At 48.9% G+C, this 57671-nt stretch carries 58 protein-coding genes and 1 other RNA gene (2 of these 59 cut by a window edge); 20 read left to right on the top strand and 39 right to left on the bottom strand.

Annotated features, from left to right (window positions below; all coding sequences use genetic code 11):
* The 12 genes from murG to rsmI all read right to left on the bottom strand — a co-directional run.
* On the bottom strand, positions 1–840 hold the 5' portion of the coding sequence (gene murG, locus TSUB_RS02250; RefSeq protein WP_087016607.1) for an undecaprenyldiphospho-muramoylpentapeptide beta-N-acetylglucosaminyltransferase. 225 nt of this gene lie to the left of the window's left edge; only the first 840 of its 1065 coding nucleotides appear in the window; it begins with the start codon at positions 838–840; its stop codon lies beyond the left edge, outside the window.
* The gene (ftsW, locus tag TSUB_RS02245; protein ID WP_414718360.1) at positions 821–2029 is read right to left on the bottom strand and encodes a cell division protein FtsW; all 1209 of its coding nucleotides are present in this window, start codon (positions 2027–2029) and stop codon (positions 821–823) included. Before ftsW ends, murG begins: the two co-directional genes overlap by 20 nt.
* Positions 2029–3387: a UDP-N-acetylmuramoyl-L-alanine--D-glutamate ligase gene (murD, locus tag TSUB_RS02240; RefSeq protein ID WP_087016609.1), complete on the bottom strand. Its 1359-nt coding sequence runs from the start codon at positions 3385–3387 to the stop codon at positions 2029–2031. The genes ftsW and murD overlap by 1 nt, the downstream gene beginning before the upstream one ends.
* Complete coding sequence (gene mraY, locus TSUB_RS02235) at positions 3387–4469, bottom strand: phospho-N-acetylmuramoyl-pentapeptide-transferase (protein WP_087016611.1); 1083 nt, start codon at positions 4467–4469, stop codon at positions 3387–3389. The genes murD and mraY overlap by 1 nt, the downstream gene beginning before the upstream one ends.
* Positions 4466–5842 carry a UDP-N-acetylmuramoyl-tripeptide--D-alanyl-D-alanine ligase gene (gene murF / locus TSUB_RS02230; protein ID WP_087016613.1) on the bottom strand — a complete coding sequence of 459 codons (1377 nt, stop codon included), beginning with the start codon at positions 5840–5842 and terminating at the stop codon, positions 4466–4468. The genes mraY and murF overlap by 4 nt, the downstream gene beginning before the upstream one ends.
* Entirely contained in the window at positions 5839–7347 is a 1509-nt protein-coding gene (gene murE, locus TSUB_RS02225; RefSeq protein WP_087016615.1) for a UDP-N-acetylmuramoyl-L-alanyl-D-glutamate--2,6-diaminopimelate ligase, read from the bottom strand. The genes murF and murE overlap by 4 nt, the downstream gene beginning before the upstream one ends.
* The gene (locus TSUB_RS02220) at positions 7334–9079 is read right to left on the bottom strand and encodes a penicillin-binding transpeptidase domain-containing protein (protein WP_087016617.1); all 1746 of its coding nucleotides are present in this window, start codon (positions 9077–9079) and stop codon (positions 7334–7336) included. The genes murE and TSUB_RS02220 overlap by 14 nt, the downstream gene beginning before the upstream one ends.
* Complete coding sequence (ftsL, locus tag TSUB_RS02215) at positions 9079–9393, bottom strand: cell division protein FtsL (protein WP_087016618.1); 315 nt, start codon at positions 9391–9393, stop codon at positions 9079–9081. The genes TSUB_RS02220 and ftsL overlap by 1 nt, the downstream gene beginning before the upstream one ends.
* Positions 9393–10343, bottom strand: a complete 951-nt coding sequence (gene rsmH, locus TSUB_RS02210) for a 16S rRNA (cytosine(1402)-N(4))-methyltransferase RsmH (protein ID WP_087016756.1) — start codon at positions 10341–10343, stop codon at positions 9393–9395. Before rsmH ends, ftsL begins: the two co-directional genes overlap by 1 nt.
* Positions 10344–10355: 12 nt before the next feature.
* Positions 10356–10808, bottom strand: coding sequence for a division/cell wall cluster transcriptional repressor MraZ (gene mraZ, locus TSUB_RS02205; RefSeq protein ID WP_087016620.1), 453 nt, complete (start codon positions 10806–10808; stop codon positions 10356–10358).
* Between the two features lie 223 nt (positions 10809–11031).
* Positions 11032–11412: RNase P RNA component class A (rnpB, locus tag TSUB_RS02200), an RNA gene on the bottom strand.
* 153 nt (positions 11413–11565) lie between these two features.
* Positions 11566–12426, bottom strand: a complete 861-nt coding sequence (gene rsmI, locus TSUB_RS02195) for a 16S rRNA (cytidine(1402)-2'-O)-methyltransferase (RefSeq protein WP_087016622.1) — start codon at positions 12424–12426, stop codon at positions 11566–11568.
* A gap of 62 nt (positions 12427–12488) precedes the next feature.
* Between rsmI and TSUB_RS02190 the strand changes: the two genes are divergently transcribed.
* The 4 genes from TSUB_RS02190 to TSUB_RS02175 are packed head-to-tail and all read left to right on the top strand — an operon-like array spanning position 12489 to position 15774.
* Positions 12489–14318, top strand: coding sequence for a penicillin-binding protein activator (locus tag TSUB_RS02190; protein ID WP_087016624.1), 1830 nt, complete (start codon positions 12489–12491; stop codon positions 14316–14318).
* Positions 14302–14664, top strand: a complete 363-nt coding sequence (locus tag TSUB_RS02185) for a YraN family protein (RefSeq protein ID WP_192867815.1) — start codon at positions 14302–14304, stop codon at positions 14662–14664. Before TSUB_RS02190 ends, TSUB_RS02185 begins: the two co-directional genes overlap by 17 nt.
* Positions 14665–14666: 2 nt before the next feature.
* Positions 14667–15257, top strand: a complete 591-nt coding sequence (locus TSUB_RS02180) for a phosphoheptose isomerase (RefSeq protein WP_087016626.1) — start codon at positions 14667–14669, stop codon at positions 15255–15257.
* Positions 15250–15774 carry a BON domain-containing protein gene (locus TSUB_RS02175; protein ID WP_087016628.1) on the top strand — a complete coding sequence of 175 codons (525 nt, stop codon included), beginning with the start codon at positions 15250–15252 and terminating at the stop codon, positions 15772–15774. Before TSUB_RS02180 ends, TSUB_RS02175 begins: the two co-directional genes overlap by 8 nt.
* 83 nt (positions 15775–15857) lie before the next feature.
* Here TSUB_RS02175 and sspB read toward each other — a convergent pair whose 3' ends face one another.
* The 8 genes from sspB to zapE all read right to left on the bottom strand — a co-directional run bounded on the left by sspB (position 15858) and on the right by zapE (position 22575).
* Positions 15858–16358: a ClpXP protease specificity-enhancing factor gene (gene sspB, locus TSUB_RS02170; RefSeq protein ID WP_087016629.1), complete on the bottom strand. Its 501-nt coding sequence runs from the start codon at positions 16356–16358 to the stop codon at positions 15858–15860.
* Positions 16358–16996 (bottom strand): stringent starvation protein SspA, encoded by a 639-nt coding sequence (gene sspA / locus TSUB_RS02165; protein WP_087016631.1) that lies wholly within the window; start codon positions 16994–16996, stop codon positions 16358–16360. Before sspA ends, sspB begins: the two co-directional genes overlap by 1 nt.
* 91 nt (positions 16997–17087) lie before the next feature.
* A complete protein-coding gene (locus tag TSUB_RS02160; protein WP_087016633.1) occupies positions 17088–17828 on the bottom strand; it encodes a cytochrome c1 in 741 nt (246 codons plus the stop codon).
* Positions 17825–19090: a cytochrome b gene (locus tag TSUB_RS02155; RefSeq protein WP_087016636.1), complete on the bottom strand. Its 1266-nt coding sequence runs from the start codon at positions 19088–19090 to the stop codon at positions 17825–17827. Before TSUB_RS02155 ends, TSUB_RS02160 begins: the two co-directional genes overlap by 4 nt.
* On the bottom strand, positions 19090–19680 hold the full coding sequence (gene petA, locus TSUB_RS02150) for a ubiquinol-cytochrome c reductase iron-sulfur subunit (protein WP_087016638.1): 591 nt from the start codon (positions 19678–19680) through the stop codon (positions 19090–19092). Before petA ends, TSUB_RS02155 begins: the two co-directional genes overlap by 1 nt.
* Positions 19681–20334: 654 nt before the next feature.
* Entirely contained in the window at positions 20335–20724 is a 390-nt protein-coding gene (gene rpsI, locus TSUB_RS02145; protein WP_087016642.1) for a 30S ribosomal protein S9, read from the bottom strand.
* Positions 20725–20739: 15 nt separating this feature from the next.
* Positions 20740–21168 (bottom strand): 50S ribosomal protein L13, encoded by a 429-nt coding sequence (rplM, locus tag TSUB_RS02140; RefSeq protein WP_087016644.1) that lies wholly within the window; start codon positions 21166–21168, stop codon positions 20740–20742.
* Between the two features lie 297 nt (positions 21169–21465).
* Entirely contained in the window at positions 21466–22575 is a 1110-nt protein-coding gene (gene zapE, locus TSUB_RS02135; RefSeq protein WP_087016759.1) for a cell division protein ZapE, read from the bottom strand.
* Between the two features lie 107 nt (positions 22576–22682).
* Here zapE and zapG point away from each other — a divergent pair, with 107 nt between their 5' ends.
* The 3 genes from zapG (at position 22683) to degS (ending at position 25872) form a co-directional block, all read left to right on the top strand.
* Positions 22683–23177, top strand: a complete 495-nt coding sequence (zapG, locus tag TSUB_RS02130) for a Z-ring associated protein ZapG (protein WP_087016646.1) — start codon at positions 22683–22685, stop codon at positions 23175–23177.
* Positions 23178–23263: 86 nt separating this feature from the next.
* Entirely contained in the window at positions 23264–24622 is a 1359-nt protein-coding gene (locus TSUB_RS02125) for a Do family serine endopeptidase (protein WP_087016648.1), read from the top strand.
* 185 nt (positions 24623–24807) lie between these two features.
* Complete coding sequence (degS, locus tag TSUB_RS02120; protein WP_087016650.1) at positions 24808–25872, top strand: outer membrane-stress sensor serine endopeptidase DegS; 1065 nt, start codon at positions 24808–24810, stop codon at positions 25870–25872.
* Between the two features lie 78 nt (positions 25873–25950).
* Here degS and murA read toward each other — a convergent pair whose 3' ends face one another.
* Genes murA through mlaF form a run of 7 tightly spaced genes read right to left on the bottom strand, consistent with a single transcriptional unit; the run spans position 25951 to position 30494 of the window.
* On the bottom strand, positions 25951–27207 hold the full coding sequence (gene murA / locus TSUB_RS02115) for a UDP-N-acetylglucosamine 1-carboxyvinyltransferase (RefSeq protein ID WP_087016652.1): 1257 nt from the start codon (positions 27205–27207) through the stop codon (positions 25951–25953).
* 9 nt (positions 27208–27216) lie between these two features.
* Positions 27217–27474, bottom strand: coding sequence for a BolA family iron metabolism protein IbaG (gene ibaG, locus TSUB_RS02110; protein WP_087016654.1), 258 nt, complete (start codon positions 27472–27474; stop codon positions 27217–27219).
* A gap of 26 nt (positions 27475–27500) precedes the next feature.
* Complete coding sequence (locus TSUB_RS02105; RefSeq protein ID WP_087016656.1) at positions 27501–27791, bottom strand: STAS domain-containing protein; 291 nt, start codon at positions 27789–27791, stop codon at positions 27501–27503.
* On the bottom strand, positions 27784–28428 hold the full coding sequence (gene mlaC, locus TSUB_RS02100) for a phospholipid-binding protein MlaC (protein WP_414718359.1): 645 nt from the start codon (positions 28426–28428) through the stop codon (positions 27784–27786). Before mlaC ends, TSUB_RS02105 begins: the two co-directional genes overlap by 8 nt.
* Positions 28429–28436: 8 nt before the next feature.
* A complete protein-coding gene (gene mlaD / locus TSUB_RS02095) occupies positions 28437–28910 on the bottom strand; it encodes an outer membrane lipid asymmetry maintenance protein MlaD (protein WP_087016659.1) in 474 nt (157 codons plus the stop codon).
* A 2-nt stretch (positions 28911–28912) separates the two neighbouring features.
* On the bottom strand, positions 28913–29695 hold the full coding sequence (gene mlaE / locus TSUB_RS02090) for a lipid asymmetry maintenance ABC transporter permease subunit MlaE (RefSeq protein ID WP_087016661.1): 783 nt from the start codon (positions 29693–29695) through the stop codon (positions 28913–28915).
* Positions 29685–30494, bottom strand: a complete 810-nt coding sequence (mlaF, locus tag TSUB_RS02085) for a phospholipid ABC transporter ATP-binding protein MlaF (RefSeq protein WP_087016663.1) — start codon at positions 30492–30494, stop codon at positions 29685–29687. The genes mlaE and mlaF overlap by 11 nt, the downstream gene beginning before the upstream one ends.
* 359 nt (positions 30495–30853) lie before the next feature.
* On the opposite strand from mlaF, the gene TSUB_RS02080 reads away from it, so the two are divergent.
* From TSUB_RS02080 to mgtE, 12 genes are all read left to right on the top strand, one after another.
* Positions 30854–31822: a calcium/sodium antiporter gene (locus TSUB_RS02080; RefSeq protein WP_087016665.1), complete on the top strand. Its 969-nt coding sequence runs from the start codon at positions 30854–30856 to the stop codon at positions 31820–31822.
* 12 nt (positions 31823–31834) lie between these two features.
* A complete protein-coding gene (locus TSUB_RS02075; protein ID WP_087016667.1) occupies positions 31835–32806 on the top strand; it encodes a KpsF/GutQ family sugar-phosphate isomerase in 972 nt (323 codons plus the stop codon).
* Entirely contained in the window at positions 32806–33363 is a 558-nt protein-coding gene (gene kdsC, locus TSUB_RS02070) for a 3-deoxy-manno-octulosonate-8-phosphatase KdsC (RefSeq protein ID WP_087016670.1), read from the top strand. The genes TSUB_RS02075 and kdsC overlap by 1 nt, the downstream gene beginning before the upstream one ends.
* A complete protein-coding gene (gene lptC / locus TSUB_RS02065; RefSeq protein WP_087016672.1) occupies positions 33360–33920 on the top strand; it encodes an LPS export ABC transporter periplasmic protein LptC in 561 nt (186 codons plus the stop codon). The genes kdsC and lptC overlap by 4 nt, the downstream gene beginning before the upstream one ends.
* The gene (lptA, locus tag TSUB_RS02060) at positions 33901–34410 is read left to right on the top strand and encodes a lipopolysaccharide transport periplasmic protein LptA (RefSeq protein WP_087016673.1); all 510 of its coding nucleotides are present in this window, start codon (positions 33901–33903) and stop codon (positions 34408–34410) included. The genes lptC and lptA overlap by 20 nt, the downstream gene beginning before the upstream one ends.
* A 10-nt stretch (positions 34411–34420) precedes the next feature.
* Positions 34421–35146 (top strand): LPS export ABC transporter ATP-binding protein, encoded by a 726-nt coding sequence (gene lptB / locus TSUB_RS02055; RefSeq protein ID WP_087016675.1) that lies wholly within the window; start codon positions 34421–34423, stop codon positions 35144–35146.
* Between the two features lie 54 nt (positions 35147–35200).
* Positions 35201–36682, top strand: a complete 1482-nt coding sequence (locus tag TSUB_RS02050; RefSeq protein ID WP_087016677.1) for an RNA polymerase factor sigma-54 — start codon at positions 35201–35203, stop codon at positions 36680–36682.
* Between the two features lie 24 nt (positions 36683–36706).
* Positions 36707–36994 (top strand): ribosome hibernation promoting factor, encoded by a 288-nt coding sequence (gene hpf / locus TSUB_RS02045; RefSeq protein ID WP_087016679.1) that lies wholly within the window; start codon positions 36707–36709, stop codon positions 36992–36994.
* A 2-nt stretch (positions 36995–36996) separates the two neighbouring features.
* On the top strand, positions 36997–37452 hold the full coding sequence (gene ptsN / locus TSUB_RS02040; RefSeq protein ID WP_087016681.1) for a PTS IIA-like nitrogen regulatory protein PtsN: 456 nt from the start codon (positions 36997–36999) through the stop codon (positions 37450–37452).
* Positions 37453–37465: 13 nt separating this feature from the next.
* Positions 37466–38320, top strand: coding sequence for an RNase adapter RapZ (gene rapZ, locus TSUB_RS02035; RefSeq protein WP_087016683.1), 855 nt, complete (start codon positions 37466–37468; stop codon positions 38318–38320).
* Between the two features lie 9 nt (positions 38321–38329).
* Positions 38330–38608, top strand: a complete 279-nt coding sequence (locus tag TSUB_RS02030) for an HPr family phosphocarrier protein (RefSeq protein WP_087016685.1) — start codon at positions 38330–38332, stop codon at positions 38606–38608.
* A gap of 197 nt (positions 38609–38805) precedes the next feature.
* The gene (mgtE, locus tag TSUB_RS02025; RefSeq protein ID WP_087016687.1) at positions 38806–40161 is read left to right on the top strand and encodes a magnesium transporter; all 1356 of its coding nucleotides are present in this window, start codon (positions 38806–38808) and stop codon (positions 40159–40161) included.
* Between the two features lie 45 nt (positions 40162–40206).
* Here mgtE and pmbA read toward each other — a convergent pair whose 3' ends face one another.
* On the bottom strand, positions 40207–41550 hold the full coding sequence (pmbA, locus tag TSUB_RS02020; protein WP_087016689.1) for a metalloprotease PmbA: 1344 nt from the start codon (positions 41548–41550) through the stop codon (positions 40207–40209).
* Positions 41551–41672: 122 nt separating this feature from the next.
* Here pmbA and yjgA point away from each other — a divergent pair, with 122 nt between their 5' ends.
* Positions 41673–42197, top strand: a complete 525-nt coding sequence (yjgA, locus tag TSUB_RS02015) for a ribosome biogenesis factor YjgA (protein WP_087016691.1) — start codon at positions 41673–41675, stop codon at positions 42195–42197.
* 91 nt (positions 42198–42288) lie between these two features.
* On the opposite strand, the gene tldD is transcribed toward yjgA, so the two are convergent.
* The 11 genes from tldD to TSUB_RS01960 form a co-directional block, all read right to left on the bottom strand.
* Entirely contained in the window at positions 42289–43719 is a 1431-nt protein-coding gene (gene tldD / locus TSUB_RS02010; protein WP_414718369.1) for a metalloprotease TldD, read from the bottom strand.
* Between the two features lie 23 nt (positions 43720–43742).
* On the bottom strand, positions 43743–44582 hold the full coding sequence (locus TSUB_RS02005) for a carbon-nitrogen hydrolase family protein (RefSeq protein WP_159064767.1): 840 nt from the start codon (positions 44580–44582) through the stop codon (positions 43743–43745).
* A gap of 10 nt (positions 44583–44592) precedes the next feature.
* Positions 44593–48435: a YhdP family protein gene (locus TSUB_RS02000; RefSeq protein WP_087016697.1), complete on the bottom strand. Its 3843-nt coding sequence runs from the start codon at positions 48433–48435 to the stop codon at positions 44593–44595.
* 10 nt (positions 48436–48445) lie between these two features.
* Entirely contained in the window at positions 48446–49915 is a 1470-nt protein-coding gene (gene rng / locus TSUB_RS01995) for a ribonuclease G (RefSeq protein ID WP_087016763.1), read from the bottom strand.
* A gap of 7 nt (positions 49916–49922) precedes the next feature.
* Entirely contained in the window at positions 49923–50498 is a 576-nt protein-coding gene (locus tag TSUB_RS01990) for a Maf family protein (protein WP_087016699.1), read from the bottom strand.
* Positions 50499–50513: 15 nt separating this feature from the next.
* Positions 50514–50999, bottom strand: coding sequence for a rod shape-determining protein MreD (gene mreD / locus TSUB_RS01985; protein ID WP_414718358.1), 486 nt, complete (start codon positions 50997–50999; stop codon positions 50514–50516).
* The gene (gene mreC, locus TSUB_RS01980; RefSeq protein ID WP_087016704.1) at positions 50996–51832 is read right to left on the bottom strand and encodes a rod shape-determining protein MreC; all 837 of its coding nucleotides are present in this window, start codon (positions 51830–51832) and stop codon (positions 50996–50998) included. The genes mreD and mreC overlap by 4 nt, the downstream gene beginning before the upstream one ends.
* 30 nt (positions 51833–51862) lie before the next feature.
* A complete protein-coding gene (gene mreB / locus TSUB_RS01975) occupies positions 51863–52906 on the bottom strand; it encodes a rod shape-determining protein MreB (RefSeq protein ID WP_087016706.1) in 1044 nt (347 codons plus the stop codon).
* Between the two features lie 130 nt (positions 52907–53036).
* Positions 53037–56960: a DUF6701 domain-containing protein gene (locus tag TSUB_RS01970; RefSeq protein ID WP_087016708.1), complete on the bottom strand. Its 3924-nt coding sequence runs from the start codon at positions 56958–56960 to the stop codon at positions 53037–53039.
* Positions 56960–57403, bottom strand: a complete 444-nt coding sequence (locus tag TSUB_RS01965; protein WP_087016710.1) for a hypothetical protein — start codon at positions 57401–57403, stop codon at positions 56960–56962. Before TSUB_RS01965 ends, TSUB_RS01970 begins: the two co-directional genes overlap by 1 nt.
* Positions 57393–57671, bottom strand: the end of a protein-coding gene (locus TSUB_RS01960; RefSeq protein ID WP_087016712.1) for a type II secretion system protein. The gene runs 462 nt beyond the window's last position; 279 of the gene's 741 nt are visible here — the last part of the coding sequence; its start codon lies off the right edge, out of view — the gene reads right to left on this strand; it ends in the stop codon at positions 57393–57395. Before TSUB_RS01960 ends, TSUB_RS01965 begins: the two co-directional genes overlap by 11 nt.

The following is a 57671-nucleotide window of genomic DNA, read 5'->3' as shown; positions in this document are numbered from 1 at the left end:
GGGAACAAACACGGCACCCAAGCCAGCCGCGGCAAGTTCAGAGACGGTCAGCGCGCCAGATCGACATACGATCACATCCGCCCATGCGTAAGCACCCGCAACATCATCGATAAAGTCTGAAACTTCGACCTTCACGCCCGCTGGCATATACGCTTTACCAACCGATTCGCTATTCCCTTTTCCGGCCTGATGGCGCACCACAACATTTTGACCTAATTTGGCAACCGCTTCAGGTACGGTTTGATTCAATACCCGCGCTCCTTGACTGCCCCCCATCACCAGTACACGCAACGGCCCTTCGCGACCATTGAAACGTGACTCGGGCGATGGCATTTCCACGACATCTTGTCGCACTGGATTACCGACAACGGGCTTATCAGCAAACGCCCCTGGGAAGGCTTGCAGAACAGATTTCGCAATCTTTGCTAGCCATTGATTCGTCAAACCCGCGACCGCATTTTGCTCATGTAGTACAACGGGAATACCGCTTAGCCAAGCCGCAACACCGCCTGGACCACTGACATACCCGCCCATGCCTAGCACCACATCAGGCTGATATGCGCTAATATGACGTCGCGCTTGCATGACAGCACCAAGGATTTGAAAAGGTGCCGCTAAAAGGCGTTTGATGCCTTGACCTCGCAGCCCTTTTACTCGAATAAAATCAATTTCAATGCCATGTTGCGGCACAAGTTGCGCTTCCATACGATCTTCCGTACCAAGCCAGCGAACTTGCCAACCTTGTGCTTGGAGACGGTGGGCAACAGCAAGTCCCGGGAACACATGTCCACCCGTACCACCTGCCATTACCAATAGTTTTTTATTCTGATTCGTTGTCATTTTCACTGTGTTCTTGGTGCAACATCGAAACAGCAGCGATACGTTGTTCATGATCCACGCGTATCAACAGTGCTACTGCCGTTGCCATAATAAATAAACTTGCGCCACCATAGCTGATCAGTGGCAATGTGAGCCCCTTTGTCGGCAATAAGCCGGACGCCGCACCTGCATTAACAAGAGTTTGGAACGCAAACCAAAAGCTCAAACCATAAGCGATATAGCCGCCAAAGAGCTGTTGAGATTCAACACAGCGTCGCCCAATGGCCAGTGCTTTAAACACCAAACCAAACAACAAGAGCAGTACTAAAGTGACGCCAAAGAGACCAAGTTCTTCCGCTATCACCGAAAACACGAAATCAGTATGTGCTTCTGGTAGATACTCAAGTTTTTGGATTGAATTACCCAGCCCCTGCCCGAACCAGTCACCACGCCCAAAAGCCATCAATGATTGAGTGAGCTGATAGCCACTACCAAAAGGATCGGCCCAAGGATCCATGAATGATGCCAAGCGCTTCAGTCGGTATGGCGCCGCCATGATCATGCCAGCTACAGCGACGCCAGCGGCCATGACTAAAACAATGAATTGCCACAGCTTGGCGCCAGCCAGAAAAAGCATGCCGATAGTGATGATTAGCATCACAACAAAAGAGCCAAAATCAGGCTGCAAAAGCAACAGTGCTCCCATCATGGCGAGTACGCTCATCGGTTTAAAAAAGCCGCTGTAAAAGTTACTTCTTACATCTTCTTGGCGACGAACCAAGTACCCCGACAAAAAAACCAATAAGGATAACTTTGCGAGTTCCGCGGGTTGCAGATTGAAGACCCCAAGCGGGATCCAGCGCTGTGCACCATTCACTGTGTGGCCAACAAACAGCACCGCCACCAATAAAATCAGTGAAACAAGTAAAAATGGTCCACTAATTTGCATCCAACGACTCAACGGAATTTGCACTACCACAGAGCCAATAATCAAGGAACCAACAAGAAAAATTCCGTGCCGAATCGCAAAGTAAAGCGGTTGACCAGTAAGACGAGTCGCGACTGGCTCAGAAGCCGTCGTCACTGCGACAAGGCCAACCAACAATAAAGCAAAAATTAGCCATACCAATTGACGATCGTACCAGCACACTTCATCTGGCTGCGCCAGCCAAGCTGTGGACCCGGATAACATCGTCATTGGTGTTCGCATTATGCCGACACCTCTTGGTGGAATTGTTCAGCCAATGTAATAAAGTGCTCTCCACGCTTCATAAAATTCGGGAACTGGTCGAAGCTTGCACACGCGGGCGACAACAAAACCATATCGCCTGACTGCGCTTTACGGGCAGCGATCCCTACAGCCTCGTCCATGGTCTCTGTCATCACGCATTCAGCGGCCAATCCGGCAAAAGCCTCGGCGTCTCGTCCATAGCAATACAAGGTGACACTCATTGGCGACAAAATGGCTCGGAGTTCTGAAAAATCAGCCCCTTTACCATCACCGCCAACCAGTAAGTGCAATCGCCCTTCGAGTACTAACCCTTTTAATGCCGCAGCCGTGCTGGCTAAGTTCGTCGCTTTTGAATCATTAACCCAGCGAATGCCGTGGCTCTCGTGAACAAGTTGGCAACGATGGGGTAAACCGCCATAGGTTTGCATCGCCTTCTTAGCACTCTCGCGAGGAATAGTGAGTGCATCGGCCAGAGCTAACGCTGCCAAGCAGTTAGCCACGTTGTGCCGACCAACAAGCGCAATTTCCGTTGATGGCATGACAGGCTTCCCATGTGCCATCAACCACTCACTGCCTTGATAGTTAGCGACACAGTATTGCCCGCGCTCAAACCCAAAAGTATTGATTGGCAACTGAGGCTGCAGAGGCCAAGTCGCATTCTCAACTTGATTGACCACGGCTCGCTCTGCATGCATAAAGATTCGCTGCTTCGCTTTCGCATAATCGGCAAAACTGTCATAGCGATCCATATGATCTTCACTGAGATTCAGATACGCAGCGGCCTTAAGTGTTAATGATGACGTTGTCTCAAGTTGAAAGCTGGATAACTCTAGGACATAGGCATCATGACCTTCGGCGAGGAGATCAAGGGCAGCAAAACCGATGTTCCCTCCAACACCCACCTTCATGTCAGCCGTTTTGGCCATTTCCCCAACCAAACTGGTCACCGTACTCTTGCCATTTGAGCCCGTAATCGCAACAACAGGTTTATCACAAGCCCATGCAAACAGTTCGATATCGCCAACAATAGGAATACCCGCGCTAGCCGCTTCCTGAAGTTCAGGGGTGGCCAGTGCGATACCGGGACTCGCGACAATTAAATCCGCTGACAACAATACGGACATGTCCCAGAGCCCAGCCACTAGCGGCACGTCACTAGGCAACTCATCCGCTCCAGGAGGTTGAGTGCGAGTGTCAATCACATGAAGAGAAAGCGGACGCTCCCCGGCCTCACATTTGTGGCAAGAAACAACATCACGAAGGTGTCGCACCACAGACAGCCCGGTCATTCCTAGTCCGATTACCACTACCTTATGTATTGCTGCCCACGATTTCATTAACGTACCTTTAGCGTTGCCAACGCGATAAGCACCAGCATTAGAGTAATAATCCAAAAACGCACAATCACACGCGGCTCGGGCCACCCTTTCAGCTCATAGTGATGGTGAATAGGTGCCATGCGGAAAATACGCTGGCCGCGCAATTTATAAGAGCCCACCTGCAGAATCACAGAGACCGTCTCCATCACGAAGACGCCACCCATAATCACCAGCAGCAACTCTTGGCGAACCAGCACCGCTATCGTGCCTAACGCGCCACCGAGGGCAAGTGAACCCACATCGCCCATAAAGACTTGGGCGGGATAGGTGTTAAACCACAAGAAACCCAACCCAGCACCAACGATGGCTGTACATACCACAACCAACTCACTTGCATCACGCAAATAAGGAATATTGAGGTAGCTAGCAAAGTTAACGTTGCCTGTCGCCCATGCGATAAACGCCATACCGCCCGCAACCATCACTGTTGGCATGATCGCCAAACCGTCCAGTCCATCGGTTAGGTTGACCGCATTACTCGTACCGACAATAACGAAGTAGGTAAACACGATATAGAAAAGGCCGAGCTGGGGCATGACATCTTTGAAAAACGGCACAACCAGTTGAGTCGCGGCGGTGTCTTTACCATACATATAAAGCGCGAAAGCCACTCCGAGGGCAATGACTGACTGCCAGAAGTACTTCCAACGTGCAATCAATCCGTCGGTATTCTTGCGCACCACCTTACGGTAATCATCAACGAAACCCACCGCACCATACCCCAGCGTAACCGCGAGTACGGCCCACACATAGATATTGGTAAGATCACACCACAGCAACACTGTGACCGTGATGGCGGTTAAAATCATGATCCCGCCCATCGTTGGCGTACCACGCTTACTGAAGTGAGATTCTGGGCCATCGTGGCGAACGACTTGCCCAATTTGCAACATTTGTAGACGTGCAATCAGCTTTGGTCCCATCCACAACGAAATCATTAACGCCGTCAAGACGCTAACAATGGCGCGGAAGGTCAAATACTCAAACAAGCGGAAAAATGGCATGTATTCTTCTAACAGCCCCGCTAACCATAAAATCATTGCACTGTCTCCTGCAACGCAGTGACAACCTCTTCCATGCGGGCACTTCGTCCGCCTTTCACCAATACAGTGACAGAAAGGGTTGGCATTAACGCTAGTTTTTCTAATAAGTGTTCGATGAGAGCAGGTTTCTGCTCAAAGTGTTGGCCATGGCAGTACTCACTGATAATTTGGCTTTCTGTGCCGTAAGTGAGTACTGTATCAAAATGTTTCGCCGCCGCGTATTCTGCAATACTTTGATGTAAATGGGCACTCTCTTTACCCAATTCTTTCATATCGCCGAGTATCAGCACACGATGCCCTTGATAAGTAGCGAGTAGATCAATCGCCGCTCGCATCGCTGGCACGCTTGCATTGTAGGTATCATCAATGACAGTGAGGTGTGTATTTAACGCTTTAACATTAACGCGGCCAGCCACATTACTCATCTCAGCAAGTCCAGCGGCAATATCGGCTAAGCTCGCGCCAGTCTGTTGAGTTAACGCTGCAGCAGCGAGTGCATTGGCAATGTTATGCTCACCCGGCACAGATAAAGAAACCGCGACGGAGCCCTCGGGTGTATTCAAGGTAAATGCCGATGTCGCATCGGCATTCAATGACACATCCGATGCCGTGTAATCGGCGTCTGCTTGCTTTGTTGAAAAGGTAAGTACCCGCTTACCATCTAATGCAGGTTGCCAACGTGGTAAGTCGTGACTTTCTAAATTTACCACCGCAACACCATCATCTGGCAAGCCATGGAAAATCTCTCCTTTCGCTTGTGCGACCCCTTCCATCGAGCCAAACCCTTCAAGGTGAGACTCAGCGATATTATTGATCAATGCGACCTGAGGCTTAACCAAGCGCGTGGTGTAGTCGATTTCACCGATATGGTTGGCACCAAGCTCCATCACAGCAAACTCATGACAGGCTTCTAATCGCAATAACGTCAGTGGCACACCGATATCGTTGTTAAAGTTACCCGCCGTAGCGAGGACTTGGTGTTTTTGACCTAGAATAGCAGCGGTCATCTCTTTCACTGTGGTCTTGCCGCAACTGCCCGTCATGGCCACTGTGTAAGGATTTAGTGTATCACGAAGCCAAGCACCCAATTGACCCAGTGCAATGCGCGTATCAGCGACGACTAACTGAGGGATATCAAGTGCTAAGCGTCGGTGCACCAATAACGCACTCGCACCGCTATCTATGGCTTGTTGAGCAAAATCATGGGCATCAAAGCGCTCACCTTTTAGGGCAATGAACAGGCTGCCCCGCTCTAATTGACGGGTATCTGTCGATATGTGGTGAATAGGTTGTTGCGCCAAATCTTGATTAGTAACCACTAACTCGGCACTCACCGCGTTAGCTAACTGCGCTAACGTATATGTCATCATGATGGTAACTCCAGTAGTGTTTGCACCGTTTCTCGGTCTGAGTAGTGCACGGTACGATCCGCAAACACTTGATAATCTTCATGTCCTTTGCCCGCCACGAGAACGATGTCTCGCGCATTCGCATGCGTGAACGCATAACCGATCGCATCGGCTCGATCATGTTTCACCACAACCCGCTCTTTTTGACGCACACCTTCTAGCATGTCGCGCACAATGGCCGCGGGTTCCTCACTACGAGGATTGTCATCAGTAAAAACAGCAAAATCGGCATAAGACTCCGCCGCTGCCGCCATCATTGGCCGCTTACCTTTGTCGCGATCGCCCCCACAACCAACAATGCACCACAAGTTGCCATCACAGTGGCCTCGCAAGGCTTGTAGCGCTTTTTCAAGAGCATCGGGGGTATGAGCGTAATCAACCACTAACATGGGTTTGTCAGCCTGATGAAAAACTTCCATCCGCCCAATAACCGCGGTTAAACGAGGGGCACTGTCGAGTAATGAGGTCAAGTCATGCCTCATCTCTAGCAGAGTGGCGAGTGCCAGCAGCAAGTTATTGACATTAAACTCCCCCACTAAAGGCGCACAGAGTTCTCCCTGCCCCCAACTAGAACGGACTGATAATGTCATCCCTTGGCTGCTTAACACGACAGCATCCACAAACACATAGCGGTGAGTTGTGGAGGTCGAATAATCCGGTGAGCTTGACACGACAATGGCATCTGGCAGCTCATTTGCCCACTGAGCGCCAATAGGATCATCAATATTGATCACCGCCGCTTGGGTGTCGTGCGTCGTAAACAGGGTTTTCTTCGCATCGGCGTAGCTCGCCATATCGCCATGATAATCAAGATGATCACGACTCAAATTGGTAAAGACACCAACACGAAACGGAGTAGCTGCTACACGGTGCTGAACCAGACCGTGCGAAGAGACCTCAAGTGCGACCGTTTTTGCACCCAACTGTTGCAGCTTAGCCAACGTCGACTGAATCTCGATGGCACTGCCCGTCGTGTTCGTCGCAGCTTCAATCTCGTTCAACAAGCCGTTGCCAGTGGTGCCCATTACCCCGCTAGTCACATCTTGCAATTCTAGCCATTGCGCGATGAGCTGAGTAATCGTGGTTTTTCCGTTGGTTCCCGTCACACCCACTAAGGTAGGCATGTCGCTGTCATTAAAGTAACCACGCTGCGCGATCGCAGAGAGATGATGGTCAAGTTGAAAGACACGAATGACAGGCACATTATTCACCCACTCGACAATGCCGTGGCAGTCGGCTTCTTTCACATGGGAGAGCACGGCACTGGCACCGGATTCAATTGCGGTAGAGATAAACTGATTGCCATCAACCTGATGACCAATCATTGCCACAAACAGATCGCCAACTTGAACTTGTCGACTATCTATTTGCATTTCCTTGATAGCAATCGAGGCCCAGCGGCTATCCTGTGCTTCAATCCAAGGAGCCAGTAACTCCCCCAGATTCGCTGTTTTAACTGTCGGCATGAGACCGGCCTTCTGTTGTTACGATATTTATACCATTGCCGTTATCATCTGGCGGCACATTGAGGATCTGCAATGCGCTCTTCATTACTTCGGCAAATATTGGGGCGGCAACAAGGCCGCCGTAATACTGATCGCCCTGTGGTTCGTTAACAACAACCACAAGCGCTAAACGTGGAGAGCTAATGGGAGCAAGTCCCGCGGTTAAAGCGACATATTCATCACCATAACCTCCGCTCACGGCTTTAACTGAGGTGCCCGTTTTCGCCCCCACGCGGTATCCTGGCACAGCGGCTCGAGTGGCACTGCCCCCACGCTGCGTCACGCTTTCTAGCATGTCGAGCAACTTCAGGGTATTGGCTTCACTCGCTACACGCACACCTTCAGGCTTTTCATCGAGTTTGATCACGGAAAGGGGACGAGCCACACCCACACCACCTAAAGTCGTGTAGGCACGGACTAATTGAACAGGGGTGACCGACAGGCCGTAACCAAAAGAGATCGTGGCCCGTTCAAAATCTGACCAGCGAGTGCGATAAGGAAAGATGCCTTGGCTTTCACCGATTAAATCGATGCCGGAACTCTCTCCCAAACCGACGGCATTATAGAAGCCCAGTAACTCTTGAATTGGCATATCGAGTGACAATTTAGTCACACCAATATTGCTCGATTTCTGCAGAATACGGCGCAGGTCCGCAACACCGGCTTTAGAAACATCACGTACTCGACTACCACCAATCTGCATGATGCCGTTGCCCGTATCAATTTTGGTGTGTTCATCGGCAATCCCTGCTTCTAGCGCCGCTAAGACAACAAAGGGTTTTACTGAAGAACCGGGCTCCATCGCATCTGTAATTGTGCGATTACGCATTCTAAAGCTTTGCAATTCGTTTCGATTATTCGGGTTGTAAGAGGGGCTGTTGACCATGGCGAGCACCTCACCACTGGTGACATCAGTCATAATGACCGATACTGACGTCGCTTGATGATCAGCGACCGCTTGTTTTGCCGCTCTGTAGGCAACCGCTTGAATGCGTTGATCGATACTCAGCTGCAAAGGGTTGCCCGGTTGGCGCTCTTTATCCGAGATGTTTTCGACCACACGGCCATAGCGATCTTTACGCACCGTTCTTGTGCCCGCCTCTCCCGTTAACCAACTGTCATATGAGCGCTCAACACCTTCAAGACCTCGACCATCAATACCAGTGACACCGATCAGCTGTGAGCTCACTTCACCTGACGGATAGTAACGGCGTGATTCGTTTTGAAGCCCGATCCCCGGTAGTTTTAGATTACTGACATAGTTAGCCATTGCTGGACTGACTTGACGTTGCAGGTAGATAAAACGGCGTTTAGGGTTAGCCGTAATTCGCGTTAGCATCTCTTCGCGGTCAAGGGCTAAAACGTCAGCCAATGCATGCCATCGATTGATATCGCCTAACCCTTTCTCAGCGATACGTTTTGGGTCTGCCCATACCGCTTGTACAGGGACACTAATCGCAAGTTGTTCGCCGTTTCTATCAGAAATAATACCACGAGCGGTAGGTATCTCTTTAGTACGTAAAGAACGCAAATCGCCTTCTTTACGCAATTGACCGGGCTCGACCACTTGGATATAAGCCGCCCGCCCCACTAAAGCAGAAAACGCCAGCAACATACCCACACACACCAAATAGAAGCGCCAACGAATAAAGGTGCTCTGCTTTGCGGGTGGTGGTGTACGTTTCTGGTTCATCAGTAAATAATCACTTCTTTATTGGTCGCAGGACGCTGCATTTCTAGGCGGCGTTCAGCGACATCTTCGACTAAGCTATGCTCGGTCAAAGCGCTCTCCTCAAGCAACTGGTTTCGCCACTCAATATCAAGCTGATCTTGCTCTTGCAACAACTGCTCACGCAGTGAGATCTGCTCACGCGTATTATGAGTAACAAACACCACGCCCAATGCAGAGCTCATTACCAAAATGAACAGGATTAGCGGTACACGCCCTGCCGATATCAAATCAGCACCGATGTGTTTGGCTAGATTAAAATCCTGCTCATTTGGCATTATTGCAATCTCTCAGCCACGCGCAGCACAGAGCTACGAGAGCGGGCATTTTGCTGAATCTCTTCTTTCGACGGTTTGATCGCTTTTCCAATCGCTTTCAAACTCGCACTACCTAGAGCTTTAATCTGCTCATCCGTGAGTGGCAGACCATGCGGGATCTCAGGCCCTTTGCTCTGCTTGCGAATAAAACGCTTCACCATGCGATCTTCAAGTGAATGGAAGCTAATCACCGACAACCGACCTTCAGGTGCAAGAATGTCAAGCGCGCCATTGAGAGCGACATCGATCTCTTCCAGCTCACTGTTAATGTAGATGCGGAAAGCCTGAAAAGTGCGCGTTGCCGGGTGCTTATGCTTATCCTTAAACGGCACAGCTTTATCAACTAACTTAGCCAGCTGTAACGTACGTTCTAAGGACTCAGACTCATCATTTTCACGATTCTCTACAATCGCGCGCGCAATTCGCTTACCAAAACGTTCCTCACCAAACTCTTTGATAACCCAAGCGATATCTTCTTCATCCGCTTGTTTCAGCCAATCAGACACTGACAGCCCTGAAGTAGGGTCCATACGCATATCCAATGGTCCATCGCGCATAAAGCTGAACCCGCGCTCGGCATCATCAAGCTGCGGTGATGATACGCCGAGGTCAAGCAGCACCCCGTCGACTTTGCCGGCTAAACCACGCTCAGTCAGATAGGTTGCAAGGCCTGAGAAAGGGCCATGGACGATTTCAAAACGCGGATCATCAATTTTTCCTGCTTCCGCAATAGCTTGCGGATCACGGTCAATAGCGATTAAGCGACCATTTTCGCCCAGCTTTGAAAGAATATGACGGCTATGGCCACCACGACCAAAGGTGCCATCAACGTAAATGCCGTTTGGTTTAATGGCTAGGCCATCCACTGCTTCATTAAGCAGTACAGTAATGTGTGCTGGGTTGTCTGACATCATCTTCTATATCTATAACGAGAAATCACTCAAACGCTCTGACGCAGTCAGATCCGTTTGCAAGGTAATATCTTCTTCAATTTGTTCTTGCCAACGCGCTTCTTGCCAAATCTCAAATTTGTTCAGTTGCCCAACTAACATGGCGCGACTTTCAAGCTCCGCGTATTGGCGTAATGTAGGGGGGATCAAAATACGCCCTTGGCTATCGAGAGGACACTCAATTGCATGTCCTAAGAGTAAGCGTTGTAGTCTTCGCTCCGCAGGATTTAGACTCGATAGCTTTGCTAATCGGCTTTCAACTTTTTCCCATTCATCAAGGGGATAAAGCAGCAAGCATGCAAAGTGGTGGTCAATGGTACAGACGAGCAGGCCTTCGCAAGTGCTTTGCAGCTCCTCACGGTAACGCTTTGGAATGGCCAATCGGCCTTTTCCATCCATTGAAACCGCGTTTGCCCCACGTAACATCGTTATCTATCCACGACTCTAACTTTTACACCACTTTTTCCCACAAAAACCCACTTCAAAGTTTACGGCTGCCCCCTTCGTTTAGCAAGCTAACGATCCAAATTAAGCGTGTTGGGAAATCAATAAACGGGCGAGATAGGGGCTAATCAATTGATATTGCGAAGCATGTCAACAAGGCGAAGAAATGAAAAAAGGGCAATGCGTCATCGCATTGCCCCAATATGAGGTGAGTAGCTCGATAAGCCGGGTTCTGTTCCGCTTGCGCGGTGATAGTCATTCGTCTAGGCCTGCAATCGCTCACAGGCTCAAGCAACCTACCCGTTCCCAACGTGGGCCACGCCATACGGGAACCTATTTGGTCTTGCTCCGGGTGGAGTTTACCGTGCCACGAACTATTACTAGCCGCGCGGTGCGCTCTTACCGCACCCTTTCACCCTTACCTGTGCCTCGAAAGGCCATCGGCGGTATACTCTCTGCTGCACTGGTCGTAGGCTCACGCCCCCCAGACGTTATCTGGCACCCTGCCCTGTGGAGCCCGGACTTTCCTCCCCTTCGTCAGTCTCCCTAAGGACATCAACGAAGCAGCGACTACCTAAGCTACTCAGGCGGCGGATAATACAGGAGAGCCCAGCATGTGTCTAGACTCTATCGATTTTTTGATTTAGCCCACAATAGCTTCTAAATAACACCTTACTGACAAGTCTATAACTCTCGCCAAACAAATACCTTGAAGCGGCTTAAGTATCATTGCTGCCGCCTAGTCCAGTGCGTCTAAGCCCCACTTGTATAGCGCATTTTTCTTAACGCCATGAATCTCAGCCGCTAGCGCTGCCGCTTTCTTCAATGGGAGCTCTTTCGCCAAAATGGCGGTTGTCCGTGTCGCTTCCGGCGGCAATGCTTCTTTCTCTGCACGGTGACCCGCAACCAGCAATACCATCTCACCACGAATTCGGTTGCTATCTTCACCCAACCACTCAATCAGTTCACCCAGCGGCGCACCATGGAAAGTTTCAAAGGTTTTAGTTAGCTCACGAGCAAGCACCACTTCGCGTTCTGGGCCTAACACCGCCAACATATCCGCGAGTGAGTCCATGATGCGATGAGGAGACTCATAGAAGATAAGCGTTCGCGGATCACTTTGTAGTGCTTCAAAGGTATCTTTGCGACCTTTACTCTTCGCAGGCAAAAAACCTTCAAAACTGAAACGGTCAGAAGGTAAACCAGACGCACTTAGCGCAGTGATGACAGCACAAGCCCCCGGTAGAGGCACAACGTTAACCCCCGCCTGACGACAACGATTAACTAAGTGGTATCCTGGGTCGCTAATCAGTGGTGTCCCCGCATCCGAGACAAGCGCTATAGATTGACCCTGCTGAATTTGCGCTATCAACGCGTCAGCCTTAGCCTGTTCATTATGGTCATGAAGTGCGAAGGTACGTGTTGTAATACCGAAGTGAGACAATAGCCGTCCTGTATGGCGAGTATCTTCGGCGGCGATGACGTCAACCGAGTTTAAAACGTCTAGGGCACGCTGGGTAATATCCCCTAAATTGCCGATTGGAGTGGGAACGATGTAGAGTGTTGCGACATATTCCGCACTTCTATTGGTATCAGTCATTTGTTTAAGATCTCTTCAGCCAGTAAGATAGAGAGTAATTTGTTACGGTCGAATTAAAAACAATGCTCAAGTTTACTAAAAAGCGTCAAAGTGTAACACGACTAGTTGCACCGGTGGCATTTGCCGTCACCCTTGCAGCCTGTGGCACCACACCAAAGACGCCGGAGAATACCAACATTGCATCTCCGGCGACCTTGACTATCGAACAGTACCTTATCAATGCTGAAAGCAGTGAGGGTACCCAAGGTGTGGATTGGCACATTCTGGCTCTCAAGGCCATGATTCGTGATGGTCAGTTGCCTCAGGCTGACCGCCAGCTCGATAAGATTGCTCAATTGCGGATGGATCCGAAACAGACCGCGGAATGGCAAATCGCTAAAGCAAACCTTCGCTATCAACAAGGGCGTATCGATGATGCGTTGAATAGCCTCAACTTACAGCCTTGGTGGCAACTCGAAGATCAGCAGTATCGCCGTTACTATCAGGTACGGACTCAGTTGGCTAACGAGCTCAACAAGCCTCTTCTCGCGGCTCGCTCGCGCATCGCGCTCGATCCTTATCTCGATGCCACACAACAAGAAGCGAATTGGCAGGCTATCTGGAGTCTGTTGTCTCAAGTCGATGGCAATGCACTCATGTCGACGCCAATTGCAGACGAGGAAACCATCCTTCGAGGTTGGATTCAACTTCGCCTGCTCGAAGAACGTTATGCACACAGCCCGCTGCAACTCAAAGAGCAACTCGGTAGCTGGATGACCCAAAATCGCTTCCACCCAGCGATCAATCACATGCCGCCTCGCTTACAAACCATCTATGAGATGGACATTAAGCAGGCCAAACATATCGCTTTAGTGCTCCCTCTGAATGGTAAGTATGCGCGTCAAGGGCATGCGGTACGTGATGGCTTCTTTGCTGCCATGTTGGAAAACCAAGGTCGAGACGGCGAAGTAAAAATTTCCGTTTACGACTCCACCTCGGAGCCAATGTCTGATTTACTCGCGAGTATGGAGCATGTCGGCATCGATTACGTTGTTGGTCCGCTGATAAAAAACAACATTGCCGACTTCCAAGAGTCGAATGAAATCAACTTGCCAACCTTGGCGCTCAATATTCCCGATGATCACAGTGCAGATCCAAACACCTGCTACTTTACTTTGTCACCGGAGAATGAAGCACAACAAGCAGCAATCCACCTCTACAACAATGGCTACCGCTACCCTCTATTGTTAGGCCCACAAAGCGGCTACGGTGAACGCGTTAGCTCTGCTTTCAATGAGCAGTGGGTGCAACTGACAGGCTATGAAGGGGACGTCCAGTACTACCGCAAGCGCAATGAGTTACAGCAGAAGATCAATCAAGTCTTTGGGCTGACAGAGAGCCAAACTCGCATCAATCAGATGCGTAAGCTCACAGGCTTGGGACTGGAGTCGGAGCAACGCAGCCGCCGTGATGTCGATGCGGTCTACATGATTGCAACACAAGCTGAGCTCGCGCTGCTTAAGCCCTTTATCGAAGTAGCCATTAACCCAGGGGCGGAAGTGCCAACGCTATTCACCAGCTCGCGTAGTAATACCATCGCAGGTCGCGAAGATCAGCTATTTGAACTTCAAGGGCTAGAGTTTAGTGATATTCCTCTGCTCATTTCTGACCCAAGCGAGTTCCAAAACCGCATCAATGAACTGTGGCCAGAAACCCCAGTTAACACCAAGCGTCTCATCGCACTTGGTATGGACGCTTACATGTTGACCAACGAACTACCACAGATGAAAATTATTGATAGCCACACTGCCGCGGGGCAAACCGGTGTGCTCAGTGTCGGGGAGAAGTGTGTCATCAATCGCGATGTTGAATGGGCTCGGGTTGTAGGAAACCACATTGAGGCTGTTCAGTAGCCGCCATAAAGGCCAAGCTTACGAGGCTCAAGCGGAGCAATACCTCCGCCGTCAGGGCCTCGTTGCTTGCCAGCGTAACTTTCAAATTCGCGGTGGGGAAATCGACCTCATTATGCGTGATGGCGACACTTGGGTTTTTATTGAAGTCAAATATCGCCAATCTGAACAGTATGGCTCAGGCCTCGATGCCATCGACCACCGCAAGCTAAAGCGACTTAAACGAACCGCTTTATTCTGGTTAAAACAACAAAATATCAATAGTCACATGGCGGCATTCCGCTTTGATGTGGTATATATCTTTGGTAACACCACTGAGTGGTTAAAGAATATACTTGAAGAAGGTTAACCATGCTCGATAGCATAAAAGAGAGTTTCACAGAAAGCATTCAAACCCAAATCGCCGCGGCAGAAGCCATTCCCGATGCGATAGCGAAAGCTTCACAAGTCATTGTGCAAAGCCTACTCAACGGCAACAAAATCCTCTGCTGTGGCAATGGTGGCTCGGCTTCAAACGCACAACAATTTGCTGCGTGCCTTCTTAATCGATTCGAAACAGAAAGGCCCAGCCTTCCGGCATTAGCACTAACCGCAGACAGCACGACACTTACCGCGGTCGCGAATGACTATCATCATGATGAGATCTTCTCAAAACAAGTACGCGCATTTGGCCAAGCGGGCGATATTCTGCTGGCGATCTCGACCAGTGGCAACAGCAAAGACATTACCAAGGCAATGGAAGCCGCTGTCACCCGTGATATGACCATTGTCGCCCTCACAGGTAAAGATGGTGGTGAGATGGCAGGTTTATTGGGTGAGCAAGACGTTGAAATCCGTATTCCTTCACAGCGCACTGCGCGCATTCAAGAAGTCCACTTGTTTACGCTACACACCATCTGTGACTTGATTGACCAAACTCTCTTTTCGGTTACTTATGAGTAATAGATGGGTACGCGGCGTATTGCTGATGTTAGCTATCGCCATCGTTGGCTGTGTCCAGCATCGTGATATAAACAGCCATTGGCAAGATAAACAGATAGAAATGGATGTTGCTGGCATCGCCAATAAACCGCCATTTAGAGGCGCATTGCGCATCAACGCCATTGCGTATGAAGGTGAGCTTTTTTTAGCAGGCCAAGCGCCAGATGCTCTCCTACTGACGCAGTTTGTCGCTGAAGTAGAGCAAATTGATGGTGTCAGTCAACTATACAATCAAGTACGTTCGCGCGCGCTGGCCGATTTCAGCACTGCATCACGTGATACTTGGATTACTGGCCGCATCAAAAGCATGATTCTTGCCGACACGACAATAGAGAATGATGCCGTTAAAGTGATGACTGAAGCGCAGGAGGTTTTCCTCATTGGGAGCCTCACGCAGCCACAAATGACAACATTGGTTGATAAAGTTCGTCATATCGACGGAGTACGCGAAGTCTTTACCGTCATTCACAGCCGTTAAGTGCATAAGTGGCGATAGATAAGAAACAGTCGATGAGAAACAAAAAAGCAGCCTATTGGCTGCTTTTTTTATCGTATCCGTATCTACTTCACGACACGTAGTGATGGTCGACCACGAGGTCTCGGTGGCTCGGGATCACTGTCATCGTCTTCGACAGTTTCCGTTTCAATCGCTGCTAGTTCCGCAGCGGGTTCGAAATCTGCATCCGCTTCTTCGATACTGGCACCAAAACCATGCTCATCTTCCTGCACTGCGTAAGCTGGTTCAGGTTCAAACATGGTACCTGCACCATTCTCGCGCGCATAAATAGCCATTGCAGCATACATAGGCACGACAACCGAATGCGGTCGACCACTAAAACGGGCATTGAAGCTGATCGCGTCATTACCGAGTTCCAAGTTGCCAACTGCACGCGGTGCAATGTTCAGCACAATTTGACCATCACGAACAAACTCGGTCGGCACTCGTACACCCGGAAGCGTCGCATCCACAACGAGATGGGGAGTCAAATCATTCTCCACCAGCCAGTCATAGTATGCGCGCAACAAATATGGACGTTGCGGAGTGAGTTTGTCGTATTCCATTACTGACCAGCCAAGCGCATTTCACGCTCTGCTTCAGTCAAAGAAGCAAGGAATGAGTCACGCTCAAATACACGAGTCATGTAATTCTTCACTTCTTTTGCGCCTGTACCGACAAGGTCAACACCCAGTACAGGTAGACGCCATAGCAGAGGTGCTAGGTAGCAATCTACAAGACTAAACTCTTCGCTCACGAAGTAAGGGAATTCAGCAAAAACAGGCGCTAGTGAAAGTAACTCATCACGCAGTTTCTTACGTGCTGTTTCCGCTTCATCTGGCGTACCTTTTACGATCTTTTCTGCCAGAGAATACCAGTTGCGCTCGATGCGATGCATCATTAGGCGGCTATTACCACGAGCGACTGGGTAAACAGGCATCAATGGTGGATGAGGGAAACGCTCGTCCAAGTATTCCATGATGATATTTGATTGATATAACGCCAGCTCACGGTCAACCAAGGTTGGTACTGACTTGTAAGGGTTTAGCTCAACCAAATCCTCAGGGAGGTTATTTGGATCAACTAATTCGATCTCAACGCTAACCCCTTTTTCAGCCAAAACGATACGCGTCTGATGACTGTACATATCAGAAGCATCAGAATACAACGTCATCACTGAGCGTTTATTGGCAGCAACAGCCATTAACCCCTCCAGAAAATCTACAAAAGATACAAAAAGCAATGGAGGCAATCAACGCCCCCATTGCGAGATACTAACCCACTAGAATATACGATTAATGGACATCACGCCAATATTCTTTCTTCAATAGCAAGGTCACAATAAAGAAGATAACGAGGAATCCCATTACCCAATAACCAAGGCGCTGTCGTTCAAGCTTCATTGGTTCAGCCGCGTACTCAAGAAAATTCACCAAGTCCCGCACGGCAAGATCGTACTCTGTTGCACTCATCTCCCCACGGCCATCGGTCTTAATGCCAACATACTCCTTGACCATTTCACCATCAATTAAGCGCTCTTCATACACTTTATGCGGGGTGCCTTGGAGCTCTTCCAATACGTGTGGCATACCAACACTAGGGAAAACAACGTTGTTCACACCAAATGGGCGCGCCGGATCGACATAAAAGGTGCGTAGGTAGGTATAAATCCAATCAGTCCCTCTCACGCGAGCCACCATGGTTAAATCAGGTGCGGGGTTACCAAACCATTTCTTGGCACTATCTTCAGAGATTGCACTGGTCATCAGATCGCCAATTTTAGCATTTTGATCGAAGATCAGGTTGTCTTTCATCAGATCATCTGGAATCCCCAAATCCTCTGCAACACGACCATAGCGTTGATACTGTGTCGAGTGACAACCAAAGCAGTAGTTCATGAACAGCTTGGCACCATTTTGCAGTGACGCTTTATCACTCAGATCATTGTTGGCTTTGTCCAATGGGACACTACTACCACCCGCTGCCAATACCACTGCTGGCAACATAGTGAGCAAGATTAAAATCCATTTTCTCATTTGAATGTCACCCTCTCTGGTAAAGGTCTCGTTGCCTCGTTCTTGCTATAGAAGAAAAGCAAAACGAAGAACATGAAGTAACCCAAGCTGAATATCTGTGCAAGCAGTGTATACACTGGCGTAGCAGGCAAAGCTCCTAAAATACCCAGAGCAATAAAGGAGACAGTGAACTGCACAATGTTCGCTAAGTGGAACTTACTGCGGTAACGATATGAGCGCACTTTACAGCGATCTAACCAAGGCAATAGGAAGAGCAAGACAATCGACGCTCCCATTGCCACAACACCCAACAGCTTGTGCGGTACGGCACGCAAGATGGCGTAAAACGGAGTGAAGTACCAAACAGGGGCAATGTGTTCCGGCGTTTTTAAAGGATTCGCCGCTTCAAAGTTTGGTGGCTCTAGGAAATATCCCCCCATTTCTGGGTTGAAGAAAATGACGTAACAGAAGAAGAAGAAGAAGACAGCGATACCCACCATATCCTTCACCGTGCCATACGGATGGAAAGGAATAGAATCGATAATATCGTACTTCTTACTGTAATAATCGTGAAACTTAAACTGTGTCTCGTAATCCTCGCCCTTGCTGCCCTTAGGTAGCTTAGTTTCAATGCCATCAGGGTTATTGGAGCCCACCTCGTGCAGTGCTAGCACGTGCAACACAACCAGCAACAACAGTACAATCGGGAGTGCTATCACATGCAGTGCAAAGAAACGGTTTAATGTTGCCCCGGAGATCACGTAGTCACCACGGATCCACAAGGTTAAATCATCGCCGATAACAGGAATCGCACCAAATAGGGAAATAATGACCTGCGCGCCCCAATATGACATCTGTCCCCATGGTAGCAGATACCCCATAAACGCTTCGGCCATCAGCACCAAGAAAATAAGCATACCGAAGACCCAAAGCAGCTCTCTCGGTTTTTGATACGAGCCATAAATAAGGCCGCGATACATGTGTAGATAAACAACAACAAAGAAGGCTGATGCCCCTGTTGAATGCATGTAGCGTAATAACCATCCGTACTCTACATCGCGCATGATGTACTCTACGGAGGCAAACGCACCTTCACCTGAAGGCACGTAATTCATGGTGAGCCAAATGCCCGTAATGATCTGATTGACCAAGACCAACATGGCTAATGAGCCAAACAAGTACCAAAAGTTGAAGTTTTTTGGCATTGGATATTCAGACAAATGCTTTTTATAAGCATTCATCATTGGCAGACGTTTTTCTATCCAATCGAGTACTGCGTTCATTAGCTAGTCTCCTCATCAACACCGACCAGAATTGTCTGATCATTGATATAAGAGTGTGGCGGTACCACCAGATTTAAAGGTGCTGGCACACTTTGGAAAACACGCCCTGCCATATCAAACTTAGAACCATGACAAGGACAGAAGAAGCCTGCGGAGACACCTTGGACTTGCTCTTCAAAGCTGTTAGGTAAATAAGTGGGTGAGCAACCTAGGTGAGTACAAATACCGACCGCGACAAAAATTTCTGGTTTCAAAGAACGAAACGCATTCTTGGCGTATTCCGGTTGTTGAGGTTCATCGGAATCAGGATCACGCAGTTGGCTCGCGTGAGCACTTAAGCCTTGCACAATATCGTCTGTACGGCGCACAACCCAAACAGGCTTGCCTCGCCATTCAGCACGAATGATTTGTCCGGCTTCAATTTTACTGATATCGATCTCTACCGGCGCACCTGCCGCCTTGGCTTTGGCACTCGGATTCCATGACTTTATGAAAGGTACAGCGACGGCGGCAGCCCCAACCCCTCCTACAACCGCAGTGGTTGCAGTAAGAAATCGGCGACGGCCAAGGTTTACTGGCGCATTGCTCATCCAATTTTACTCCCATTTGCTCCCGCATGGCGGTGGTGCATCCATACGTCCCTAGAGCGACAGCTAACAGTGAATTATTTTATGTGATGTTTGTTTTTTTAATATGCTACCACTTATTTCCTAACCAAATCATAAAAAAGACCCCACTTTTTGACAAGGTTAAGCTACCTTTTTGCAACATTTGTGATATCTGTAAACATTTTGTGGTTTTACGTGCAAATGCAGAAACAGGTCAAATAAAGCACAACCCAAAATATGCATGTACACACTTAATAAAATGGCTAACTAGGGCGACCAACAAGCTAAGTGGTGATTTGTTGTTCATGCCGCAGAAGGAAGTCTAGTCGCAATTAAGTGAAACGCAATCGAGAGAATAACTGCGTCAGCTCCCTCTGTGCTAGCTACCTGAAGATGTGAGAGCCAGCCATGCGCTAACGCTTGAAGCTAGGATACGAAACAATCACTTCCCCTATGAGCCAAACTAGGTGAAGAGCTCGGGACGCGAGAGAGCTACCGAAGGACCGGTTTTAGAGAAGAACAACTGAGAAAGCATGTGGCTACGTTTGACGCAACTGATTATTAGATATAAAAAAACCCAGCCATTGGCTGGGTTTTTGAACGCTTCGCGTAAGCGAATCTTCCAAATAAGGAAAATTAACGCTTCGAGAACTGTGGACGACGACGTGCTTTGCGTAGACCAACTTTTTTACGCTCAACGCGACGTGCATCACGAGTCACGTAGCCAGCTGCACGTAGTGCAGGACGTAGAGACTCATCGTACTCCATTAGAGCGCGAGTGATACCGTGACGGATCGCACCAGATTGACCAGTGATACCACCACCAGAAACAGTGATGTATAGGTCAAGCTTCTCAGTCATTTCAACCAGCTCAAGAGGCTGACGAACAACCATGCGAGCAGTTTCACGACCAAAGTACTCATCCAAGCTACGCTTGTTGATTACGATGTTACCAGTGCCCGGCTTGATGAAAACACGAGCTGCTGAGCTTTTGCGACGACCAGTGCCGTAGTATTGTTCTGCCATTGTGTTAATCCCCAATTAGATGTCTAGTACTTGCGGCTGTTGTGCCGCGTGGTTGTGCTCAGCACCCGCGTAAACTTTCAGCTTACGGTACATAGCGCGACCTAGAGGACCTTTTGGCAGCATGCCTTTAACAGCAAGCTCAATAACCATTTCTGGTTTGTGGTCGATCAGCTTCTCAAAAGAGATAGACTTGATACCACCAGGGAAACCAGAGTGACGCCAGTACATCTTGTCTGATTTCTTCGCACCAGTTACAGCTACTTTTTCAGCGTTGATAACGATGATGTAGTCACCAGTGTCACAATGTGGAGTGTACTCTGGCTTGTGCTTACCACGTAGGCGTGATGCGATTTCAGTAGCCAGACGACCTAAAGTTTTACCTTCAGCGTCAACAACATACCAGTCACGTTTTACAGTTTCTGGTTTAGCAACGAAAGTTTTCATGCTAAGAATTACCCGATTATAAATAGTTTCACTTCAAGGAGCTTTCGCTCCCACTGTATCAGAGCCCAGCGCACCCCTTCGAGTGATGGGTACTCCCGACGAAAAGTCGTACAGGTTTGTGGGTCGCGAGATTATAGAGAAGTGTGGAGAAAAAATCACCTTATTTTTAAAAAAAACCAGACTTTTTTTCCTCCGCGCACTAGAAGCGCCAAAATTGTACGTCAGCCTTGTCGCAGCATAGGCTAACTCGGCTTTCATGTGCTGTTGTTCTGCGTGTTTTCTAAGGCCTGTCACCGCCTAAGGAATGTGCGGTTTAGCCAAATAATCATGACTCTGCATCTCAATCAATCGAGAACAACAACGTTTAAACTCAAACGTCAATCTGCCATCAGTATAGAGGTCAGCCAATGCAACTTCTGCTGAAATAATCAGTTTCACATTTCGCTCATAGAACTCATCTACCATCGCAATGAACCGTCTCGCCGCATCATCTTGTTTTTCACTCATTTGCGTGACATTAGACAGCAGTACTGTGTGGTAAATACGGGCAATCTCAAGATAGTCGATGTGGCTACGTGCCGTTTCACATAGGGTATGAAACTCGAAGTGCACCACGCCATCACACTCTCTTACGGTCGGTAAGTCTCTATCATTGATATTCACCGCCTTCCCCGCAGATGTGGGCTCCACACTCAACTGTTGAAAGTACTGTGTCATATTTTCTGCCGCGGCTTCATCAAGTGGCGAGTGATAGATCTCCGCTTGCTCTAGAGTGCGCAAACGATAGTCAATACCCGCATCCACATTGACGACCTCGCAATGCTTCTCAATTAACGCTATCGCTGGTAAGAAACGAGCCCGTTGTAAACCATTGCGATAGAGATCTTGGGGCGGAATATTGGACGTCGCCACCAAACAGATCCCTCTTGTAAACAAGGCCTCGAACAAGGTGCCCAGCAACATCGCATCGGTGATATCTGAAACAAAAAACTCATCAAAGCAAATGATATCGGTCTCTTGCTTAAACTGCTCAGCGATCGCCTCAAGGGGATCACTTTGGCCACTGAAGTTTTGCAGTTCGTGATGAACACGGTGCATAAATCGATGGAAGTGAGCGCGCATTTTTCGTTCTGTTGGCAAACACTCATAAAACGTGTCCATCAGATACGTTTTACCTCGACCGACCCCTCCCCAAAAATAGAGTCCCTTAGGTGGACTCACTTCCATCGGTGCCGCCTTTTTAAACCGCTGCCACCACGCACGCTTCTCTGTCGACGCTGACACTGCGGTATGCGATAACAGTCGTTGATATAGGTCGTCTAATTTCTCAACGGCGAGCGCTTGTGCCGCATCAGCAAAAAAATCTTCTCGTTGTAAATCTTGCTGATAGCGTTGTAGTGGTGTCATACCTAACTCCATGTCACATCCTTATACAATCAAGTTTACCATGGCGACCGTATACCATGTATAGTGGCGCAACAGGCTTTCCTGATTAAGTCTTGAGGAGTTAAACTATGACTGTCATCAATGCACTACTCTATTTTGCAGGCGGTATTGTAGTCGGAGCACTGCTTACCCGTTTGCTTTCTCGAAAAACCAAACAACAAAAAGATCTTCAAAAAGATCTCGATAAAACGCGCTACGAACTTGAGCAATACCGTCAAGAGCTCGTTGACCACTTCGCCCAAAGTGCAGGCCTATTGGACAACATCGCCAAAGATTACAGCAAGCTGTATCAGCATATGGCAAAAACATCGACGGAGTTAATGCCTAACTTACCGGCACAAGATAACCCTTTTGCGGCACGTATCAGCCACCTCACTCCGGTTGAAAATGAGACGCCAGAAGCGGCAGAGAAAGAAGAGCCACAGCCAGAAGAAGCCCCTGAAGAAGAGGTTATCGCACAGGCGCCCAAGGATTACTCTGATGAAGCTACCGGTCTGTTAAGCGGAGAAACTTCGCAAGAAAAACGTGACGAGCCTGAAGCGCCAAAAGAGAAGGTAAGTTAATTTAATCCCGCCTTTCCCATTGAAAAATGCGGAACTAAACTCCAGTACACAAGTCATACAAGCACTTGTGATACTGGAGTTGATACATGAAGAAAAATCCTTTGTTTGCAGTGAGTGCCTTGGTACTCGGCCTATCCGGTCTTTTCGCCACGAGCCTTCCTGCGCATGCAGCCTTACCGACGGCGGTTAACGGCCAATCATTACCTAGCCTTGCCCCCATGCTTGAGCAAGTAACGCCCGCTGTAGTCAGTATTGCCGTTGAAGGTAAACAAGTTTCTCGCCAACGTCTTCCCGAGTCATTTCGCTTCTTTTTTGGTGATGAGTTCCCTGAAGAGCAAGTCCGTGAGCGGCCATTTCGCGGCCTAGGTTCGGGCGTCATTATTGATGCAAAAGAAGGCTATATTGTCACCAATCACCATGTGATCAATGGTGCAGACAAAATTCGCATCCAACTTTTTGATGGCCGCGAATATGATGCTGATCTTATTGGCAGCGATGCCATGTCAGACATTGCGCTTCTTAAACTCAATGAGTTTGAGAACCTCACAGAAATTAAAGTCTCAAACTCAGACTCACTGCGCGTCGGTGACTTTGCCGTTGCCATCGGTAATCCGTTTGGTTTAGGGCAAACCGTCACGTCTGGCATCATTTCGGCACTCGGCCGAAGCGGTTTGAACTTAGAGAATTTCGAAAACTTTATCCAAACCGATGCCGCAATTAACAGCGGTAACTCAGGTGGCGCACTAGTTAATCTAAACGGTGAACTGATCGGCATTAACACCGCGATTTTGGGTCCCAATGGCGGTAACGTCGGGATCGGGTTCGCCATCCCATCGAACATGGCTTCTAACCTCGTTGATCAAATCTTAGAGTTTGGTGAAGTGCGCCGCGGAATGTTAGGTGTACAAGGGGGTGAACTAACCTCTGAACTCGCAGAAGCATTTGGTTACGAGACCAACCATGGCGCCTTTGTCAGCCAAGTTGTCCCTGGCTCCGCCGCAGATGACGCTGGGATAGAAGCAGGTGACATCATTATCTCTGTCAATGGTAAGAAGATTCGTAGCTTTAGCGAGCTACGCGCCAAAATCGCTACCTTAGGCGCAGGCAAAGAGGTCAAACTCGGTATCCTGCGCGATGGTGAGAACCTAACCGTTACTGCGACCTTGAAAGAGTCATCACAAAACCGACTCTCGGCTGAAAATCTACATTCTGCATTACAAGGTGCGGAGCTAGTCAACACCGATGGCGGCGTCAAGGTAGACTCTGTACGTGAGGGTTCACCTGCAGCGCGCGCTGGCCTGATGACGGATGATGTCATCATTGGTGTGAACAGAAAACGCATTAGCAACCTCGGTGAACTGCGGAAAATACTCGAACGTAGCTCCGGTGCGATAGCCCTGAATGTTCAACGCGACAACACAAACCTCTATCTGATGCTGCGATAGACCTCGTGTATTTGTTCGTTTATCAACAACGCCACCTAAATAGGTGGCGTTTTTTCATTCAACCTTATGTCAAATTGGCAAGATTGGAACTCAAGTCGCTGGGATACGTGCTTTTTTCTACATTTCCCCCAGTGAGAATGCTATTCTCAGCCTTTTAACATATTGATTTAAGTTCGGAGAGGATAATGGTTCGGTTTTTTGCGCGCGCCGTTCTACTTGGCGTTGTCACTGCAGCGATATTGCTAGTTGCGATGCCGGATTTACGAACCAAAACACCTGCATTTTCACTGCCAACAAGTGAACCCGAACTCGCTCCACAGTACTCATTTAATTACGCAGTTCGACGAGCGTCCCCAGCCGTTGTCAATATCTACTCTCGCCGCTACGGCAATAACAACCGTCTTCTCCTTAACACCGAAGGGCTGGGTTCTGGCGTTATCATGAGCGACAAGGGCTATATCGTTACCAATTTTCATGTGGTAGAGCAGGCTGACCAAGTTGTTGTTGCGTTGCAAGATGGACGCATTTTCACCGCACAGTTACTAGGTAAAGACCGACTCACTGACCTCGCTGTATTGAAAATTCAAGCCGATAACCTGCCGGTAATCCCGCGTAACGACGAATACAATCCAGCGGTAGGTGACGTCGTGCTCGCCATTGGCAACCCCTATAACTTAGGGCAAACCACAACCTATGGCATTATCTCCGCAACGGGGCGTTCTGGATTAAGTGCCTATGGCCGCCAAGACTTCCTGCAAACCGACGCCGCTATCAACAACGGAAACTCAGGCGGCGCCTTGGTGAACACGCGCGGCGAGCTTGTTGGTATCAATACGGCATCATTACAACAAGCCTATGATGTCGACACCTACGGCATTTCATTTGCTATCCCCTATCGCCTGACCGCGAAAATTATGGAAAAACTCATCGCCGATGGTCGGGTGACTCGAGGCTACATTGGTATTGATGGCCGTGATGTAACGCCAGTAATGGCACATATGTTCGATTCACAACAAGTACAGGGCATTATCGTGGTTGGTATGGATCCTAACGGCCCAGCGAACCAAGCCGGATTCAAAGTACAAGATATCTTGATGGAGATTAATGGCCAAGCAGTACAAGGCAAACGTAACGTTCTTGATATCGTTACAGAACTGCGACCTGGCGCCGTTATCCCGATGAAGGTGCTGCGTGATGGCCAACCTCTTACACTCGAAGTGACAATTGGCGAGATTCCTTACGAGCCGTAGAGTTAACGCAAACGTTGAACAAACAAAAAGGCTTACCTGCAAAGGTAAGCCTTTCCTTTTTATGAAATAGCAACGCCGTTAGTCACGAAAGCGTTCGATATTCATTCCTAAGCCACGTAACTTATCTTCGATATGCTCGTAGCCCCGGTCAATGTGATAGATACGGTCAACGATGGTTTCGCCTTTCGCAATGTTACCCGCAATCACCAGCGACGCTGAAGCACGTAAGTCCGTCGCCATCACCTGAGCACCGCTTAATCCATCAGTGTCACCGCAGATCAAGGTATTCCCTTCGATCTCTGCGTGAGCACCCATCCGCACTAACTCAGGAATATGCATGAAACGGTTTTCAAAGATCGTCTCTTTCACAATACCAGTGCCCTTGGCAACAAGGTTAAGCAAAGAGAACTGTGCTTGCATATCGGTCGGGAACCCTGGGTGCGGCGCTGTGCGGAAATTTACCGCCTTAAGCTCACGATCGGTCATATCAATGCTGATCCAATCGTCACCCGTCTCAATCAATGCACCCGCTTCTTCTAACTTAGATAGCGCAGCCTCAAGGAGGTGTGGGTAAGTCCCACGACAAACGATTTTGCCCCCCGAAATTGCTGCTGCCACTAGGAAGGTCCCCGTTTCAATCCGATCGGGCACGACACTGTGATAACCACCACCTAAGCGCGCTACACCTTCAATGGTAATCGTGTCAGTCCCAGCCCCTGAAATCTTCGCGCCAATCGCATTCAAGAAAGCCGCTGTATCTTCAATCTCAGGCTCTTTCGCCGCATTTTCGATCACGGTTTGGCCTTCTGCTAATGTTGCCGCACACATGATAGTCACGGTCGCACCCACACTCACTTTATCCATGACGATATGGGCGCCTTTCAAACGGCCATCAACACTCGCTTTGACGTAGCCTTCTTCAAGCACGATCGTCGCGCCAAGCTGCTCAAGGCCACTGATATGGAGATCAACCGGACGCGCACCAATCGCACAGCCTCCCGGCAGAGACACTTGTCCTTGACCAAAGCGCGCGACCAATGGACCTAATGCCCAAATAGAGGCACGCATGGTTTTCACCAAGTCATACGGGGCACAAAGGTTATTAACCTGGCTGGCATCGACATGCACAGAGCCATTGCGACTCACTTTCGCACCCAACTGCTCTAGCAGTTTCATGGTAGTGTCAATGTCACGAAGCTTAGGTACGTTGGCAACTTCTACAGGCTCTTCAGCAAGAAGTGAAGCAAACAGAATAGGCAGGGCTGCATTTTTAGCACCTGAAATATTGACGTCGCCCTGCAGTGGGCCGCCAGTCTGAATTCGGAATTTTTCCATTACATCCTCTTAGGAAAGCGACATCAACTTTTTGTTACGAGCCCACTCATCAGGCGTAAAAGCTTTAATACTTAACGCATGGATAGCATTGCTCGCGATGTGCTCCATAAGCGGTGCATAAATCGTTTGCTGTTTTTTGACTCGGCTCATGCCGTCAAAAATTTCACTGACCGCAATCACTTCGTAGTGACTACCGTCGCCTTTTACAATCACTTCATCTAACTTTAGAGCGTCCTGAAGGATCTGTTCAATCTGTGCTGTTTCCACAACGCTGTCCTCGTCTTACTCTCTACTTATACCGTTGGTAACAGTCCTTCAGCATGGCTGAGGCGGAGCAGGGTTACTAATTGCTGAGGTGGATTAGTCACGGAAAAATCCACCCCATTCTTCTGATAATCTTGGGCTATATGTATTAACATCGCCATGCCAGCAGAGTCTACCCGAGTTAACTCGGATAGGTCGAGCACTAGTGGCGATTGTTGCGGCATTTGTTGGTTTCTGCCTTGCCAAAGTACAGGCACGGTCTCCCGATCAAGCTCGCCAATGAGAAAGTATCGCCCTTCTCGTTCAACTAGCTCAGCCATTCTGAGCCTCTTCAGCTTGCTTGACGATAGGCTTCGCGGCTAGACGACGCAGCTCTTCAGCAACCACTTCTGCACCATCCGCTCGCAATTTTGCGCCCCACTCGTTTTGCATGGTATTGAGTAAACTCACCCCTTCGGCCGTCATGTCAAAACCAAGCCACTGGCCTGTTTTGCGATTCTGACGCATCGCAAAGTCAATGCGTATCACGGGACGTTTAGGATCAATGATTTCCACGCGCACAGTGAGAATATTACGGCCTTCTGGAATCGGTTTTGGCTGCTCGATCTTCACTTGCTGACCGTCATATTGGGTCAGCACTTGCGCATACGAAGCCACCATGTACTCCGTAAAAGCTTCTACAAACACTTCTTTCGCTTCATCACTCGTTTGACGAAGCTGCGGCCCTAATACTTTATAAGCGGCATATCGCGCATTAACGTAAGGAAGAAAGTGCTCTTTTACTACTTCGCGCAGATATTCTGGATTAGAGGTGATCTTCTCTTGATCCGCTTCAAGGCGGGCAAACGCCTCTTCGGCCACTTGATTCATCATGGTGTACGGGTTCGAGGTATCGACTTCAGCCATTACCCAGCTTGCCCATAGTCCTAGCAGCGCTACTAAAAATCGTTTCATCATTGTCTCTCTTATTTTCCTTCACCAAGACTGTAAAGGACCTGGCCAATCATATCTTCTAACACCAATGCAGACTTAGTGTCATAAAGGGTATCGCCATTCTCTAGCATATCGATATCATCATCGATAAAACCAGGCTGGATACCGATAAATTGTTCGCCTAGCAAACCTGCGGTTAAGATCGATGCCGAACTCGTTTCAGGGAAGTAACCCGCATCTTGTTGAATTTGCATGGTCACAATCGGCACGTAACTCTCAGGATCAAGATCGATAGAGGCAACACGTCCTACAACGACACCACCGATTTTTACCGGAGAGCGCACCTTTAACCCGCCGATGTTTGAGAACTCAGCCTTCAACAGGTAAGTTTGACCTGAGGAAATCGACGTCACGTTGGCAACATTAAAAATCAGTATTAGCAGCGCCGCCAAGCCTGCTAGCACGAAGCTACCGACCCAAAGTTCCAGTTTTCGGTTCTGTTTCATTCTTAATTCCCAAACATAAGTGCTGTGAGCACAAAATCTAATCCGAGTACCGCGAGCGACGAATTAACCACGGTGCGTGTTGTCGCGCGGCTTAAACCTTCTGATGTAGGTACCGCATCGTACCCATTAAAGACAGCAATCCAAGTCACCGTAATGGCAAACACCACCGCTTTAATCAAGCTATTGCCCACATCGTAGCCCAAGCTGACTGATGACTGCATGGAAGACCAAAAACTGCCGTGGTCGATACCTTTCCAATCAACACCAACCACCTGCGCACCATAAATGCCGACAACAATAAAGATGATACTTAGCAATGGCATTGCAATAACACCCGCCCAAAAACGTGGTGCAATAACGCGGCGCAGCGGATCGACCGCCATCATCTCCATGCTCGATAACTGCTCAGTTGCCTTCATTAAGCCTATTTCTGCCGTTAGCGCTGAACCAGCTCGTCCGGCAAACAAAAGTGCTGTGACCACTGGGCCCAGCTCTCTTAATAAGGATAACGACACCATTTGTCCAAGGCTGTTCTCCGCCCCGAAGTCCACCAGCACAATATACCCTTGCAGACTCAAGACCATGCCGATAAACAATCCAGAGACAGCAATAATCGCGACGGATAGCACACCAACAAAATAGAGCTGCTTGATCACCAGCGGTATCATAACGCTAGGTTGGGGTTTACCGAATAAAGCCCCCCACATCACCAGACTGGCACGGCCGAAGGTGCGACAAAAAGCGAGCGTCCCCTGCCCCACTTTGGCCACAAAATTAGCGATCATAACGGAACAAATCCTCCGAGATAGGTGAAGAAGGAAATTGGAAAGGCACAGGGCCGTCCGCATCACCATCTAAAAACTGACGCACCTTAGGATCATCATGATCGCGCAAGGATTGAGGTGTACCTGACGCAATTATGCGACTTTCAGACAACAGATACACTTTATCGGCGATGCTCATTACTTCAGGAACATCATGGCTAACCACAATGGCAGTTAAACCTAACGCTTGGTTCAACTCTCGAATCAGCTTCACCAACACCCCCATCGTAATCGGATCTTGGCCGACAAACGGCTCATCATACATGATGAGATCAGGATCGAGGGCAATAGCACGGGCTAACGCGGCACGTCTTGCCATTCCACCCGACAGCTCGTTGGGCATCAGTTGCGCTGCACCGCGCAATCCGACCGCCTCCAGTTTAAGTAATACCAAAGTGCGTAACAGAGGCTCCGGCAGATCCGTGTGTTCTCGCAACGGATAGGCGACATTGTCAAACACCGTCATATCCGTAAACAATGCACCCGATTGAAATAACATACTCATCTTTTGTCGTGCGGTATAAAGCTGTCCGCGAGACAAACTCGGAATGTTCTCACCGTCAAACCAAATATCACCGTGATCCGGTGCCAATTGACCGCCGATAAGCTTCAATAGTGTCGTTTTTCCGATCCCTGACGGCCCCATAATGGCGGTCACTTTGCCTCGAGGAACATCAACGGAAATATCACTGAATATAGCCCGCTCACCACGGCTAAAGGAGAGGTTCTTTACAGAGACCAAATTATCTTGCTGGTTCATGGCATTCCTATGCGCTGCTGACCGTTTCAGATACGAAAAGAATTGAGTAAGAGTCTGATAATAGGTGGATTGAAGATCTAACTCAAGGCGTTACATGTCAACTAATTGCAAACAATTGTACGAGGCTTCGATAACATTTTTTCAATTCGGTTCGTTTTCTACTTGATTTAGTCTCGCTTCTCAACTCTAATCTACCCCCTGCGTGACAAGGATGCATGTAGAAAGGTGACATTGAGGCCGATTTAACCCACTGAAACCTGATGCTAGAACCGATAATTACTTTTACTTCACATTTTAAGGTTACAGCGTCAAACTTTATCCTGACGCCCAATTAGCTCAATAGTCACAAAGGGAAAACCATGCTTGAACCCATCCTATTTCTGCTGCTCGGACTAGCATTGCTAGTATGGAGTGCAGACCGCCTCGTATTTGGCGCAGCCGCGCTAGCCAGAAACTTTGGTATTTCACCATTGATTATCGGTATGACGATCTTAGCCATGGGTTCATCGGCACCAGAAATGATGGTTTCTGCGACCGCTGCGCTAGACGGCAAAACCGATACTGCCGTCGGTAACGTCCTTGGCTCCAACATCGCCAATATCGCCCTGATTTTAGGTGCGACTGCGCTGATTAAACCGCTGGCAATTAGTTCAGGTATCTTAAAACGTGAGATGCCATTAATGCTGGTTGTAACATTCATCGCAGGGGCGATTCTATGGGATAACTATCTCGGTTTCTCTGAAGGCTTGTTACTTGTTGGACTTTTTGCCCTCTTTATTCTGGCAATGATTTACATCAGTAAAAAAGAGTCTCGCGGTGGGGCTGATCCTCTTGAGGCTGAGCATGACGCCGAGATTCCGCAAGGGGTAAAAAACCCTATCGCAACGTTTTGGATGGTTTTAGGCTTAATCATCTTGCCATTCTCTGCTGACCTACTTGTGAGTAATGCGGTCATTATTGCCAAGTTCTACGGCATGAGTGATCTGGTCATTGGCTTGACCATCATTGCTATTGGCACCAGCTTACCCGAACTTGCTGCTTCTTTGGCAGGGGTTATGAAAGGGGAAGATGATATGGCGGTCGGCAACATTATTGGCTCGAATGTCTTCAATATTTTAGCCGTAATGGGCATTCCTGGGTTACTACACCCATCGACCATCAGCCACCTTGCAATGCACCGCGACTTCTATGTGATGCTGGCACTGTCATTCGTCTTAGTACTGATGTCCATTGAGAAAAAACCTAAGATCAGCCGCTTAGAAGGTGTATTGTTACTTTGCTGCTTTGTCGCCTATCAAATCTATCTGTTTTATAATGTCTCCGCCTAAACGGAGAACCTTATGTCTGATAAATTCGATTTTTGCCAGCACGGTCGCCAAGCGATCGCGGTCGAGCTGGCTGCTATAGCGCAATTACCGCAATACATTAATCAGCACTTTGAACATGCCTGTGAGATCATTGCCAACCACAGTGGCAAAGTCGTCGTCATGGGGATGGGAAAATCCGGACATATCGGCCGCAAGATCGCGGCCACCTTAGCCAGCACTGGCAGCCCTGCCTTTTTTGTTCACCCCGGCGAAGCTAGCCATGGCGATCTTGGTATGATCGCCGAGAATGATACGGTGCTTGCGATTTCCAATTCAGGTGAAGCGCACGAGATTCTGGCACTGCTTCCTGTACTCAAGCGTCGAGGCATCAAAATGATCGCCATGACAGGCAAGCCCACCTCTTCGATGGCAAAAGAGGCACATGCCCACCTGCAAATCACAGTGCCCAAAGAAGCTTGTCCACTTGGTTTAGCACCGACCTCTTCAACAACAGCAACACTCGTGATGGGGGATGCCCTCGCCGTTGCACTGCTGGAATATCGAGGCTTCACTGCCGATGATTTTGCCCTCTCTCACCCGGGTGGCGCGCTGGGCCGCAAACTGCTTCTCAGACTCCGTGATCTAATGCGCACCGGAAAAGATCTCCCGAAAGTCACGGAAGATGTCACCATCCGCGAAGCGCTTGTCGAAATCGGCAGTAAACAACTGGGCATGACCGCCATTGTTAACGCCAATGGCCACTTAAGCGGGATCTTCACCGATGGCGATCTGCGGCGCATCCTCGATCAGCGAATTGATATTCACACTACCCCAATCGGCGATGTTATGACACGTCACCCTCTAACCTGTGATGCAGGATTACTCGCGACAGAAGGGGTTAACTTGATGCAAAATAAAAAGATTAACGGCCTTCTCATTACAGAAGAAGGGCAACTGGTTGGTGCATTAAACATGCATGATCTTTTGAAAGCAGGAGTGATTTAATGTCACAAACCATCACCACCCTCTATGGCGAAATTGAGCAAGCCCTCTTTCAACGTGCTCAAGACATCAAACTGCTGATCTGCGATGTCGATGGCGTCTTCTCCGATGGTCTCATTTATATGGGGAATCAAGGCGAAGAACTAAAAACGTTCCATACCCGAGATGGCTTTGGCGTTAAAGCCGTGATGAAAACAGGCGTGGAAGTGGCCGTCATCACTGGCCGCCAATCTCACATCGTACAGCAACGTATGAGCGCTCTAGGCATCAATCACATTTATCAAGGCCAAGAAGACAAAGTCATCGCCTTTAATGAACTCATCGCGCAATTGGGCATCAAACCAGAACATGTTGCCTACATCGGTGATGATCTTATTGACTGGCCAGTCATGGCAAAGGTAGGGTTATCAGTCTGCGTCGCTGACGGCCACCCGCTACTCCGCCTAAAAGCAGATTATGTCACCCAAATTCGTGGCGGGCATGGCGCAGTACGTGAAGTCTGCGATCTCATTCTTGAAGCGCGCGGCGAACTTGATAAACATCTGGTAAGTAGTACATGACACAACGTCTGAGCATTTTTGTTCTACTGGTTATCATTATTGTCTCTGGATCCTACCTCTTTTCGGTGTACAACGAACCCGATGAGCAAGTAGAGCCGGACAAAGAGCTACCTATATTCACTGGAAACGGTATCGCAAGTACGACCTTTTCCGAAGCGGGTATGCCGATGTATCGCATCGAAGCCCAAACACTGAACTACTATGCCAACACGAATGAGACCACTTTCGACGATCCTGTGGTTTGGATCTATCAAAATGGTCTCACCGTAGAGTGGCGCATCAGCGCATCACGGGCCACCTTGACCAAAACCCATACGTTGCAGATGGATGGCAATGTGCGCATCTTTAATCTGCTACCTGAAAGTGATGTGGAGCTGATTAAAAGCGATGATCTTCTATTGACCTTCACTGACAGCAAGTTCACCTCTGACAGTGAAATAGAAGTCACGGGTAAAGGTTTCCAAAACCGTGGCATCGGCATAGTGGGTAGCTTCAAAGACTACAACGCAACCTTATTAAATGATGTGAAAGGAAGATATGAATCGGCTATCCCTTAAGGCGTTACTGAGTTGTGCCCTATTTGGCGTGATGATTTCACTCCCTGCACACGCATTGAAGTCAGATACCCAGCAACCTATCTACATCAGTGCTGATGAGCAACAGTTAGACATGCAAAAAAACATTGTCGAGTTTTCAGGGAATGTCGTTTTGCAACAAGGCACCATTGATATTCGTGCTAACCGTATTGTTGTCGAGCGTGTCAACGGCCAAGAGGGCAACGAAGTTATTCGCGCCTATGGCTCGCAAGCGACGTTTGAACAACAACTCGATGATGGTGGTTTCATCAAAGCGCGAGCTAATCGCATCGTCTATACCACTCAAAATGAGTTCCTCCAGATGATAGGTAAAGCACGCCTCGAGCAAACCGACTCGACGATCGAGAGTAATAACATCAGTTATCGTATCGACCAACAAAAGCTGGTTGCTGAAAGCGAGCAAGGCGGCCGTGTGACCACGGTTCTACAACCTAAAGCATTAAACAAATAAGACATAACCCATGGCTGTTTTAAAAGCACAAAATTTAGCGAAGAGCTATAGTGGCCGTAAAGTAGTGACCGATGTGAGCTTGGAGGTCAAATCCGGTGAGATCGTCGGCTTACTTGGCCCTAACGGTGCGGGTAAAACCACGTCGTTCTACATGATTGTGGGTCTTGTCGCCCGAGACGAAGGTAGCATCATGATTGATGATACGGATATTAGTCTACAACCCATGCACAACCGCTCTCGCCTTGGTATCGGCTATTTGCCTCAAGAAGCCTCCATCTTCCGTCGGTTGTCGGTCTACGACAACATCATGGCTGTGTTGCAGACGCGTAGCGATCTTACCCGCGAGCAACGCCAAGACAAACTGGAAGAACTACTGGAAGAATTTCACATTCAGCATATCCGCAACAGTATGGGCATGGCGCTCTCAGGTGGTGAGCGTCGACGTGTGGAAATCGCTCGTGCATTAGCAGCAAATCCAAAATTTATCCTGCTTGATGAACCGTTTGCGGGTGTTGATCCGATTTCTGTTATTGATATCAAGAAAATCATTGAACATTTGCGCGATCGCGGTTTAGGTGTTCTTATCACCGATCACAACGTCCGTGAAACTCTTGATGTCTGTGAACACGCCTACATCGTCAGCCAAGGCCATATGATTGCCCACGGCTCACCAGAAGACGTTCTCAACGACGAGCATGTAAAACGGGTTTATCTCGGAGACCAATTCAGACTATAGTTAAAGTACCGACTCGATGTATAACAATAACGACAAACAGGTAAGTGGAAACTAATGAAAACCTCGCTCCAGCTTAAGCTAGGTCAATCGCTGGCAATGACGCCTCAACTACAGCAAGCCATTCGCTTGTTGCAGCTTTCAACATTGGATCTTCAGCAAGAGATCCAAGAGGCGCTAGAAAGCAACCCCTTGCTCGAGCAGGATGAGTCTACCGAGACCAATACTGAAGCAAACAATGAGCATGATGCCAGTGAGCAACAAGTCACGGCATCAGAAGAGGGCTTTGAAGACAATCTAGGTAGCGATGGCGTTGAAGCATCAGAGGCGTTTGAAAAAAACGAGATGCCAGAAGATCTTGCCATCGATACCACGTGGGATGATGTCTACAGTGCAAATACGGGTAACACCGGTATGATCATGGATGATGACATGCCCGTTTATCAGGGCGAGACCACTGAAAGCCTGCAAGACTACCTGATGTGGCAAGTCCAACTCACTCCCTTTAGTGACACCGACCTAGCCATCGCCACCGCGATTATTGATGCGGTCGATGAAAAGGGCTATCTCACCACCAGTTGTGAAGAGATCCTTGAGAGTTTAGGGGATGATGAAATCGAGCTGGATGAAGTCGAAGCCGTACTCAAACGTGTACAGCAGTTTGATCCTCTCGGCGTTGCCTCTCGCAATCTCCAAGAATGTTTACTTCTTCAGCTTGCGACATTCTCAAAAGACACACCGTGGTTGGAAGAGGCAAAACACATTCTGAGTGATCATATCGATCTCCTCGCTAACCGTGACTTCCGCCAACTGATGCGAGACACCAAGCTCAAAGAGCCCGATCTCAAATCAGTGATGCAGCTAATCCATACCTTGGATCCGCGTCCGGGCAATCGTGTTGTTCAAGACGAGACGGAATATGTCGTTCCGGATGTGATGGTCTTTAAGCATAACGGCAAATGGACTGTTACCATCAACCCTGACAGTGTGCCACGCGTTCGTGTCAATGAGCAGTATGCTGCCATGAGTAAGCATGCAAGTAGCAATGACAGCCAGTTCATTCGCAATCATCTTCAAGAAGCGAAATGGTTGATCAAAAGCTTAGAAAGCCGCAATGAAACACTGTTGAAGGTAGCTCGGTGTATTGTTCAGTTCCAACAAGACTTCTTTGAATATGGTGAAGAAGCGATGAAACCTATGGTGCTCAATGATGTAGCCCTTGAGGTTGATATGCATGAATCCACCATATCTCGTGTTACTACCAAAAAGTATATGCATACCCCTCGTGGTATTTTCGAGCTGAAGTTTTTCTTCTCTAGTCATGTCAGTACGGATAATGGTGGAGAGTGCTCTTCTACCGCCATCCGCGCACTGGTGAAGAAATTAGTGGCCGCAGAAAACCAAGCGAAGCCACTGAGCGACAGCAAAATTGCCACGCTACTGGCGGATCAAGGCGTCATGGTTGCACGACGCACCATCGCCAAATACCGAGAATCACTCGGCATTCCGCCATCCAACCAGCGCAAACGCCTGATTTAAAGGCGCAAACAGAAGGAAGACGTTATGCAAATCAATCTGACGGGTCATCATGTCGAAGTTACTGACTCAATGCGCGAGTATGTACACATAAAATTCGAAAAACTTGAACGTTTTTTCGACAAAATAAATAACGTGCATGTTATCCTTACCGTAGAAAAGCTACAGCAAATCGCCGAAGCAACGCTACATATCAATAATGGCGAGATCCACGCAAAATCGGATCACGAAGATATGTATGCCGCTATTGATAGTTTAACGGACAAGTTGGTTCGCCAGCTCACCAAACATAAAGACAAACTGAATAGTCGTTAACCATGCAACTCAGCTCCGTATTAAGCCCGGACTGCACGAAAAGTGCAGTCCCATGCTCAAGCAAAAAACGCGCACTTGAAATCATCAGTGAAGTTGCCGCCACGCAACTCGATCTCAGCCCTCAACAACTCTTCGATTGCATGCTATCTCGAGAAAAGCTCGGTAGCACAGGCATAGGGAATGGTATTGCGATTCCTCACGGACGTATCAATAACAGTGAACAAGCTGTAGGCGTGCTCATCCAGTGTGAAGAGCCTGTGCAGTTTGATGCCATTGATAACCAACCTGTCGATCTACTCTTTGCCCTACTTGTTCCAGATCAGCAGTGCAAAGAACACCTTAAAACGCTCTCTGCCATCGCCGCAAAACTCAGCGACAAGAAGATCTTAAAGCAACTTCGTACGGCACAGTCTGACTCTGAGCTCTATGCGATTTTGACCGCTGACGATACCCTCTAATGGAATTGATTTAATGAAACTCATGATAGTGAGCGGGCGCTCAGGAGCCGGTAAATCGGTCGCCTTGAGAGTGCTAGAAGATCTAGGTTACTACTGTGTCGATAACTTACCGCTCAACATGTTGTCCAGCTTCATTCAGACAGTCAGTAACACAGAGCAAGACATCGCGGTCAGTGTCGACATTCGCAATTTACCCAGCGACCCTTCGCAAGTCGTGTCGATTCTCGATGCCTTACCTGAAGAGATGGATACCCAGGTGCTGTTTTTAGACGCCACCCACAAAGAGTTGATTAAGCGCTACAGCGAAACGCGCCGCCTCCATCCGTTGTCAAAACACTCTTACACACTAGAGCAAGCCATTGAAGAAGAAGCACGCTTACTGGGCGACTTAAAAGCGCATGCAGACTTAGTGCTTGATACCAGTGATAAATCTATCCATGATTTGAGTGAAACCGTTCGTGCTCGCGTGCTTGGCAGAGAAAAACGCGAACTCGTGATGGTGTTTGAGTCTTTCGGTTTTAAATACGGCTTACCCTCGGATGCAGACTACGTCTTTGATGTCCGCTTTTTACCGAACCCACACTGGCAACCCGAGCTAAAACCTCTGACAGGCAAAGATAAACCCGTTGCGGATTTCCTTGCTTCTCATTCAGAAGTCCATCAACTGATTTATCAAATTCGCGGTTTCATCTCTAACTGGCTTCCCATGCTCGAGAAGAACAACCGCAGCTATCTCACTATCGCTATTGGCTGCACTGGCGGACAACATCGTTCTGTCTACATCGCGGAGCAACTCGCCCGGCATTTCGGTCACGAAGGGCAGCAAGTGCAAATTCGCCACAGAAGCCTTGAGCTAAAAAACCACTAGGAGCAACGCGTGCCTCGTATTGAACAACAAGTGTTTATCAAAAACCGACTTGGCTTACATGCACGCGCTGCGATTAAACTGGTTGAGCTCGCCCAAAGTTTTGAAAACACCACGATCACCCTAAAAAATGGCGATAAGGAAGCGCTTGTTGAAGGGGTTATGGGCATCTTAATGCTAGAGTCCGCACAAGGTGAACAGGTTACAGTCATCGCAGAAGGTAGCCATGCGCAACAAGCCTTAACCGCGGTGTGCGACCTGATTCTCGCTGGCTTCAACGAAGATGATTAACGTATTCCACCCTATTCCTTCACCACTCAACCCCCTATTCGCTTCAACTATTGAGCCCCTCAAACTCATTACATTGACCCTTATTTGACGAAAAAAGCCCGTTATCAAGCCTTCTCACAGAGAGAAGTTTGAGACAAAACCAGCAGATTTGCGTTAAAATTCAGGTTATTGCTCAGCGCTAACCAAAGGTACACTCCATGGTGGAAAAAGTAGATCAAGATAGTCCCCACCAAATGCTTCAAGAGGTGCACAAAGCCCTCGAAAACGGCATGTTCGTTCACGTCCGCCGTATGTTGCAGGATATGGAGCCCGAAGATACCGCGCATCTATTGGAAGCCTGTCCTCCCAAAGAGCGTTTTATCATCTGGCAACTTACGGATGAAGACGATCACGGTGACATCCTCGATGAACTCTCGGAGGATGTCAAAGATGCCATCGTCATGCGCATGGCCCCCGCCGAGCTGGCAGAGGCTGCTGAAGGGATGGAGAGTGACGATATCGCGTACGTCCTCCGTAACCTCCCTGATGACATCTACCAAAAAGTATTGGCAGAGATGGATGCCCAAGATAGGCATCGCGTTGAAGCTGCACTGGCCTACGAGGAAGAAACCGCTGGCGGGATGATGACGACAGACTTCGTCACTATCCGCTCTGATGTCACCATTGAAGTTGTCTTGCGCTATTTGCGGATGAAAGGCGAACTCCCTGAAGCAACCGATGCCCTTTATGTCGTTGATGAAAATGATCATCTTATCGGCCACCTCTCTTTAACAACGGTTGTCACTACCCCTTCAGATACGGTGATTTCAGACATCATGGATGATGCGGACGAAGCGATTCCGGTAGACATGCATGATAGCGAAGTCGCCTCTCTCTTTGAGCGCCGTAACTGGGTTTCCGCCCCCGTAGTGAGCGAAGACAATATCCTTGTCGGCCGTATCACCATTGATGACGTGGTCGATATTATTCGTGAAGACGCCGAGCACTCCATGATGCGTTCGGCGGGTCTCGATGATGAAGAAGATACCTTTGCACCCGTGATGAAATCGGCGAAAAGTCGCAGTATTTGGCTCGGTGTCAACGTACTCGCCGCACTTGCTGCGGCCTCTGTGTCAAACATGTTTGAAGGCACACTGGACAAAATGGCGGCAATTGCTGTTCTGATGACCATCGTCCCTTCGATGGGCGGCGTGGCGGGTAACCAAACTGTAGCGCTCGTTATTCGCGGTTTAGCACTCGGTCATATTGGTGATTCAAACACCAAATGGTTGCTGAGTAAGGAAGCCCGCGTGGGTTTGATCAATGGGGTATTATGGGCCGTGATCATTGGTGGTATTGTTGTTCTCTGGAAGGGTGACATACTGCTCGGCGGTATTATCGCTGCGGCGATGCTAACCAACCTCTTTGTCGCGGGCATAGCGGGCGTTACCATCCCGATCGTTATGAAGAAGTTCAATATTGACCCCGCCCTTGCCGGCGGAATGGCATTGACCACTGTCACGGATGTTGTCGGCCTGTTTGTTTTCTTAGGGCTTGCCACCGTATTGATATAAAAAAGGCGCTCACTAGAGCGCCTTTATCTTCTTTCATCGCAGCTGCTATTGACCAGCAATCTTCATCTGTTCAATTAAAATAGAGCCCGTCTGAATCTGACTACGGGTCTCTGTATCACTACCAATCGCGACGATGTTGGCAAACATCTCTTTCAAGTGCCCCGCGATGGTGATTTCACTCACTGGATACTGAATCACACCATTCTCAACCCAGAACCCTGCCGCCCCCCGGGAGTAGTCACCCGTCACTATGTTGACACCTTGCCCCATAAGTTCAGTCACTAAGAGTCCAGTCCCGAGCTTTTTGAGCATGGCATCGAAGTCTTCGCCCGTAGAGGAGACGTACCAATTGTGAATGCCACCAGCATGCCCTGTCGGCGTCATTCCCATTTTACGCGCCGCGTAACTGGTTAAAAGGTAGCTTTGTAACTCACCACCGTGAATGATGTCACGTTGTTGAGTCGCTAACCCTTCAGAGTCAAATGGGGTACTCGCCATCGCGCGTAATACATGAGGTTGCTCATCGATAGATAACCACTCTGGGAAGATCTTCTGTCCAAGATGATCCAGCAAGAATGAAGACTTTCGATATAAATTCGCACCACTGATTGCCATGACAAGATGGCCAAACAATCCCGTTGCAACATCGGCAGCAAACATCACCGGCACTTCACGCGTTGAAAGCTTCTGCGCATCAAGACGAGATAAGGTCCGCTGCGCCGCTTCACGGCCGACACGCTCTGGCGACCACATATCTTCGACAGCTCGCGCGGTGGTATAACTATAGTCACGCTCCATTACGCCATTTTGGCCTGTCGCAATCAGACATGCGCTAATGCTATGACGACTTGACGCATAACTCGCCAACATCCCATGGCTATTGCCATACACTTTCACCCCATAGTGGCTATCGTAGCTCGCGCCATCAGATTGCTGAATTCGCTCATCACTCTCTAACGCCACACGTTCTGCCAGCATGGCTTTCTCTGCGGCGTGGTCTGGCTCGGGCTCATCGGGGTGAAAAAGATCCAAATCTGGGATCGTTTTGGCCATCAGTTCTTCAGGTGCAGGGCCAGCAAAAGGGTCTTCCGAGGTATAGGCTGCAATATCTATCGCGGCAGCGACTGTTTGGGCAATCGCGGCTTCACTCAAATCTGACGTTGAAGCACTGCCTTTACGCTGACCACGATACACAGTGATCCCGAGTGCACCATCGCTATTGAACTCGACGTTTTCCACTTCACACATGCGTGTTGATACACTGATACCCGTGGTCTTAGTGATAGCAACTTCAGCTTGGTCTGCTTTCTTGCCTGCCAGTGCCAACGCCTTTGCCACTGCATGCTCTAATTCGGCACGCTGTTCAGCGACCTGTTGTTTTACGTCCATATTGAATTTGAATGAAAGGGATTGATACTTAAAGGATACCACTGCTTATCAATATTTTGCCCCCCATTCGATGATTTAACTGATAAAATAGCCTCAATAGAGCAAATAACAGAGATGTCAGTATGAGTCGTAAGAACAAACGCGCCCCTTGGGAAGAGGAAGAAGAGATCATCTGGGTTAGCAAGACCGAGATGAAGCGCGATATGGAAGCCCTACAAGCCCTTGGCGAAGAGCTGGTTGAGCTGAAGCCAAACGCACTTGCTAAAGTCCCTTTGGATGAAGACCTGCTGGATGCGATTCACGATGCACAGCGCTTCAAGAATGAAGCTCGTCGTCGTCAATTACAATACATCGGCAAGTTAATGCGTTCTATCGACCCAGAGCCGATTCAGGCGGCCCTAGATAAGTTGCGTAACAAACACGCGCAGGTGACGGCTAAACTCCATAAGCTAGAGAATACCCGTGATGAGCTCATTGAAAAGGGTGACGCCGGTATTGAAGCGATCGTGCAGGAGCATCCACAAGCGGATCGCCAACGCCTACGCCAACTAGTTCGCCAAGCGAAGAAAGAGAAAGCGGCCAACAAGCCCGCCAAAGCGTACCGAGAGATCTTTCAGTATCTCAAAGAACTGCTGTTAGAAGAGTGATAGAAGCCCGCGTCGGCGCTCACTTGCTACGGCCATAAAAAACCGCGCTGTCATGGCGCGGTTTCTCTTTTTACATGGCAAAGAATAAGACTTACTCCGTGCCGCCTACCGTCATCTCGTCCAATTTCAGGGTTGGCTGTCCAACGCCTACAGGAACAGACTGTCCGGCTTTGCCGCACACACCGACCCCAAGGTCGAGTTTTAAATCATTCCCCACCATTGAGATACAGTTCATCGCTTCAATACCGCTGCCAATTAAGGTTGCCCCTTTAACAGGATGGCTGATTTTTCCGTTCTCAATGAGGTACGCTTCTGATGCAGAGAAAACAAATTTTCCAGACGTAATGTCAACTTGTCCGCCACCAAAGTTAGGGGCATAAATCCCTCTTTCGACGGATGCAATAATCTCATCTGGGCAATGTTCACCCGGCAACATATAGGTGTTCGTCATACGTGGCATGGGCAAATGTGCATAAGACTCTCGACGGCCATTCCCCGTCGATTCTCCCCCCGTCAGACGGGCATTGTGTTTGTCTTGCATGTAGCCTTTAAGTATGCCGTTTTCAATTAAGGTATTGTAACGACCTGGGGTCCCCTCATCGTCGACACTCAATGAGCCACGTAGCCCTTGCAAGGTCCCATCATCAACAATTGTGCACAGTGGAGACGTTACTTGCTCACCAATACGGCCACTGAACACAGAAGAGCCTTTACGGTTAAAGTCACCTTCTAAGCCATGTCCTACCGCTTCATGCAACAAAACTCCTGGCCAACCCGCCCCTAAAACAACAGGCATCATGCCAGCAGGCGCTGCGACCGCTTCTAAGTTCACCAAGGCCATCCGCACCGCTTCATCAGCAAAACGCAGCGCGAGACTTTTACCTGGTGTTGCCGGGTCATCTTCTAGAAAGCACGTGTAGCCAGAACGCCCACCACCGCCGGCACTGCCTCGTTCGCGTACGCCGTTGCGCTCCACTAGCACAGAGATAGACAATCGCGTTAACGGACGGACGTCCGCGGCATAAGTCCCATCGCTGCCAGCCACTAACATCTGCTCGTAAACTGCGTTAAGGCTTGCGCTCACCTCTTTCACCAATGGCTCTTTACTGCGAATATACGCATCAATTTCTTGGAGCAGAGCAATTTTTTGGTGCTTATCCATGCTCTCAAGTGGATTTAACGCTGGGTAGATTTCATCATAACTCTGCGGCGAGAGTGCCACTTGATGACGCTGATTCTGTCCCGCTCGCGCAATGCCGCGTGCAGCGGTTGCACTTTGCTTTAGTGCAGCCACATTGATCTGATCAGAGTATGCGAATCCAGTTTTTTCACCTGAAATGGCACGAACGCCAACACCGCGGTCAATATTAAATGAACCATCTTTAATAATGCTATCTTCGAGCACCAAAGACTCATGCCAACAAGACTGAAAGTAGATATCGGCATAATCAATCTCACGCTGAGCGATAAAATTCAGCGTCTCTGCCAGCTGGTCACGGTCTACATCTGACTGTGCCAACATGGTCTGTTCAACCGTCTTAAGGTTCATTTAACTTTCTCTTTATAGGAAGAATTCTTTAAAACTGCTTGCCACTGACGATGTGACGCCACTGGCATTTTACTTCTTGTCTCAACGAGCATTCTGTCGTCAATCTCTGCCCAGATCACACCTGGCTGGGAGCTCAGTTGGGCAACAATACGCCCCCATGGGTCAATCACCATCGAGTGGCCCCATGTCATACGTCCTTGACTATGTTCCCCACATTGCGCTGATGCCACTATCCACACTTGCTGCTCAATCGCTCTTGCTTGCAATAATGTTTGCCAATGGGCTTCGCCTGTCACAGCCGTAAACGCGGCAGAAACAGTCACCACTTGCGCGCCTTGTGCCACAAGGTGTTCAAACAAACCACCAAAACGGAGATCATAGCAGATAGATAAGCCAAGCTTGCCGAGCGGTGAGGCGACACACGTTGTCGACTCTCCAGCGGTGTAGATATCCGACTCGCGATAATGCTGATGCGCGTCACCCACCTCCACATCAAAGAGGTGCATTTTGTGATAACGACCTTGCTCCATCCCATCGCTATCAAAATAGACGGCCGTGGTGTGCAATTTTCCACGCGGCGCCAAGGTTGGAAACGATCCCAGTACCAGACCCATCTTATAACGACGGCACAAGATGCTTAACTGCTCAAACACCTCCGTTTCTTGCTTCGCTAACGCTTGATAAGCCGCCTGATCAGAGAAAAGCAGGGCGTTCTCTGGTGTCACTGCGATATCCACTTGCTGTTGATGCAGCGCCGCCATACCAGATTCCAGCGCGGCAAGGTTTGCTGACAACGTATCGCCGCTATTCATCTGGATCACACCAACACGTTTCATCGCCTGCTCCTTATTCCTCATCCTTTGATTTCAACTGCACTTCACCTCGGCTACGTGATCGCTCTATCACCATCGGCTCATCAATCGGCCCTTCAATTTGGTAATTGATCTGGGTAAACACATCAACCACCGGGGATAAAATAGTGGACACAGCAAAGACTAAGAGCGCAGATTGAGGCGCAACAGCAAACGCGGTGAGGGTAGGCAAGCCTGAGGTGAAGTCAGGACTAAACCTCACTTGTGCATCAACCCATTCCCGGGTCAAATCTGCGGTTCCACTGATACGGAGATCGCCCGCTAAGGTCTCCATCTCAATATCATCGGTCGTGAGAATGCCGTTTTCCAACTGACCTGAGCCAGTAAGATAGTTAAATGGCAAGCCATCATCAAACACACCACTAAAATCGAGCTGCATCTTGCGCAAAATAGACTCTAGGCTAAACAAACCCAATAAGCGTCCAGCGCCACCTACTTGAGCAATGATGCCTTTCCCCATACGCGTGCGAATTTCGCCATTCATTGATTCACGATGTAGCTGCCATGGGGCACCTTGCCACTCAACTGCCACATAGGTGTTAAAAGAGGCATTCTCTAATCCGCCTGACGTGCTGAAGCGTCCCATTAAATCAGAACTATTTTGCCCTTCTACTTCAAAGACTAGCTGAGACTCACTGCGATTGCCGCGTAATGTCCAATGCCCATCCAAGCTGAGATAGGTCTCTCCAGAATGGATCTCGAGTTGCTGCAACAGCAGGGTCCGGTTTTCTCTGCGTAAGCGCGCACTGACTTCCCCTAAGCGATACCCCTGTAACCAGCTACTCCCTATATATAGGTCGATATCAGGCATATAGTTCATTAGCGCCAGCTCAAGTTCACCCGCTAAAGGCGCAACAGGGTTTGGCTCATAGGCCCGGCGTTCAATGGAGCCGTCTTCTTGCAATACTGCAAAGTTGAAGTAAGCCTCTTCGAGATTGACATCCATTGGTTTACCATCAGGCCAGTTCACGCTGCCATTCACTTCACGGCTATTTATCAGTGCATGCCAACGCGCTGGATGGCGACGCAACGCCAACGAGACATCATGCCAATCCATGGTGGCAAGCTTCATCCGCGCCACTTCCACATTGACGCGTGTAGGCCAAGGTAGGCCATCTGATGTGGGAGCCGAGTCACCGGTTAAAATCTCTAACCACGCATCCGCATCAATATGTTTCGCTTTAATCGCCAGTGAGTGATGACTTAATGGTGTCTTTAGCCAATTCGCATCACCAATACCAAGGTAGCTTGCGGTAACTTGTGGTTCACCATCGGGGAAACGCATCGCGACTTGGTGTTTTGCATCTGGCAGTGACGCGCGTGCCTGCAAACCGTCATTGTTACCTTGCACTGAAATGGATAAAGGGCGCGAATCGCCGCGCTGCCAGTCGAAGGGATACGGCAATGACGCATTCAAGTGATCGAGCTTGGCTGCCATATCCACGCGGTATTCAACCTCATCGTCAATCGCAACCGAGACTTTACCTTGCCAAGGGAAGGCACCCTCTAAATACGAAAGCAAGGTAAATGGGGCTGCGGATGCTAACGTCTCAGCATGCCAGTTGCCATGAAGATCAATATCCACTTGATAGATATCTTGCGCGTCGGTTGCCCCTTTCGCGGAGAAGGTAACGGGCTGATCAAATAGACGCCCAGTCACACCGGACACCTCAATGCGATCCGCATCAAAAATGAGCCGTCCCGTCACATCCTCTACTACCAATTCTGGCGCTTTAATATGAATCGGGTTACCCGAAAATCTCACACTGCCATCCACACCAATATCACGATCGTCAAAGGGAATGTGTAACGCCAGATCACCCTTAACCTTACCGTACGGTTGCACATAGTCGAGCGCGACACCAACGATGTTCTCAAGTGGGGAGTGGGCCATATAGTCCCGTACCGCCTTTCCATCGGTAGCAAGGTCGAGACGTATATCCAAATGACCATCACTGGATAAATCGGCTATCACGCCATCAATATTACTCGCCGATGCGCCACGCGTTTCAGCACTCGCCGCAGAAAGAAACAACGATGCATTCTCAAATAGCAATCGAATGTCGGCATTTTGTAAGGTCGGCCACTCAGGATAAAACTCATAGAGGGCCTCTTTTAAGGTGACATCAACTTGGAAGATACCGCTTTGATCGGTATACGGGAAATCTTGTAAATCGCCATACCACAACAACTTACCTTGTTGAGCATGCCCACCTTGAATGGCACCCGACAGGTAATCCGTTAGGCTTTCACCAAGCGCAAGCGTGGGCAAATACCGCCAAGTGTGTGCCGCATCTAAGACATCCGCTTCGGCGTAATAAGAGAGCCAAGCGGGCGCATTTGCCGGAAAATCGAGTCGAAACTCACCTCTCGCGTTAAGGTGAGGCGTCTGTACCGCAACATCGTCACTCCACAGCCGCCAGCCCGTATCATCATAAGCCCAAAACACGTTAACCGCCGCATCCGTAATCGTTAAGGGCGCTTGGAAAACAGGACCATAAGGTAGGGTGTCCTCTTGCAAAGTCACCTGCGCAAAACCACTTTGCTCATCGCCACGAACATGAGCATGCAACTTGTGTACTTCTGGTAACAGTTCCCATTGCGACATCGACAAATCGGCGATATCGGCGGAGTAAGCGAAGCCGTTTTCTTTCGTCCATCCAAAACGGATATCTGAAATCGAACCACCAAAATTCAACGCAGTAAGATAGGGCTCAGCCGCAGGAAACAGACTGTGCAGCGGACGTAGAGTTTCCATCTCAATCTCTGCGAGATTGATGTACCAAAAACCCGGTCCAATATCGGAACGAAAAGCGAGATCAGGCCAGCGAACACCATTGGTATCAATGTTCAAACGTTGGCTTCGGATCGTCCAGCCATCGTGATCGGGACGCAGATAAAATTGCCCATTTAAAATATCTAAGCGTTGCGGATCATCCGCTTCCGCCCAAACGAAATGGCTCTCTTCTAAGATAAGTTGTGCATTGTCTATCTCTCCTGCTGAAAAGTTAAACCAGCTTTGGAAGCTGATTTCACTCTCTAGCAGTGAGACATGTTCGCTCATCCACGATGACAGCCAAGGCGTAATTTTAATATTGCTGGCATCAGTATATACGGTGCCGCTCAGGGCAAAACCGACTCTGGGCTTAGTAATATTGCCCCGTAAATTCACTACAGTATCAGGCGCATCGGCCAGACTCACTTGCCCTTCGGCTAAATGCGTGCCTTTTTGATTGAGCCATTTTAATGCGGGGAGATAGAGACGCTGTGGCTCACCGGACGGTGCAAATAACGTCACATATGAGTCTTTGATAAGAAACTGCTCGAGTTGAACAAAGAACAGTTGTTCAAGCTGGTATTGAATATTGTCACGTTGCGGCGCTAACGTGGGGCCTGATGTTTGACGTTGACGCATTCGAAAAGCAGGGTCAAGCTCAGGGATCTGCGTTAAATCCAGATCCACACTGCGCAATGTTACATCCGCAAAAACAGGCTTAAATTGTAAAAACGAGCGCCATAAATCGAGTCGCATTGAAGCATCGTCAATCGAAAGCAGCGGCGTATCGTAGCCCGGTTGGGTAATCGTCAAATCGTGAATTCGCAGATCAGGGCCACGCATCGCCCACGTGCCTTCCAACGATTCAGTTTCAATGTAAACTTGCGACTGTTTTGACAACCAAAGATTAATGGGTTCATTAAACTGATTGAGCTGAGGCAACACAAATCTAAGTGTAGTGATCAACAAAGCGGCCACAACTAACAATGTTAGCAGTAGCCACATGACACCACGCAACAAACGAACAGGAATAGAGACCAAGGTTATCTCACTACATCATCACAACATCGAACTGCTCTTGGTTGTAGAGCGGCTCTGCGGAGATCTTCACTTCTTTGCCTATAAAGACTTCGAGTTCAGCCAGTGCATGGTACTCATCATCCGAGAGGGCTTCTGCCACGGCCGGTGATGCGTAAACTAAGAACTTATCTGCATCATAAGCGCGATTAACACGCGTGATCTCACGCAGTACTTCATAACAGACGCTTTCAACCGTTTTCGTTGTGCCACGTCCATTACAGGTTGGACACACGCCACAGAGCACATGTTCAATACTTTCTCGTGTTCGCTTACGTGTCATCTCCACCAAACCCAGTTGGGTGAAGCCATTGATGTTGGTTTTCACGCGATCTTTAGCGAGGGCTTGCTCAAGCGATTGCAGTACTCGACGCTGATGGTCTTCTGACATCATATCGATAAAGTCAATAATGATGATACCGCCCAAGTTGCGCAAACGCAGTTGACGCGCAATGGCTTGCGTCGCTTCAATGTTAGTATTGAAGATGGTCTCTTCGAGGTTGCGACGACCAACAAAAGCCCCTGTATTGATATCCACAGTGGTCATCGCTTCTGTTTGATCAATGATCAAATAGCCGCCAGATTTGAGCTCAACCTTACGCTCTAAAGAACGATGCAGCTCATTCTCGGTATCGTAGAGATCAAAGATCGGCTGGTCACCACTGTAGTATTCCAACTTGGTGTTCAACTCAGGCACAAATTCGTTGGTGAACTCTTTCAACTGCTCGAAGCCAAGTCGAGAATCAACAACAATACGATCGAGTTCTGTGCCGACAAAGTCTCGCAAAATACGTTGCGCTACCCCTAACTCGCCATACAGCATAGATTTAGGCTTATGCTTAGCGCGGCGCTCTAATACTTTACGCCATAGATGTTTAAGGAAAACCGCGTCATGGGCCAGTTCATCATCTTTCGCACCTTCTGCGGCGGTGCGAATAATGAAGCCACCGAGATCATCGCAATGGGCAGAGATGATTTTCTTTAAACGCTCACGCTCTTTCTCAGAGTCAATTCGTTGTGACACCCCCACATGGCTCGCCCCAGGCATAAACACCAAGTAACGCGACGGCAGAGTAATGTCTGTTGTCAAACGCGCGCCTTTAGTGCCCAGTGGGTCTTTCACCACTTGAACGACGAGATCTTGGCCTTGGCGAACAAGTTCGGAGATATCTTTCACTTGAAACTGTTGCTTTTCGTTTTCGGCAACACATTCGGTGTGAGGCACAATATCTGAAGCATGAAGAAATGCCGCTTTTTCAAGTCCGATATCAACGAAGGCGGCTTGCATTCCCGGTAAAACGCGGCTCACTCGGCCTTTGTAAATATTGCCAACAATACCGCGCTTGCCTTCGCGTTCGATATGAATCTCTTGCAAGTTACCATTTTCAATCATGGCAACACGGGTTTCACTGGGGGTTACGTTGATCAGCAGCTCAGTACTCATCATTACCTCAACTTAATGCGCTAAATTCTTTTATTAATTGGTCGGTTTCATAGAGCGGCAAGCCCACAACAGCAAAATAACTGCCTTCAATACGGCTAACAAACTTGCCACCTAGCCCCTGAATGCCATAACTTCCTGCTTTATCTTGCGGCTCACCTGACTGCCAATAGCTTTCAATGTCAGACTCAGAAAGGTCACGAAACCAGACGTCTGTTGTTACCAGAGTCGAGAGAAGATGCGCGCCATCCGCGATGCTCACCGCAGTCATCACCTGATGGTTACGGCCGGAAAGCATGCGTAGCATACGCTGTGAGTCTTGGTAACTTTTTGGTTTTTCTAATATTGCCCCATCAACCACGACGATGGTATCGGAGCCAATCACAGGTCGAAGATCTTCTGCCGCCGCAACCCCTGCTTTCGCTTTATCTTGCGACAGACGTTGTACATATTGTTCGGCATTTTCATTCGCCTGACGCACCTCCGCGACATCGACACGAAGCACATCGAATGCATACCCCAACTGAGTGAGAAGCTCTTTGCGTCGCGGTGATGCGGATGCTAGATACAACAAAGGCGATGACATACGCGCCTCTTAAGATTATTTAATTGAAAATTGACGTCGCACTCGACGCAACAACAAGAATAGCCAAGGCCACAATAAGAAGTTTAGTAACACTCCCCATAACTGGCGTATATCAAAAATGACCGGACTTACTAGATATTCAGCCCAAAACTCGATCAACTTACCGGCTAGCGAGATAGAGGCAATGATCACCGCCTGTTGCCAAAGGGATAGATTGCGCAGGACTTGGAAGTTAAGCGCGACAATGTAGCACAGAATCGCCATCATCATGCCACGAACACCTAAGGTTGAACCCAGCATCAAGTCCCACAGAAGTCCCAATACTAGCGCAGTCCCTACGTTGACACGATGGGGTAACGCCAACACCCAATAACACGCCACGAGCAAAATCCAAGTAGGACGAAAATTGGCTAATTCTCCCGGCCAAGGCGCAACTTGCAGTAAGATTGCAATCACAAAAGACAGCCAGATAATCAATCGGCCACTGGTGCCAGTACTCACTCTCGCTCTCCTTGTGGGGTCGGCCATACCAAGAGTAGATAACGTAAACGATCAAACTGTACCGCTGTACGCACCTTTATTTCTGCAAATGGACGTTGGTTATCAAACGAAAAGTCTGTCACGTAACCGACAGGGTATCCCTCGGGGAATCGCTCCCCTAAGCCTGACGTGACCAACAGGTCTCCAACTTCAATGTCCGTGTTACTCGGCACGTTTTCGAGTTGAATACGGTTCATACTGCCCGTCCCCGTCGCAATCACGCGGATATCATTTCTGACCACTTGCACCGGGATGCCATGACTTGCATCGATCATTAACAGCACTTGACTGTTATGGGCGCCAACATAAACGACTTGCCCAACGATGCCACGCTCGTTAATCACGGGCTGGCCTTCATAGACACCATCCACACGCCCTTTATCAATCATCACTTGATGGGTATAAGGGTCGGAGTCAACTGCCATGACAGAGGCGATCATCTTGCGTTCGTCACGAATAAACGGCGAGCCTAGAAGCTGCCTCAAGCGCTGGTTTTCTTGATTAAGTTGCTCAAGTAACAATAGATCACTTTTTAGCGTGGCAATTTCACGCTTTAACGTCTCATTTTCTGCCAATATTTGCTGACGAGACCCCACTTGGGTCGTCACACCACCTAACAACTCACGTGGCATATTTGCGAGATATTGTAGCGGGGCGACCGCGGAATTAAGGAGGTACCTTACACTTGCGAAGGCGTCGAGACGACTATCGGCCAGCATAAGGCTGACCGATAGTAATATGGCAAAAAACAGACGTAATTGCAGGGATGGTCCCCTGCCAAACATCGGTTTCATTGGGAACCATTACCTGTTTTTACAGAGGAATCATTCTTCACTGAAGAGATCACCGCCGTGCATATCAATCATTTCTAGTGCTTTACCACCACCACGCGCAACACAGGTCAGTGGATCTTCAGCAACAACAACAGGAATTCCTGTTTCTTCCGTCAACAAACGGTCTAGGTCGCGTAACAACGCGCCACCACCTGTCAATACCATACCGCGCTCTGAGATATCAGACGCTAGCTCTGGCGGGCACTGCTCTAGCGCCACCATCACGGCAGAAACGATGCCAGTTAATGGCTCTTGTAGCGCTTCAAGTATCTCATTGGAGTTCAGCGTAAAGCTACGAGGCACACCTTCCGCAAGGTTACGGCCACGCACTTCAATTTCTCGTACTTCATCACCAGGATACGCGCTACCGATCTCTTTCTTGATGCGCTCAGCGGTTGCTTCACCAATCAGGCTGCCGTAGTTGCGGCGCACATAGTTGATGATGGCTTCATCGAAGCGGTCACCACCAATACGTACAGACGACGAGTAAACCACGCCATTCAATGAGATAACGGCGACTTCGGTGGTACCACCACCAATATCGATCACCATCGAGCCAGTTGCTTCTGAAACAGGCATACCTGCACCGATCGCTGCAGCCATCGGCTCATCAATCAGATAGACTTCACGCGCGCCAGCACCTTGCGCTGATTCACGGATGGCACGACGCTCAACTTGCGTTGAACCACAAGGGACACACACAAGAACACGTGGACTTGGGCGAAGAATACCGTTGTCATGCACTTGCTTAATGAAGTGCTGCAACATTTTTTCTGTTACATAGAAGTCGGCGATCACGCCATCTTTCATTGGACGAATGGCAGCAATATTACCGGGCGTACGACCCAGCATCTGCTTCGCTTCATGGCCAACAGCGGCCACACTTTTTGGTGATCCAGCACGATCCTGACGAATTGCCACTACCGAAGGTTCATCCAGAACAATGCCCTGTCCTTTTACGTAAATTAGGGTATTGGCGGTACCCAAGTCGATGGACAGATCATTCGAAAACATGCCACGAAGTTTTTTAAACATAATCTTCGGTTTTTTCCTGCAAGCTTATAAAAATTCTGTAAATTGCGCTAAATGTATCAACCGAGCAAGGTCACGGCAAGCCAGCATTGTGTAAACCTGACCTTTATTCGGTTTTAAATTTGGTTATGTGTTAGTTGGCACTGTGAATCAGGCCCCTTTCACCGCGGAAGATAACTCTATCATTTCCTCGGTAGGAACCAAAGGTGATTATCGCGGAAGGTGATTCATCCCCAAAATTACGCCAATTGTAGAGCAACCAAGGCTGATCATTGTTAACGGTTTGACAATTATTCGCACCATTTGGCACGGCATCGGTGATTAATTGCCACATTCTCACTTGCTCGCGAATAGCCACGCTCTGAATAGCCGTCACGCTCTCCGTCCCAGCAGAAACAGAGCCATTACCACTCAACGTAATGGATGAGGTATTACTATCACTGGCAATAATCAATGGATCGCAAGTTTCACTGCCGTCAAAACTGGAAGCGGAGTCGTCACCATTCAACACAAAGGCACTCCCATCCCAATACTCCACTTGCAGTGGTACATTCACGCTACCACCTGAAGGGCCAACCGCATCAAACAATCGCATCCTACCGTAGCGCAACGTCGGTGATGAAGCGAGTGGCACTATCTCAGAGACAGTGCCCGTCGCGCCATTTTTATTACTGTTGGAGACCGCTGTCGTCGCATCGAACTCGATAGGATCGGAGACAGAACTCAGATACAGCCCCCACGTGCTGTTGGTGGTATCCCAAGGGCCATCTTCTGTCGTCGTACTCGTCGTATGGCCAAGGCGTTCAAGGGTCGGCGAAAGCGTCACAGCCATCCCAGTTGCACCATCCCAATCACCATCAGCAAGCAGAGTCTCGGCCAAACGGTCATCAAAACTTTCATCACCATTCATCTGTTTTGCTTCCAACCCCAAACGCGCTCGCATGGCACTGAACTCATTATGATAGTAATTCACTGTCTCTGCAGCAGTAGACTCCGCGTTGTACGCTTTCAACAAAAAGTCCACGATAAAAGGTTGACCAAGGTAGGCAAAGACGGATTGGCTAACCGGATAGGAGTACGTCGGGCTGGCACTCTCGTAGTCGAGGTAATCAGGGAAAAATCGGCCAACATTTCGATAGGCCAAGTTAACCGTCATATCTAAATAGTTCGCTTGAAGGTCAGTTTGCAACTTAACACTCCCGGCTTCTGTCCAACGGATCGCATTGAACTCGTACCAGTTTTCACTGCTGTACAGAGTGGCTGTACTATGAGATTTGGTGGCCTGCCCTTTCAACTCACCCGGTGCTCCGCTGACAGGTGTCACCGATGCATCGCTTGGAATCGACATTCTCACCGTGGCAGACTCCGCGCCGGAAGGGTAAAAATTCGGGGTGGTGGCACGATTGCAATAGCTTTCATCAACGGCAATGTCCGTCACAGCATTTGCACTGGCATCAATGCTACTGTCATCATCACCCGTTACCCAAACGACAGGCCTAACACGGGCAGTAAAGTTTTCACCTGAACGGGAAAATCCTGCACCACTGCCAGCCGTTCCTGTGATATCACTACGTCGCGTACCGTTATCGTCATAACCTTCAAAATGACACAGTGCGAACGTATATGGCCTTGCCGCGACATACGCGGTTCCTTCTAGGCCAACCCACGCATTATCCTCCACATCGGTACAATCACTGCCAACGCAGCTTTCTTGAACCCAATCAGGGTCACTCAGTTCAAAGCTGATCTCACCAGCATCACTGTATTGAACAGTAAAGTTACTCGAACGACCATTGCTGAATGTGACATCTTTCCCCGCTAAGGTCCCCCCACTGGCTAGCACATTCGGAGAAGCAACGCCAAGCGTGAGGCTCTCTGTCCCGCTACTTGGATTGGTATAGTTGAGATTACTGAAAGTAATGGCCTTAGTGCCGCTATAATCCTCAATCACTTCACAACTTGCCCCGGTATCGGCCACGGCCTCGATAAACACAGCCGTTTCTCGACCTGCCACCACCCTAGCGGGGCTGTTGTCTCCTGCATCACGCATTCGGAAACCAAAAGGGGCAAAACGGTATTGGGCGGAGTCAGACAAAGAGGACTGGCCGACAATGCTCGCTGTCACATCAACATTGCCAACAGTTTTGCTCTGCAAAAAAATCTCTGCCCGACCACTGCTGACCTGTATTGGATCTGATGTACAAGTATTATTGACCCGCAGTCCCCAGCATTGGTCACCACTCGGGTTAGACGCTGGCGTGAGTGAAAGTGTCCCAATGAAACTAGTATCCACCGTACCGTCTTGTTTTTGAATCTCTATGTCTACGGGCATGCTTTCACAGGTCATGGCATAGCCACGCGAAGGAATAATCACGAGTTGGTTCTCGGTAGTGATTTCACAAGACTCGATATCTCCGATAATTTTCGCATTGTCATCCATCTCGATATCCAATGCGGTCACCCCGCCAGTCACGATGACGTTGTCCGCTAATCGCACATCCTTTTCACTGATAACCAGACCATAAAGCTGAGTGTTACCCCCTAGATTTATCAACGCATTAGGACCATGCGCAGTAATCGCCAGCTTCACCGGATCTTCTCCCTGGTTAATCAAAGCATTGCCGGCAACCACCATAGATTGAACATTAAATCGCGTGAAGTCATCCACATACATCTTCGCGTTACCGCCAGCGGTAAGGTTCCCGATCCGATAGTCTCCATCTTCGAAGTTCACTTCAGCGTTGCCCGAGATGGAAATTTGCAAGTAATCGCCCGGTGGTACAGTCACATTCTGGTTACCTGAATAACTGAGAGCGGGGGCAGTAGACACATCAAAAACTAAAAAGTCCGGCATATCGACCATTTCAGAGGCGTTGCCTATACAAGCGGCTCCGTTACACGTATTGGTGTAACCGTTGTTAAACACATTTGCCGTAGGAAAACCCAACTCATTGCCATTGATGGCATTTTCAATGACATTGTTACCATTCAAGAAGCGAATCGTTCCGTTGTTATCCCAAGTTTGCGCTGGCCCTGTAAAGAAGCGACACTCTTCAATCACAAACAGCTGTTCGAATAGAAAGTAGCCCACTGTTTCCGTGGTATGACGACGTTCACTGTCTCTATCAACATCTTCATCGGATTGAAAACTTGCGCGATCTTGTTCTATGCGACAGCGGCGAAGCCAACCACCATTATTACCAGAACGCGTGTTCTTATTCGCAATCAAGATAGGAATAGTGTTAAAGCTCTCCGAATAGTCCGCATACGAAGCACAGCCATCGGTCACGGGTGAGCCACCACCCAAGGTATTTTGCGTACGTTTACTGCCAATAACAAACTTCGCACCGTTCAATTCGCCACTACCATGCGACGCAATAAAGGCGATCGTTTCTTCTTGCTGGGGGTAATTACGATTGTTCCGTGACTCCCAGCCGCTCACCTCGCTCATTTCTAGTGCAATATCAAAACGAGTTCGGTTCACTCCCCTTACCGCAGAGGTTTGCCAAAAGTTAGCACCATTATTTGTTGTTTGAATTTGGTGGAGGACACCAGGCACAACCCCATTGTCAAAATTGGCACCACCATGGTCGGTATAATTCACTCGCAGCCATCCGCGATTGTGTGCAGTTGTCGGCGGGGTATAGTTAGCTTGGTACTCCTTCGTACTGACGCTACTGACAATGAACTGTACGTTGTTGTCCAAGGTGGCAACCCCTTCTTCTGAGACAATGTAATCGATTAACAACATCGGCTCTTCATCAAGGTTAGGGTTAGCACGATTAGGGGCTATGATTTGTTGGAATGTCACTTGTGTTGTCGATACCGACAGAATACGCAATGAAGAAGGTGTATCGTTTTCGTTACTGTCAGTAACCGTATCCATCAAGAATACACGAGGTGCAGTTGTGTAAGTCTTTTCAAACGTTAGCGTGCAAGGCGCATTGATACACTCATTGGTTGCCGTTTCGGCTTGCACATCGTAGCGGCCAAACTCAAACGTAATGGCATGGATCTGGAATGAACAGATCAGCAAAATCAGGAAAAGCCAACGCATTAGTTTAACTCCTTAGCCATTACCTCTTGAACTCGACTCACTTGATTCTTCCCCGAGCTGCACGTACCCGTGCTTTCAAGAAAATAAAACGTCGTTTGCGCACTCGATGTCACATCGACTGCTTGGCTAGTACAAGACACCGACGCTTCACAGCCATAACTGCCCATAGTCACACTCGATACGATGGTACTGGTACATACACTTCCCAGTGCTGAGCTCGAGTTCAATGGGAATAGGCGTTGAAGCGCTACCTCATTACCAGAGTGGGCAGCTAGCCAAGCACGCGCTCCCAAGACTTCCAATGTGGTCGTTTCTTGATTCGATCGCCCAATTTGCGTCAATCCAATCGCAAGAAACCCCATCACAACCAACACAAACACCACAACAACGAGAACGCTGCCTTTTTGCGACGGATAAGCAGAACATGGACGACTATAAAACATTTAGTACCTGCACACTGTGATTGAACTTGGCAGTTTCACCCGTTCTATCATCTTGTAGCTCGATGTAAAAATTGACGAGTCCATTACTGTTTAAACCGCCTCCCTCAACGCTGAAGGCTGCACTGACCACATCACGACTCAACACCGGCACTGCGTCAGTCACACTGACACCATCACCGACACGTACCAAAACACTGTCGGTTGTACGCAGACAAAATTGCACTTGCTCAGAAAACAGGTAAATACGTTCAGCAGGCGATGTTGTAGA

Source organism: Thaumasiovibrio subtropicus, assembly GCF_019703835.1.
Lineage (GTDB): Bacteria > Pseudomonadota > Gammaproteobacteria > Enterobacterales > Vibrionaceae > Thaumasiovibrio > Thaumasiovibrio subtropicus.
This window is presented reverse-complemented; position numbering and strand designations above follow the sequence as displayed.

Bases quoted from the DNA above. Each gene is read 5' to 3' on its own strand.
- ftsW (WP_414718360.1), bottom strand. From the start codon at position 2,029: ATGCGAACACCAATGACGATGTTATCCGGGTCCACAGCTTGGCTGGCG.
- murD (WP_087016609.1), bottom strand. From the start codon at position 3,387: ATGAAATCGTGGGCAGCAATACATAAGGTAGTGGTAATCGGACTAGGA.
- mraY (WP_087016611.1), bottom strand. From the start codon at position 4,469: ATGATTTTATGGTTAGCGGGGCTGTTAGAAGAATACATGCCATTTTTC.
- murF (WP_087016613.1), bottom strand. From the start codon at position 5,842: ATGATGACATATACGTTAGCGCAGTTAGCTAACGCGGTGAGTGCCGAG.
- murE (WP_087016615.1), bottom strand. From the start codon at position 7,347: ATGCCGACAGTTAAAACAGCGAATCTGGGGGAGTTACTGGCTCCTTGG.
- TSUB_RS02220 (WP_087016617.1), bottom strand. From the start codon at position 9,079: ATGAACCAGAAACGTACACCACCACCCGCAAAGCAGAGCACCTTTATT.
- ftsL (WP_087016618.1), bottom strand. From the start codon at position 9,393: ATGCCAAATGAGCAGGATTTTAATCTAGCCAAACACATCGGTGCTGAT.
- rsmH (WP_087016756.1), bottom strand. From the start codon at position 10,343: ATGTCAGACAACCCAGCACACATTACTGTACTGCTTAATGAAGCAGTG.
- mraZ (WP_087016620.1), bottom strand. From the start codon at position 10,808: ATGTTACGTGGGGCAAACGCGGTTTCAATGGATGGAAAAGGCCGATTG.
- rsmI (WP_087016622.1), bottom strand. From the start codon at position 12,426: ATGACTGATACCAATAGAAGTGCGGAATATGTCGCAACACTCTACATC.
- TSUB_RS02190 (WP_087016624.1), top strand. From the start codon at position 12,489: ATGCTCAAGTTTACTAAAAAGCGTCAAAGTGTAACACGACTAGTTGCA.
- TSUB_RS02180 (WP_087016626.1), top strand. From the start codon at position 14,667: ATGCTCGATAGCATAAAAGAGAGTTTCACAGAAAGCATTCAAACCCAA.
- TSUB_RS02175 (WP_087016628.1), top strand. From the start codon at position 15,250: ATGAGTAATAGATGGGTACGCGGCGTATTGCTGATGTTAGCTATCGCC.
- sspB (WP_087016629.1), bottom strand. From the start codon at position 16,358: ATGGAATACGACAAACTCACTCCGCAACGTCCATATTTGTTGCGCGCA.
- sspA (WP_087016631.1), bottom strand. From the start codon at position 16,996: ATGGCTGTTGCTGCCAATAAACGCTCAGTGATGACGTTGTATTCTGAT.
- TSUB_RS02160 (WP_087016633.1), bottom strand. From the start codon at position 17,828: ATGAGAAAATGGATTTTAATCTTGCTCACTATGTTGCCAGCAGTGGTA.
- TSUB_RS02155 (WP_087016636.1), bottom strand. From the start codon at position 19,090: ATGAACGCAGTACTCGATTGGATAGAAAAACGTCTGCCAATGATGAAT.
- petA (WP_087016638.1), bottom strand. From the start codon at position 19,680: ATGAGCAATGCGCCAGTAAACCTTGGCCGTCGCCGATTTCTTACTGCA.
- rpsI (WP_087016642.1), bottom strand. From the start codon at position 20,724: ATGGCAGAACAATACTACGGCACTGGTCGTCGCAAAAGCTCAGCAGCT.
- rplM (WP_087016644.1), bottom strand. From the start codon at position 21,168: ATGAAAACTTTCGTTGCTAAACCAGAAACTGTAAAACGTGACTGGTAT.
- zapE (WP_087016759.1), bottom strand. From the start codon at position 22,575: ATGACACCACTACAACGCTATCAGCAAGATTTACAACGAGAAGATTTT.
- zapG (WP_087016646.1), top strand. From the start codon at position 22,683: ATGACTGTCATCAATGCACTACTCTATTTTGCAGGCGGTATTGTAGTC.
- TSUB_RS02125 (WP_087016648.1), top strand. From the start codon at position 23,264: ATGAAGAAAAATCCTTTGTTTGCAGTGAGTGCCTTGGTACTCGGCCTA.
- degS (WP_087016650.1), top strand. From the start codon at position 24,808: ATGGTTCGGTTTTTTGCGCGCGCCGTTCTACTTGGCGTTGTCACTGCA.
- murA (WP_087016652.1), bottom strand. From the start codon at position 27,207: ATGGAAAAATTCCGAATTCAGACTGGCGGCCCACTGCAGGGCGACGTC.
- TSUB_RS02105 (WP_087016656.1), bottom strand. From the start codon at position 27,791: ATGGCTGAGCTAGTTGAACGAGAAGGGCGATACTTTCTCATTGGCGAG.
- mlaC (WP_414718359.1), bottom strand. From the start codon at position 28,428: ATGATGAAACGATTTTTAGTAGCGCTGCTAGGACTATGGGCAAGCTGG.
- mlaD (WP_087016659.1), bottom strand. From the start codon at position 28,910: ATGAAACAGAACCGAAAACTGGAACTTTGGGTCGGTAGCTTCGTGCTA.
- mlaE (WP_087016661.1), bottom strand. From the start codon at position 29,695: ATGATCGCTAATTTTGTGGCCAAAGTGGGGCAGGGGACGCTCGCTTTT.
- mlaF (WP_087016663.1), bottom strand. From the start codon at position 30,494: ATGAACCAGCAAGATAATTTGGTCTCTGTAAAGAACCTCTCCTTTAGC.
- TSUB_RS02080 (WP_087016665.1), top strand. From the start codon at position 30,854: ATGCTTGAACCCATCCTATTTCTGCTGCTCGGACTAGCATTGCTAGTA.
- TSUB_RS02075 (WP_087016667.1), top strand. From the start codon at position 31,835: ATGTCTGATAAATTCGATTTTTGCCAGCACGGTCGCCAAGCGATCGCG.
- kdsC (WP_087016670.1), top strand. From the start codon at position 32,806: ATGTCACAAACCATCACCACCCTCTATGGCGAAATTGAGCAAGCCCTC.
- lptC (WP_087016672.1), top strand. From the start codon at position 33,360: ATGACACAACGTCTGAGCATTTTTGTTCTACTGGTTATCATTATTGTC.
- lptA (WP_087016673.1), top strand. From the start codon at position 33,901: ATGAATCGGCTATCCCTTAAGGCGTTACTGAGTTGTGCCCTATTTGGC.
- lptB (WP_087016675.1), top strand. From the start codon at position 34,421: ATGGCTGTTTTAAAAGCACAAAATTTAGCGAAGAGCTATAGTGGCCGT.
- TSUB_RS02050 (WP_087016677.1), top strand. From the start codon at position 35,201: ATGAAAACCTCGCTCCAGCTTAAGCTAGGTCAATCGCTGGCAATGACG.
- hpf (WP_087016679.1), top strand. From the start codon at position 36,707: ATGCAAATCAATCTGACGGGTCATCATGTCGAAGTTACTGACTCAATG.
- ptsN (WP_087016681.1), top strand. From the start codon at position 36,997: ATGCAACTCAGCTCCGTATTAAGCCCGGACTGCACGAAAAGTGCAGTC.
- rapZ (WP_087016683.1), top strand. From the start codon at position 37,466: ATGAAACTCATGATAGTGAGCGGGCGCTCAGGAGCCGGTAAATCGGTC.
- mgtE (WP_087016687.1), top strand. From the start codon at position 38,806: ATGGTGGAAAAAGTAGATCAAGATAGTCCCCACCAAATGCTTCAAGAG.
- pmbA (WP_087016689.1), bottom strand. From the start codon at position 41,550: ATGGACGTAAAACAACAGGTCGCTGAACAGCGTGCCGAATTAGAGCAT.
- yjgA (WP_087016691.1), top strand. From the start codon at position 41,673: ATGAGTCGTAAGAACAAACGCGCCCCTTGGGAAGAGGAAGAAGAGATC.
- tldD (WP_414718369.1), bottom strand. From the start codon at position 43,719: ATGTTGGCACAGTCAGATGTAGACCGTGACCAGCTGGCAGAGACGCTG.
- TSUB_RS02005 (WP_159064767.1), bottom strand. From the start codon at position 44,582: ATGAAACGTGTTGGTGTGATCCAGATGAATAGCGGCGATACGTTGTCA.
- rng (WP_087016763.1), bottom strand. From the start codon at position 49,915: ATGAGTACTGAGCTGCTGATCAACGTAACCCCCAGTGAAACCCGTGTT.
- TSUB_RS01990 (WP_087016699.1), bottom strand. From the start codon at position 50,498: ATGTCATCGCCTTTGTTGTATCTAGCATCCGCATCACCGCGACGCAAA.
- mreC (WP_087016704.1), bottom strand. From the start codon at position 51,832: ATGAAACCGATGTTTGGCAGGGGACCATCCCTGCAATTACGTCTGTTT.
- mreB (WP_087016706.1), bottom strand. From the start codon at position 52,906: ATGTTTAAAAAACTTCGTGGCATGTTTTCGAATGATCTGTCCATCGAC.
- TSUB_RS01970 (WP_087016708.1), bottom strand. From the start codon at position 56,960: ATGCGTTGGCTTTTCCTGATTTTGCTGATCTGTTCATTCCAGATCCAT.
- TSUB_RS01965 (WP_087016710.1), bottom strand. From the start codon at position 57,403: ATGTTTTATAGTCGTCCATGTTCTGCTTATCCGTCGCAAAAAGGCAGC.